The sequence below is a fragment of the Arenibacter sp. S6351L genome (assembly GCF_023016025.1).
GTDB lineage: Bacteria > Bacteroidota > Bacteroidia > Flavobacteriales > Flavobacteriaceae > Arenibacter > Arenibacter algicola_B.
In genome coordinates, this window is record NZ_JALKBB010000007.1 from 115,344 (window position 1) to 173,014 (window position 57,671).

At 40.8% G+C, this 57,671-nt stretch carries 48 protein-coding genes (2 of these 48 cut by a window edge); 25 read left to right on the top strand and 23 right to left on the bottom strand.

Annotated elements, in window-relative coordinates; genetic code table 11:
* Together MWU82_RS08025 and MWU82_RS08030 are read right to left on the bottom strand one after the other, a co-directional pair.
* Positions 1-620 carry the 5' portion of a TonB-dependent receptor gene (locus MWU82_RS08025; protein ID WP_215949499.1) on the bottom strand. It extends 2,209 nt beyond the left edge of the window, so the window shows 620 of its 2,829 coding nt (coding positions 1-620); its start codon is at positions 618-620; the stop codon falls past the left edge of the window.
* Positions 621-713: 93 nt separating this feature from the next.
* Complete coding sequence (locus MWU82_RS08030) at positions 714-2,132, bottom strand: hypothetical protein (RefSeq protein WP_247096005.1); 1,419 nt, start codon at positions 2,130-2,132, stop codon at positions 714-716.
* 325 nt (positions 2,133-2,457) lie between these two features.
* Between MWU82_RS08030 and MWU82_RS08035 the strand changes: the two genes are divergently transcribed.
* From MWU82_RS08035 to argH, 18 genes are all read left to right on the top strand, one after another.
* Positions 2,458-3,144 carry a response regulator transcription factor gene (locus tag MWU82_RS08035; RefSeq protein WP_215949497.1) on the top strand — a complete coding sequence of 229 codons (687 nt, stop codon included), beginning with the start codon at positions 2,458-2,460 and terminating at the stop codon, positions 3,142-3,144.
* Entirely contained in the window at positions 3,144-4,190 is a 1,047-nt protein-coding gene (locus MWU82_RS08040) for an ATP-binding protein (protein ID WP_247096007.1), read from the top strand. The genes MWU82_RS08035 and MWU82_RS08040 overlap by 1 nt, the downstream gene beginning before the upstream one ends.
* A gap of 222 nt (positions 4,191-4,412) precedes the next feature.
* Positions 4,413-5,759, top strand: a complete 1,347-nt coding sequence (locus MWU82_RS08045) for an FAD/NAD(P)-binding oxidoreductase (RefSeq protein ID WP_247096009.1) — start codon at positions 4,413-4,415, stop codon at positions 5,757-5,759.
* 9 nt (positions 5,760-5,768) lie between these two features.
* The gene (locus MWU82_RS08050; protein ID WP_247096011.1) at positions 5,769-7,349 is read left to right on the top strand and encodes a 4Fe-4S binding protein; all 1,581 of its coding nucleotides are present in this window, start codon (positions 5,769-5,771) and stop codon (positions 7,347-7,349) included.
* A 148-nt stretch (positions 7,350-7,497) separates the two neighbouring features.
* Complete coding sequence (locus MWU82_RS08055) at positions 7,498-8,187, top strand: glycosyltransferase family 2 protein (protein WP_215949493.1); 690 nt, start codon at positions 7,498-7,500, stop codon at positions 8,185-8,187.
* Position 8,188: 1 nt separating this feature from the next.
* Positions 8,189-9,673, top strand: coding sequence for a cellulose synthase family protein (locus tag MWU82_RS08060; RefSeq protein WP_215949492.1), 1,485 nt, complete (start codon positions 8,189-8,191; stop codon positions 9,671-9,673).
* A 265-nt stretch (positions 9,674-9,938) separates the two neighbouring features.
* The gene (mptB, locus tag MWU82_RS08065) at positions 9,939-11,324 is read left to right on the top strand and encodes a polyprenol phosphomannose-dependent alpha 1,6 mannosyltransferase MptB (protein WP_348646978.1); all 1,386 of its coding nucleotides are present in this window, start codon (positions 9,939-9,941) and stop codon (positions 11,322-11,324) included.
* 217 nt (positions 11,325-11,541) lie between these two features.
* Positions 11,542-12,171, top strand: a complete 630-nt coding sequence (locus tag MWU82_RS08070; protein WP_215949491.1) for a GNAT family N-acetyltransferase — start codon at positions 11,542-11,544, stop codon at positions 12,169-12,171.
* A 43-nt stretch (positions 12,172-12,214) separates the two neighbouring features.
* On the top strand, positions 12,215-13,405 hold the full coding sequence (argG, locus tag MWU82_RS08075) for an argininosuccinate synthase (protein WP_215949490.1): 1,191 nt from the start codon (positions 12,215-12,217) through the stop codon (positions 13,403-13,405).
* Entirely contained in the window at positions 13,398-14,372 is a 975-nt protein-coding gene (gene argC, locus MWU82_RS08080) for an N-acetyl-gamma-glutamyl-phosphate reductase (RefSeq protein WP_215949489.1), read from the top strand. The genes argG and argC overlap by 8 nt, the downstream gene beginning before the upstream one ends.
* A gap of 113 nt (positions 14,373-14,485) precedes the next feature.
* The gene (proC, locus tag MWU82_RS08085) at positions 14,486-15,280 is read left to right on the top strand and encodes a pyrroline-5-carboxylate reductase (protein WP_247096013.1); all 795 of its coding nucleotides are present in this window, start codon (positions 14,486-14,488) and stop codon (positions 15,278-15,280) included.
* 58 nt (positions 15,281-15,338) lie between these two features.
* Entirely contained in the window at positions 15,339-16,466 is a 1,128-nt protein-coding gene (locus tag MWU82_RS08090; protein WP_247096015.1) for an aspartate aminotransferase family protein, read from the top strand.
* Complete coding sequence (locus tag MWU82_RS08095) at positions 16,463-17,659, top strand: glutamate-5-semialdehyde dehydrogenase (RefSeq protein WP_215949486.1); 1,197 nt, start codon at positions 16,463-16,465, stop codon at positions 17,657-17,659. The genes MWU82_RS08090 and MWU82_RS08095 overlap by 4 nt, the downstream gene beginning before the upstream one ends.
* A gap of 35 nt (positions 17,660-17,694) precedes the next feature.
* Complete coding sequence (gene proB / locus MWU82_RS08100; protein WP_215949485.1) at positions 17,695-18,456, top strand: glutamate 5-kinase; 762 nt, start codon at positions 17,695-17,697, stop codon at positions 18,454-18,456.
* Positions 18,457-18,460: 4 nt separating this feature from the next.
* The gene (locus MWU82_RS08105; RefSeq protein WP_247096017.1) at positions 18,461-19,405 is read left to right on the top strand and encodes an acetylornithine carbamoyltransferase; all 945 of its coding nucleotides are present in this window, start codon (positions 18,461-18,463) and stop codon (positions 19,403-19,405) included.
* A 452-nt stretch (positions 19,406-19,857) separates the two neighbouring features.
* Positions 19,858-20,637, top strand: a complete 780-nt coding sequence (gene argB, locus MWU82_RS08110) for an acetylglutamate kinase (protein WP_215949482.1) — start codon at positions 19,858-19,860, stop codon at positions 20,635-20,637.
* 2 nt (positions 20,638-20,639) lie between these two features.
* Positions 20,640-21,707, top strand: coding sequence for a M20 family metallo-hydrolase (locus tag MWU82_RS08115; protein WP_215949481.1), 1,068 nt, complete (start codon positions 20,640-20,642; stop codon positions 21,705-21,707).
* 229 nt (positions 21,708-21,936) lie between these two features.
* Positions 21,937-23,217, top strand: coding sequence for an argininosuccinate lyase (argH, locus tag MWU82_RS08120; RefSeq protein ID WP_247096019.1), 1,281 nt, complete (start codon positions 21,937-21,939; stop codon positions 23,215-23,217).
* Between the two features lie 796 nt (positions 23,218-24,013).
* Here the strand turns inward: argH and MWU82_RS08125 are convergent.
* Both MWU82_RS08125 and MWU82_RS08130 read right to left on the bottom strand, forming a co-directional pair.
* On the bottom strand, positions 24,014-24,736 hold the full coding sequence (locus tag MWU82_RS08125; RefSeq protein ID WP_247096021.1) for a DUF6090 family protein: 723 nt from the start codon (positions 24,734-24,736) through the stop codon (positions 24,014-24,016).
* 171 nt (positions 24,737-24,907) lie between these two features.
* Positions 24,908-25,810, bottom strand: a complete 903-nt coding sequence (locus MWU82_RS08130; protein ID WP_247096023.1) for a hypothetical protein — start codon at positions 25,808-25,810, stop codon at positions 24,908-24,910.
* Positions 25,811-26,309: 499 nt separating this feature from the next.
* Here MWU82_RS08130 and MWU82_RS08135 point away from each other — a divergent pair, with 499 nt between their 5' ends.
* Positions 26,310-27,296, top strand: coding sequence for a metallophosphoesterase family protein (locus MWU82_RS08135; RefSeq protein ID WP_247096025.1), 987 nt, complete (start codon positions 26,310-26,312; stop codon positions 27,294-27,296).
* 97 nt (positions 27,297-27,393) lie between these two features.
* On the opposite strand, the gene MWU82_RS08140 is transcribed toward MWU82_RS08135, so the two are convergent.
* From MWU82_RS08140 to MWU82_RS08190, 11 genes are all read right to left on the bottom strand, one after another.
* The gene (locus MWU82_RS08140) at positions 27,394-28,194 is read right to left on the bottom strand and encodes a penicillin-binding transpeptidase domain-containing protein (RefSeq protein WP_247096026.1); all 801 of its coding nucleotides are present in this window, start codon (positions 28,192-28,194) and stop codon (positions 27,394-27,396) included.
* 150 nt (positions 28,195-28,344) lie between these two features.
* Positions 28,345-28,920, bottom strand: coding sequence for a DJ-1/PfpI family protein (locus MWU82_RS08145; protein ID WP_247096028.1), 576 nt, complete (start codon positions 28,918-28,920; stop codon positions 28,345-28,347).
* Between the two features lie 889 nt (positions 28,921-29,809).
* Positions 29,810-30,370 (bottom strand): DinB family protein, encoded by a 561-nt coding sequence (locus tag MWU82_RS08150; protein WP_247096030.1) that lies wholly within the window; start codon positions 30,368-30,370, stop codon positions 29,810-29,812.
* A 57-nt stretch (positions 30,371-30,427) separates the two neighbouring features.
* Positions 30,428-30,964 carry a Crp/Fnr family transcriptional regulator gene (locus MWU82_RS08155; RefSeq protein ID WP_247096032.1) on the bottom strand — a complete coding sequence of 179 codons (537 nt, stop codon included), beginning with the start codon at positions 30,962-30,964 and terminating at the stop codon, positions 30,428-30,430.
* Positions 30,961-31,947 carry an NAD(P)-dependent alcohol dehydrogenase gene (locus MWU82_RS08160; RefSeq protein ID WP_247096034.1) on the bottom strand — a complete coding sequence of 329 codons (987 nt, stop codon included), beginning with the start codon at positions 31,945-31,947 and terminating at the stop codon, positions 30,961-30,963. Before MWU82_RS08160 ends, MWU82_RS08155 begins: the two co-directional genes overlap by 4 nt.
* A gap of 26 nt (positions 31,948-31,973) precedes the next feature.
* Positions 31,974-33,386, bottom strand: a complete 1,413-nt coding sequence (locus tag MWU82_RS08165; protein ID WP_247096036.1) for a BNR-4 repeat-containing protein — start codon at positions 33,384-33,386, stop codon at positions 31,974-31,976.
* 4 nt (positions 33,387-33,390) lie between these two features.
* On the bottom strand, positions 33,391-33,840 hold the full coding sequence (locus MWU82_RS08170; protein ID WP_247096038.1) for a GNAT family N-acetyltransferase: 450 nt from the start codon (positions 33,838-33,840) through the stop codon (positions 33,391-33,393).
* Positions 33,841-34,328: 488 nt separating this feature from the next.
* Entirely contained in the window at positions 34,329-35,171 is an 843-nt protein-coding gene (locus MWU82_RS08175; RefSeq protein WP_215949470.1) for a pseudouridine synthase, read from the bottom strand.
* A 74-nt stretch (positions 35,172-35,245) separates the two neighbouring features.
* A complete protein-coding gene (locus MWU82_RS08180; protein WP_247096040.1) occupies positions 35,246-36,151 on the bottom strand; it encodes a geranylgeranylglycerol-phosphate geranylgeranyltransferase in 906 nt (301 codons plus the stop codon).
* Positions 36,152-36,162: 11 nt separating this feature from the next.
* Positions 36,163-37,101: a mevalonate kinase gene (locus MWU82_RS08185; RefSeq protein WP_247096041.1), complete on the bottom strand. Its 939-nt coding sequence runs from the start codon at positions 37,099-37,101 to the stop codon at positions 36,163-36,165.
* 152 nt (positions 37,102-37,253) lie between these two features.
* Complete coding sequence (locus tag MWU82_RS08190; RefSeq protein WP_247096043.1) at positions 37,254-38,336, bottom strand: diphosphomevalonate decarboxylase; 1,083 nt, start codon at positions 38,334-38,336, stop codon at positions 37,254-37,256.
* 94 nt (positions 38,337-38,430) lie between these two features.
* Between MWU82_RS08190 and MWU82_RS08195 the strand changes: the two genes are divergently transcribed.
* The gene (locus MWU82_RS08195) at positions 38,431-38,904 is read left to right on the top strand and encodes a TspO/MBR family protein (RefSeq protein WP_215949467.1); all 474 of its coding nucleotides are present in this window, start codon (positions 38,431-38,433) and stop codon (positions 38,902-38,904) included.
* A gap of 70 nt (positions 38,905-38,974) precedes the next feature.
* Here MWU82_RS08195 and MWU82_RS08200 read toward each other — a convergent pair whose 3' ends face one another.
* The gene (locus tag MWU82_RS08200) at positions 38,975-39,529 is read right to left on the bottom strand and encodes a DUF1697 domain-containing protein (protein ID WP_247096045.1); all 555 of its coding nucleotides are present in this window, start codon (positions 39,527-39,529) and stop codon (positions 38,975-38,977) included.
* 202 nt (positions 39,530-39,731) lie between these two features.
* Here MWU82_RS08200 and glpK point away from each other — a divergent pair, with 202 nt between their 5' ends.
* Both glpK and MWU82_RS08210 read left to right on the top strand, forming a co-directional pair.
* Positions 39,732-41,231 (top strand): glycerol kinase GlpK, encoded by a 1,500-nt coding sequence (gene glpK, locus MWU82_RS08205; RefSeq protein ID WP_247096047.1) that lies wholly within the window; start codon positions 39,732-39,734, stop codon positions 41,229-41,231.
* Positions 41,232-41,249: 18 nt separating this feature from the next.
* Positions 41,250-41,978 carry an MIP/aquaporin family protein gene (locus tag MWU82_RS08210; protein ID WP_215949464.1) on the top strand — a complete coding sequence of 243 codons (729 nt, stop codon included), beginning with the start codon at positions 41,250-41,252 and terminating at the stop codon, positions 41,976-41,978.
* Positions 41,979-41,985: 7 nt separating this feature from the next.
* On the opposite strand, the gene MWU82_RS08215 is transcribed toward MWU82_RS08210, so the two are convergent.
* The 6 genes from MWU82_RS08215 to MWU82_RS08240 form a co-directional block, all read right to left on the bottom strand.
* The gene (locus MWU82_RS08215) at positions 41,986-43,272 is read right to left on the bottom strand and encodes an NAD(P)/FAD-dependent oxidoreductase (RefSeq protein WP_247096049.1); all 1,287 of its coding nucleotides are present in this window, start codon (positions 43,270-43,272) and stop codon (positions 41,986-41,988) included.
* The gene (locus MWU82_RS08220; protein ID WP_247096051.1) at positions 43,272-43,961 is read right to left on the bottom strand and encodes a glycerophosphodiester phosphodiesterase family protein; all 690 of its coding nucleotides are present in this window, start codon (positions 43,959-43,961) and stop codon (positions 43,272-43,274) included. Before MWU82_RS08220 ends, MWU82_RS08215 begins: the two co-directional genes overlap by 1 nt.
* Positions 43,962-44,041: 80 nt before the next feature.
* Positions 44,042-45,832 carry an alpha-amylase family protein gene (locus MWU82_RS08225; protein ID WP_247096053.1) on the bottom strand — a complete coding sequence of 597 codons (1,791 nt, stop codon included), beginning with the start codon at positions 45,830-45,832 and terminating at the stop codon, positions 44,042-44,044.
* Positions 45,833-46,043: 211 nt separating this feature from the next.
* Positions 46,044-48,359, bottom strand: a complete 2,316-nt coding sequence (locus tag MWU82_RS08230) for a glycoside hydrolase family 65 protein (protein WP_247096055.1) — start codon at positions 48,357-48,359, stop codon at positions 46,044-46,046.
* Between the two features lie 106 nt (positions 48,360-48,465).
* A complete protein-coding gene (gene pgmB / locus MWU82_RS08235) occupies positions 48,466-49,119 on the bottom strand; it encodes a beta-phosphoglucomutase (protein WP_215949459.1) in 654 nt (217 codons plus the stop codon).
* A gap of 161 nt (positions 49,120-49,280) precedes the next feature.
* Positions 49,281-50,300, bottom strand: a complete 1,020-nt coding sequence (locus MWU82_RS08240; protein WP_215949458.1) for a LacI family DNA-binding transcriptional regulator — start codon at positions 50,298-50,300, stop codon at positions 49,281-49,283.
* 432 nt (positions 50,301-50,732) lie between these two features.
* Here MWU82_RS08240 and MWU82_RS08245 point away from each other — a divergent pair, with 432 nt between their 5' ends.
* Together MWU82_RS08245 and MWU82_RS08250 are read left to right on the top strand one after the other, a co-directional pair.
* Positions 50,733-53,855: a SusC/RagA family TonB-linked outer membrane protein gene (locus MWU82_RS08245; RefSeq protein WP_247096057.1), complete on the top strand. Its 3,123-nt coding sequence runs from the start codon at positions 50,733-50,735 to the stop codon at positions 53,853-53,855.
* Between the two features lie 10 nt (positions 53,856-53,865).
* Positions 53,866-55,422, top strand: a complete 1,557-nt coding sequence (locus MWU82_RS08250) for a RagB/SusD family nutrient uptake outer membrane protein (RefSeq protein ID WP_247096059.1) — start codon at positions 53,866-53,868, stop codon at positions 55,420-55,422.
* A gap of 94 nt (positions 55,423-55,516) precedes the next feature.
* On the opposite strand, the gene MWU82_RS08255 is transcribed toward MWU82_RS08250, so the two are convergent.
* Positions 55,517-57,169, bottom strand: a complete 1,653-nt coding sequence (locus tag MWU82_RS08255) for a solute:sodium symporter family transporter (protein ID WP_215949455.1) — start codon at positions 57,167-57,169, stop codon at positions 55,517-55,519.
* 411 nt (positions 57,170-57,580) lie between these two features.
* Between MWU82_RS08255 and MWU82_RS08260 the strand changes: the two genes are divergently transcribed.
* Positions 57,581-57,671: the start of a VCBS repeat-containing protein gene (locus MWU82_RS08260; RefSeq protein WP_215949454.1), read on the top strand. 3,266 nt of this gene lie beyond the right edge of the window; the window shows 91 of its 3,357 coding nt (coding positions 1-91); the start codon lies at positions 57,581-57,583; its stop codon lies off the right edge, out of view.

Sequence of the window (57,671 nt, forward strand, 5' to 3'; positions counted from 1 at the left end):
ATATTAGTGGGGAATATGTCTAATTGAATAGTGTTTCTATCTGGGTCCAGACCAGGTATATCCACTCCGTTCAAAATAGATTTGGTATAGCGATCCCCTAGACCTCTAACATATACATATTTTCCGCCTTGTACGGATACCCCTGGTACAGATTTTATGGCGCTGGCCACATCTCCCGAGCCAGTTTTTTTGAAGGCCTCGGCAGATAATCCGTCCAAAAGGTTCACGGCTTTTTTCTGGATACCCAAAACAGCAGTTTCCGTATTTTTTTTAACGCTTACGGATACCACCACTTCATCAAGCCCTTCGGCCAGGGTTTCCATAGTAACATTTATGTTGGTTACCTCGTTCGCCTTAATGACAACATCGGTAATTTCAACGGTCTTATAACCTAGGAATGAAAAAGTAAGAGTGTGGCTACCCTCTTCAAGGGTAAGTTTGTAATTACCATCGAAATCTGAGGTGGTACCTATAGTGGTGCCTTTAACCAAAATATTGGCAAAGGGTACAGGGTCTTGAAAATCTGCATCGATTAATGATCCCGTTACCTCGCCAGTTTGTGAAAAAATGAGTTGAAAAATAAAAAAGGTAAAAGTTGAAAGTCTAAGTGAATATTTCATAAGTAATTGATAGTTAAATCGTAATAAACCAAATGCCCGCCCTTATGTTTGGGCGAGCAAGGTTGTTATTTTTAAAGGGGTGTATTGTTTCTACTAGAAACCTAAACCAGCTTTAGCACTTGCGTAAGTCCAAGAAAATACGTTAAGGTCAGCACCTACAGTCTGGGCCCCAGCGGTAACTTGGGTAGTCCAGTCAGCAGCTCTTTCGGTAAATGTTGGAGCTAAGATGATTGTTGATTCCACTTCGTTTCCGGCGTCATCCTTTTTAACTTTTTCAGCGAAAATGCTATTGTTAAAGCCTACAACTTGCCAAGCTTCAAAGGTTAATTCCCCATCCAAGAAGTTTTGGGCTACATCATTGGCGTCCAATTCCACGTCTTTTCCGTCTTGGAATCCAAGGGCGTAGATGTTTTTGGTAGTACCCATTGCATTACTTCTGTAGTCTGCATATTCACCATCGGCAGCAGTTGAACTTCCAAAAATAGTAGCGTTTTGAAGGGTGAAGGAACCGTTAATTGAACCTTCTGGACCGTCAATTTCAAAAGCATGATCAGAAGCCTCACCAGATATTACTACTGCATTGTCTATAGTTCCGGAATAGGCTTGGTCAATATCCAAAGCATCATCGCCCTGGGCCCAAACCAATAGATTGGAGGCGTCAACGGTTCCACCAAAGAATTCGATGCCATCATCAACATTACCTACAACTTCTATGTGGTTAATTTTTGTACCACGGCCTACAGAACCTAAAGTTAGACCGTTGATCTCGTTTCCTTCTCCTATCAAGGCACCACCGTGACGAATGGAGATGTATTCCAATTCTCCTGAATTGTCATCGTCGTTTAATGCATCACCAGGACCGTAAAGGCCAAAAGTATCATCGGCAGGTATACCTTCTATCTGTACTTCGGTAACATCACCTTTGAAAGAACCGGTAGCTCTTCCCAAAACAATTAGTCCTCCCCAAAGTCCTCTTTGATTGTGGTCCAAGTTGGTTCCAGCTGTCTGTCCTACACCTATATTATCGGCCTCGGCAGTAAATATAATTGGCTTTTCGGCAGTACCGTTGGCCATAATAGTAGACCCTCTTTGTACAATTAGGGCAGAAGCTAAAGATCCTGAACCTGGCTTACCTTTAATTATGGTACCTGGCTCAATAGTCAAGGTTTTTCCAATTCCAATAACAACTTTTCCTGCCAATACATATATATTCTCTGCAGACCAAGTGGTATCGGTGCTTATTTCACCGGAAACCGTAATGATTTCGGCGCAAGAACCACCTATGTCCACTCCTGTCTCATCTCCATTTTGGATGCCGTCCTCACAAGTAGCTGTTGCTTCGGTACAGGGCTGACAGTTAGGTCCACCACAATCAACACCAGTTTCTCCTTGGTTTTGAATTCCGTCATTACAGGTAGCAACAACATCGGCTATTGGTGGTTCGTCATCGTTTGTGCAAGATGTAAAAGCCATAGCGCTTATGGCCAATGCGGATAATAAAAGTTTTTTCATTTCAACTGAATTTTTTGGTTTCATTTTTGAGTTCACTTGTTTTATTTAAACATGGCAAATAAATGGCCTAACTGTAAAAGTCGCGTTACCCTCAGATTAATAGTTTGTTGGCTTAATGTTATCTAAATGTTACTATATTAAATCCATGTTAAGAGGTTTGGTGTAATAGTATTATCTTTACTTTTGGCGCGGATAACCAATAAATATTGAAGGTTAAACGGGCATGTTTTAATAGGTCACAATTTTGGGTTGTGATAGATTATAGTAACCGCCCTCCAAAAGGAAATGGGTTGTAGATGACCGTTTAAAGACAAAAAAATAAGGCATGAAAAAAAAGGATATTAAGATACTTTTGGTGGATGATGAACCGGATATTCTAGAAATTGTAGGGTATAATTTATCTGCCGAAGGGTATGAGGTTTTCACTGCAAAAAATGGTATGGAAGGGGTTTCGAAGGCAAAAAAGAAGAAGCCCCACTTAATTATTTTAGACGTAATGATGCCGGAAATGGATGGCATTGAAGCCTGCGAGATCATAAGGCGAACCGAAGGTTTGGAGGATACCTTGATCACCTTCCTTACCGCTAGGGGCGAAGACTATTCGCAGATGGCCGGATTTGATGCGGGTGCGGACGATTATATAACCAAACCTATTAAGCCTAAGGTCTTGGTGAGCAAAGTAAAAGCTTTGCTTAGAAGGCTTAAGAATGAGGAGCAGGAGGTAGAAGATATCTTTAAAGTTGGTGAGATTACCATAAATAGGGAGGAATACAAAATTGTTAATCAGGGAGAGGAAATAATTCTTCCCAGAAAAGAGTTTGAACTCTTGGCACTATTGACTTCCAAGCCGAATAAGGTTTTTAAAAGGGAGGTTATCCTGGACAAGGTATGGGGCAATGAAGTGGTTGTAGGGGGGAGGACTATCGACGTCCATATTAGAAAGCTTCGCGAAAAAATTGGTGATGATCATTTTAAAACGGTAAAAGGGGTAGGGTATAAGTTTGTACTATAATGGCAACGAGGATTAAAAAATCGTATAGGTTTGCCTTGCGTACAACAATTCTAATTTCATTCCTTTTAACTACCGTTTTGGGGATATTTTTGTGGAACAAAGGTTCCGTGGATTGGCAGCTCCTAGCGGTCATTTTGGTAACTTCTTCCCTAATTTCTTTTCTCGTAGTTCAATTAAGGATAGAAAAATTTATCTACCGTAACATTGAACGCATTTATAAAGATGTATCCCTGTTGGAGTCCACCTCCTTGGCTCCTAAGACCATTACAACGGACATGCGGTCCTTGACAGATGAAATAGAGAAGTTTGCCAAGGACAAAAAAATTGAAATTGATACCTTAAAAATCCGGGAGGAATATAGAAAGGATTTTTTGGGTAACGTTTCCCATGAATTAAAAACACCACTATTTACCGTTCAGGGTTATATTTTGACCCTCTTGGATGGTGCCATGGACGATAAAAATCTGAGGAAAAAGTATCTTCAACGGGCCAATAAGGGTGTGGAGCGACTTATTTACATTGTTAAGGATTTGGATCTGATAACCAAATTGGAAGTTGGGGACCTAAACTTGGAGATAGAGGATTTTGATATTTTGGAACTCGTGAGGAATGTTTTTGAGCTTTTGGAAATGAAGGCCGCTAAAAAGAATATTACCCTGACATTTGATATGGATTATAAGAATCCCATCTACGTTAAGGCCGATAAAGAGAAAATACAACAGGTAATTACAAATTTAGTGGTGAATTCCATTAAATATGGACAGCAGAACGGTACAACCGAGGTCAGTATAGAGAATTTAATTAAAAACAAGGTCATTATTCGGGTGACCGACAATGGCGAGGGTATCTCCAAACAGCACCTAGCGCGAATTTTCGAAAGATTTTATAGGGTAGATAAAAGTGGGAGTAGGGCCGAAGGTGGTTCTGGCTTGGGATTGGCAATTGTAAAGCATATTATAGAGGCCCACAACGAGAAGATTTACGTAGAAAGCGTACTAGATATAGGGTCCGAATTTTCCTTTACTTTGGAGAAGGCAACCAAGTAAATCCTTACTGCCAAATTGTATAAATTTCATTATTTCAGGATTGCCATGGCTATAAATTGTCTTTCTGCAGGACCAATGGGCCGGTCTGCCAATTTTGGCGAATAATATCCAATTCCCGACTTCATTATAGCAATTTTCCATTGCTTTGAATAATTCTAAATAAAGAGGAACGATTAAGTTATTATCTTTAGGTACGACCTAGTACTTATCAACCTAAATCCTATGGAACACATTGTTATTATTGGTAATGGAATCTCTGGAATTACGGCAGCCCGCCATATTCGAAAACTATCCGACAAAAAAATCACCATTATTTCCGCTGAGAGCGATTATTTTTTCTCAAGAACTGCTCTGATGTATGTGTATATGGGGCATATGAAGTTTGAGCATACCCAGCCTTACGAAAATTGGTTCTGGAAAAAAAACCGCTTGAATTTGGTCAATGGATATGTAACAAAAGTAGATACGGCCAGTAAAAAGGTAATTTTAAAAAGTTCCGAGGAAATTGGATATGATAAACTTATTATCGCCACAGGTTCCAAACCCAATAAATTTGGATGGCCCGGACAGGATTTGAAAGGGGTACAGGGATTGTATTCCAAACAGGATTTGGAGTTATTGCAGGCCAATGCACCTAACAATGAAATATGTAAAAGGGCAGTTATTGTTGGGGGCGGATTAATTGGGATCGAATTGGCAGAAATGCTTAGGAGTAGGGATATCCCAGTTACTTTTTTAGTCCGTGAAAACAGCTTTTGGAACGGGGTCTTGCCCCAAGGGGAATCCCAAATGATCAATGAGCACATTCTGGAACATCATATAGACCTGAAATTGGATACCAATCTGAAGGAAATTATTTCGGATGAAAATGGTTGGGCAAATGCCGTGGTTACGGATAAAGGGGAGACGATCCAATGTACGGTGGTGGGGCTGACCGCCGGGGTTACTCCAAATATTGATTTCCTGAAAGGCTCTGGAATAGAAACAGGGAAAGGGGTAAAGGTCAATAATCTTTTGGAAACCAATATAGCAGATGTCTATGCTATTGGTGATTGCGCCGAACAACATGAGGCCATTGGCAGCCGCAGGCCGGTGGAGGCCGTTTGGTATACGGGAAGAATGATGGGGGAAACTTTGGCACAGACTATTTGCGGTAACAAAAGGGCCTATAACCCTGGGCATTGGTTTAATTCAGCAAAATTTTTGGACATAGAGTATCAAACTTATGGATGGGTATTCAGTGAGAAATCGAAAAAAGACCATGAACAACATTTTCATTGGCGGCATCCCAAGGAAAAAATATGTGTCACCATCGCCTTCCACAAAGACACCAAACAGTTTTTGGGGATCAATACTTTTGGAATTCGGATGCGTCACGAAATTTTGGACAGGTGGCTTACGGAGAATAGAAGTATAGCTTATGTAATGGAGTTTTTAAAGGATGCCAATTTTGATCCTGAATTTTACGCGGAATATGAGAAAGCCATTGTATCCCAGTATAATTCCCAATTTGGTACGAATATTACTCCCAAGAAGAAAAGTTGGAAACGAATTTTTAGCAACATATAAGATTACCAGATGCAAATAATAAAAAAAATTGGGCTCTTCATTTTTTTAATTGGCCTTACCATATTTACGATACTTCCTTTTATTGGTGAGTTTAAGGTGACCCCTGCAACAATGGATCAAATAATTCAGCAAAAGGGAATTTCGAGCGAAATTTTTATACAGGGGATGGAAGAAAATGTGGTTGGCAAACAGTTCCAGGGAATGCTTTCATTATCGCCCAAAATAACCCAGACACTGGAGGCTGCCAATGCCCAACATAGAAAGGACAAGGAATATAAGAAGATTATCTATACGGGTCCACATGACTTGGCTGCTGCCGTTGGCAAGGCCTCCGGGAGTGGATTTATAGTTGAAAATAAGGGACTTATGTGGTTCTTGACCTTTGGCCTGGGCATATTGGGGGCATTACTTTTTATAATTCCCAATATAGTTTTATTAGGTAAAAAAGGGATTAAGAATAATGGTATTTACCATGAGAATGCTACCAATAGGGGGTGGATTGCTTGGATGGTCTTTGTTTTTCTGGTTTCCTTTTATTTGGTGCTTTATTTCCGTTCGGAATATGCTGTAAACTGGACTTACCTAGTGGACCCCATCAGTGAATTTCTAAGCGGAAATCCTGCGGGACATTGGTTTGTCTACGGCTTTATGTATTGTACGGTGATGACCGTAATGGCCGTGCGTATGTACATTAAGTACAGGCACAATATGTATCAAATGGTACGTACTACCTCTGTCCTGTTCTTTCAAATAGTCTTTGCCTTTCTTATTCCGGAAATTATGGTAAGGCTCCAAATGCCGTATTACGACTTTAAAAATGCCTTTCCTTTGGATTACGATTTCTTTTTCCAATGGAATTTAAAATCCTTGTTGAACAGTGGGGGAATAGGACTCTTTATTCTAGTATGGGGTATTGTACTTACTTTGGTAATTGTGCCAGTGATGGTCTATTTTTTTGGAAAACGATGGTACTGTTCCTGGGTATGCGGATGTGGAGGTTTGGCAGAGACCCTAGGGGATCCCTATAGGCAGCACTCCAGCAAGTCCCTATTTTCATGGAAAGTGGAAAGATGGTTGGTACATGGGGTGTTGGTCTTTGCCGTGGGAATGACCTTGATGACGCTTTACAGTTTCTTTACGGAGTCTGGCACAGTGTTGGGTTTAAAAACACAGAGTGTGCAAAATACCTATAGTCTGTTGATAGGGGCATTTTTTGCAGGTGTTATCGGAACAGGATTTTACCCCATTTTTGGAAATAGGGTATGGTGTAGGTTTGGTTGTCCTCTGGCAGCGTATTTGGGATTTGTACAGCGGTTCAAGTCGCGCTTTAGGATTACCACCAACGGTGGACAGTGTATTTCCTGTGGTAATTGTTCTACCTATTGTGAGCAGGGTATAGATGTCAGGGCCTACGCCCAAAAAGGTGAAAATATTATAAGGTCCAGTTGCGTAGGTTGTGGTATTTGTTCCGCGGTCTGTCCAAGAGGGGTCTTAAAATTGGAAAATGGACCGCTCAAGGGAAGGATAAACCCTACCGAAATTCTGTTAGGGAACGATGTTGATCTAATGGACCTGGTCAATAAAAAATAAGCCTGCGATTGGTGATGAAATAATTGTTGCAATCCTTAAAGGGAGGTCAATGGATTGATGAAAGTATTGATACCTTTGCGCTATCAAAATTATGGATACCCAAGATACCTAACAATGGATAAATAAGAATGACCCTTCAAATACTCTAATGACCGATATAAAAGTAATTATCCCTGCTTATAACGAAGCTGATTCCATTGCGAACGTAATAAAAGAAATCCCAACAATTGTTTCCGAAATAATTGTTGTAAACAATAATTCTACAGACGATACAGCCCTCAATGCTAGGGAGGCCGGGGCTACTGTACTCACTGAAGAGAGGATGGGATATGGCTATGCCTGCCTTATGGGAATTAATTATGTTTCCAAACAATCCAAAACACCCGATATTATCGTATTTATGGACGGAGACTATTCGGATTATCCCGAAGAACTTTCCAAAGTGGTAAAGCCCATAGTGCAAAACGATTTGGATTTCGTTATTGGGGCCAGAACAAAGGAGTTGAGGGAAGAAGGATCTATGACGCCACAACAGGTTTTTGGAAATGCATTGGCCACCACTTTAATGAAATGGTTCTTTGGAGCTTCTTTTACTGATCTGGGTCCGTTTAGGGCCATAAAGTACGACAAGCTTTTGGCGCTGGAAATGGAGGATAAGACCTACGGTTGGACCGTGGAAATGCAGTTGAAGGTTCTAAAAAAGGGATTTACATATACCGAAGTACCAGTGCGTTATAAAAAAAGAATTGGCATATCAAAAGTATCAGGTACTGTAAAAGGTACTATATTTGCAGGCGTAAAAATCCTGGGTTGGATATTTAAATACAGTTTAAAATAATATGGGACTAACAATTACTTACTTTATCATTGCGATTTACAGTATTTCCTTACTATTGATATTTTTTTATAGCTTGGCCCAGCTTAATTTACTGGTCAACTATCTAGGGTATAAAAGGAGAAATAAGGAGGCTCCAAAATTCAATTTATTGGATCCAAAAGAAATACCATTTGTTACCATACAACTTCCTATTTATAATGAGGAGTATGTTGTGGAGCGTTTGTTGGACAATATTTCGAAAATAGAATATCCAATGAGCAAATTGGAAATTCAGGTTTTGGACGATTCCACGGACGACTCCGTATTGGACACTGCCAAGAGAATTAAGGCGCTTCAGGAAACAGGATTGGATATACAGCATATAAGAAGGACCAATAGGCAAGGCTATAAGGCAGGTGCTTTAAAAGAAGGTCTGGATATAGCCAAAGGGGAGTTTATTGCCATTTTTGATGCGGATTTCTTGCCTTCCAATGATTGGTTGAAGAAAACCGTAATTTATTTCAAAGATCAGGAAATTGGTGTAGTTCAGACAAGATGGGGACATATCAATAGGGAATATTCCACTTTGACCCGTATACAGGCTTTTGCTTTGGACGCCCACTTTACATTGGAACAGGTAGGACGTAATGCCAAAGGCCATTTCATAAATTTTAATGGTACCGCAGGTATTTGGAGAAAAGAATGTATTCTGGACGCCGGAAACTGGGAAGGAGATACCCTTACCGAGGATTTGGATCTTAGCTACCGCGCCCAATTAAAGAACTGGAAATTTAAATATTTGGAGGATGTAGAGACACCTGCAGAACTTCCAGTGGTAATCAGTGCTGCCCGTTCCCAGCAATTTCGTTGGAACAAAGGTGGGGCAGAAAACTTTAGAAAAACCGTTTGGAGCGTTATTTCCGCCAAGAACATCTCGTTCAAGACCAAATTTCACGGGGTGATGCACTTGTTGAATAGCTCCATGTTCCTTTGTGTATTCTTGGTGGCACTTTTGAGTATTCCAATGATGTACATAAAAAATAGCTATGATCATTTGGGATGGATTTTTGAAGCTACCAAATTTTTTATTTTAAGTACCATTATCCTTTTCGTTTGCTATTGGTTTACCTATAAGAGCATACAGGGTAGTAGTTTTGATAATTTTGTAGACTATATAAGAATCTTCTTTACATTTTTCTCCGTGGCCCTTGGATTTTCATTGCACAACTCCATTGCCGTACTGGAAGGTCATATGGGTAAAAGATCCGAGTTTGTCAGGACCCCAAAATTTAATTTGAACAATATAACGGACAGCTGGAAGGGGAATAAATATTTGGCTACCAAACTTTCTCCCAATATGATTTTGGAAGCGGCCCTAATGCTTTACTTCCTTTTTGGAATGTACAGTGCCATTCCTTTGAACGATTTTGGACTTTTTCCATTTCACTTTATGTTATTTTTGGGCTTCGGTTACGTATTCTTCAAATCCCTTATGGCAAGGGCTTAAATAATATTTATAAACGCTATTCAAAAGCCCTGTTCTTTCTAAAGACAGGGCTTTTTTAATTTTGATATCGTTAAACAGGTTTATATCCTTAAACCACTAGTTAAGAAAGAGATAGTGCTGCTCCGGCACAGACATTGGAGGTAAGTTAATAGCTACCTACATTTGTGAATTTCAAAAAAATAAGGGTTTCATTGCCAAAACCAAAATTGGAAGTGCTGTTATTTGATAATTTCATTTAAATTTGGGAGATTGCTGAAATAATAAAGTGACCAAGAACCACCAGACAAATATTATCCAAAGGGCCATTTCTTATTGGAAACTTCACAGGATTCCAATTTTAATGGTGCTGCTTAGCATCCTCTTCTATATTTCCTTTGGTTACCATTTGGATAGAACGGATTTTATAAAGCTGCTCGGCCTTTATTTGGCTTTGTTCTTTTTGTGTTATAAGCTGATTCAATTTGAAAAATGGAACTTTAAATTTTTGGCCATTTCCGGGACGCTTTTCCGGCTAATACTGCTTTTTGGGGAACCCAATCTTTCCCAGGATTTTTATAGATTTATATGGGATGGACAATTGATCAACCATGGGATGAGTCCCTACCTTCACCTCCCCAAGGACTTGATAATAGAAAATGGCCACCTCATGCACAATGCCGGGGAATTGGTGAGTGGCATGGGAAGCCTCAGTGCGTCAAATTATAGTAATTATCCTCCATTGAACCAGTTTATTTTTGCGTTGTCCACTTGGTTGGCAGGAAAGAGTCTAGTGGGAAGTGTATTGGTCATGAGGACCATTATAATTATGGCCGATTTGGGAATCCTATATTTCGGGCGCAAATTATTGCAAAAGCTCAATAAATCTACCCATTTGATCTTTTGGTATTTCTTAAACCCATTGGTTATTTTGGAACTTACCGGTAATCTGCATTTTGAAGGGGTAATGTTGTTCTTTTTTGTTTGGTCTATTTGCCTTTTGTTCAATAAAAAATGGCTATTGGCGGCTATTGTATATGCGCTTTCGATCTCTGTAAAATTGGTCCCTTTACTATTTCTGCCCTTGTTCTTAAAATATTTCGGGTTCAAGAAATGCATCCTCTTCTATGCTGTTGTGGGTATAACAACGGTCCTTTTGGTACTCCCATTTTATTCCCTGGATTTTGCAAATAATTACATGCAGACAGTAGGGCTGTGGTTCTCCAATTTTGAATTTAATGCCGGTTTATATAATCTAATAAAAAAAGTGGCCCTGAATTTCGATGCAAAACCATGGGAACTAATCAAGGATTATGGAAAAATTACCCCGATAATCGTTATTGCCTCTGTGGCCCTGTTTACGTTTTTTAGGGACAATAGAAAGATTTCAACCTTGTTGACCTCCATGATGTGGGTGTTGACCTTGTATTATTTTTTGTCGGCTACCGTGCACCCATGGTATATTATTTTCTTAGTGATTTTAGGCCTGTTTACCGAGTTTAGGTTTCCAATGGTTTGGTCCTTGAGTATCATTTTGAGCTACTGGGCCTATTCCAATGCAGGGTTCAAGGAGAATTATTGGTTGTTATCTGTTGAATATATTGCAGTATATGGTTTTATGTGTTATGAAATTGTTAGATTACATAACAAAAAGTTGCTATTTAGTAAAAATTAGCACATCAATCACAAAAATTCATTTTTATTTGTACTTTTGATGGTAGAATGAATAACTCATATTACATACTTAACGTAAACAAGGTTTCCAACCTTGCTTATTCATTTACGCCTACACGTCGTCGCCCGTAAGGGTGCGCTTCTTTTATGGAAATAGGTGAGTCCATTTCCCTCTCAAAAAAAATAAATTATAATTTTAATTTTAAAAGCAACATTCAATGAAGATTGTTATTGCTAACGATTCCCATTTTAAATATGCCGAGGTTATCTGCGAAACCATTGCAGAGTCGGCCAAAGTGCGGGGTACCGGGATTGCAAAGCGCACTCCAGAATATATTCAAAAAAGACTGCATAATGGCAATGCCATTATTGCCTTGGACGGCGATAAGTTTGCCGGTTTCTGTTATATTGAGGTTTGGGGACATGAAAAATTTGTAGCCAATTCAGGTCTAATAGTGCATCCTGATTACAGGAATCAGGGCTTGGCCAAGAAAATAAAAAAAGAAATTTTTGACCTTTCCAGGAGTAAGTTTCCCGATGCCAAAATTTTTGGGATCACTACGGGCTTGGCAGTGATGAAGATGAACTATGAACTGGGCTATAAACCGGTTACATTTTCGGAACTGACTACGGATCCCGAGTTTTGGAAAGGCTGTCAGACCTGTAAAAATTTTGATATCCTTACCAGGACAGAACAAAAAATGTGTCTTTGTACCGGCATGTTGTACGACCCTGCAACCAAAGCCAAGGAGGCCATAAAGGAACCAAAGGAGAAATTGAATTCCAAGGCTTTTCAAAGATTAAAAAGTATAAAGGAAAGTTTGTTCCTAAACAAGAAAACAAAGTAGTAGTAAAGTACTGCTGAGAAAATAAAAATAATAATAGTTTAGCATGAAAAAATTAGTTTTAGCGTATAGTGGTGGATTGGATACTTCCTATTGTGCCAAGTATTTGTCAAAGGATCAAGGTTTTGAAGTACATGCCGTAAGTGTAAATACAGGAGGGTTTTCAAAGGAAGAAATAGAGAGCATTCATAAAAAGGCCTTGGAATTGGGGGCCACTTCCTACACTTCCATAGATGCCGTACAAACTTTCTATGAAAAGGTAGTAAAGTATTTAATTTTTGGGAACGTACTAAAGAACAATACCTATCCTTTATCGGTAAGTGCAGAACGAATTGTTCAGGCTATTGAAATTGTGAACTACGCCAAAAAAGTTGGTGCCAAATATATTGCCCACGGGAGTACTGGAGCTGGGAACGATCAGGTTAGGTTTGATATGATCTTCCAGATCATTGCACCCGAGATTGAAATTATTACCCCGATTCGGGATAATAAATTGGCCAGGGAGGTAGAAATTGAATATTTGAAACAGAATGGGGTAGATTACCCATGGGAGAAAGCAAAATACTCTATCAATAGAGGTTTATGGGGAACTTCTGTAGGGGGCGAGGAAACACTTACCTCACACAAGTCCTTACCGGATTCTGCCTATCCAAGCCAACTGCAAAAGACAGAACCCGCTCAGTTGAAACTTACTTTCCACAAGGGTGAATTAATTGCTTTGGATGGCGATAATGATACTCCTGTGAACAACATTATAAAATTGGAGGCTATTGCTTCCAAATATGCCATAGGTAGGGATATCCATGTTGGGGATACCATTATTGGCATAAAAGGTAGGGTAGGGTTTGAAGCACCTGCTTCCTTGATCATTATCAAGGCCCATCATTTATTGGAAAAACACACCCTTACCAAATGGCAACAGTATCAAAAGGAAATGCAGGGCAATTTCTATGGTATGCTGTTGCACGAAGGGAATTATTTGGATGAGGTTATGCGCAATATCGAGGCCTTCCTCACCGATACCCAAAAGAATGTAAGCGGTGATGTTTTTGTAAGTCTGCACCCTTATCGATTTGAATTGGACGGAATATCTTCACCCCACGATTTAATGAACGCCTCTTTTGGTAGTTATGGCGAGATGAACAAAGGATGGACCGCCGATGATGCCAAAGGATTTATAAAAATACTTTCCAATTCGGGAAAAATATATAACCACGTAAATCAGAATAATGATTAAGGCAGGAATTATAGGTGGTTCAGGGTATACTGGTGGGGAACTCATCAGAATCCTCCTGAACCACCCCCATGCAACTATAGATTTTGTTTTTAGTACCACTAGGGCAGGTAAAAAAATTACCACGGCACATCCGGACCTATTGGGGGTTACCGATCTTGTATTTACAGGAGAGGTAAACAAGGATGTGGATGTAGTATTTCTTTGTCTTGGCCACGGGAACTCTACTAGTTTTTTAAAGGAAAATGAGTTCTCCGAAAACACTAGGATCATAGATTTAAGTAATGATTTTAGGCTGGAGGCCGATGCCGTTCTGGACGGAAAAGCTTTTGTCTACGGCTTGCCCGAACTGAAGAAGGAAGAAATTAAAAAGGCGAAATATATTGCCAACCCAGGTTGTTTTGCCACGGCTATTCAGTTGGGATTGTTGCCATTGGCAAAGGCCCATAAACTGGATAAACCGGTGCATATAAATGCCGTAACCGGAAGTACAGGGGCGGGAGTAAGCCTTTCATCTACCTCACATTTTAGCTGGAGGAACAATAACGTGTCCTGGTACAAGCCCTTTACGCATCAGCACTTGGGGGAAATAAATGAAAGCTTGCACAGTCTTCAGGAAAATACCGGGGAACTGTTTTTTTTGCCCAACAGGGGTAATTTTACCAGGGGAATTTTGGCCACGGCCTATACCGAATTCGATGGGAGTTTGGAGGAAGCCTATGAACTGTACAACGAGTTTTACAAGGATGCGGCCTTTACCCAGGTGACGGAAGAGGACATCAACCTAAAACAGGTAGTGAATACCAACCAATGTCATATTCATTTGCACAAGCACAACAATACGCTCTTGATTACCTCGGCCATAGATAATTTGTTGAAAGGGGCTTCAGGACAGGCCGTGCAAAATATGAACTTGGCGTTCGGATTTAAGGAAACGGAAGGCTTGCAATTAAAAGCGGGCGTATTTTAATATCGGTCGGCCCAGTGGGTCAACGGTAGTGGAAAAAGGTAAACCGATAAACTAAGAATAAACCAATCAACCCTTGCTGGAGTAGTAGGAAGGAAACAAATAACAATTAAGGAATGAAAATAGCCATTATTGGAGCAGGTAATTTAGGTCTATCCATAGCCAAAGGCATTTTGAGCACGAACGGGGCCACTTCCATGGTCCTTACCAAGAGAAATCTTAACGGGCTTAAGGAGATTGAAAAATATGGAATTGTTACCACCACTACAGATAATAGGGAAGCAGTGACCAAATCGGACATTTTAATTTTTGCCGTTCAGCCAGGCCAATTTGTTAAGATTTTAGGAGAGGTAAAGGACATACTTACGGAAAAGCATGTTATTATTTCTACCATTACCGGTTTTAGTATTGCAAGAATGGAAGAGGTTATAGGGCCGGATCACTTTATTATTCGTGCCATGCCCAATACCGCTATTTCCGTAGGGAAATCCATGACCTGTATCTGCAGTAATGAGAAGGGGGCCAAAAGGGTAGACCTGGCCAAGGCCATCTTTAACCGTATGGGGCATTCCATGCAAATTCCGGAAGACCAGATGCAGGCCGCAACCGTTATTTGTGCCAGTGGAATTGCGTTTTGGATGCGATTGATTAGAGCCACCACACAAGGGGCCATTCAATTGGGATTCGATGCCAAGGAAGCACAGGAATTGGCCATGCATACCTGTAATGGGGCTGCTAGTCTACTTATAGAATCTGACAGTCACCCAGAAAATGAAATAGATAAGGTAACTACTCCAAGGGGATGTACCATTTCTGGATTGAACGAAATGGAACACCAAGGACTAAGCTCCTCCCTGATCAGAGGTATAGTGGCCTCATTTGACAAGATAAACGAGATTAAAAAAGGATAACCTCTACCTAAACCTTCAAGGTTATTATACAAGGGAGGTTCATAATACAATATAGAAGATGGAATTATTTGATGTATACCCATTATATAACGTTACTCCCGTTTCGGCCAAGGGAATAACGGTTACCGATGAAAAAGGCCAGGAATATTTGGATTTCTACGGTGGTCATGCCGTAATTTCCATAGGACATTCCCATCCACATTATGTGAAAAGATTGAAGGAGCAGTTGGACAAGATCGGTTTTTATAGCAATGCCATTCAGAATCCTATACAAGAAGCCTTGGCGCATAAATTGGGAGAACTTTCGGGCTGTGAAGATTACAATCTCTTCCTGTGCAATTCCGGGGCAGAGGCCAACGAAAATGCCTTAAAACTGGCATCGTTCCAAACGGGTAAATCTAGGGTAATCGCCTTTAAGCACGGATTTCACGGTAGAACTTCTGCCGCTGTGGCCGCTACCGATAATGAAAAGATAAATGCTCCTATAAACAAGCAACAAAAGGTAACCATACTTCCCTTCGAGGATTTGGTTGCTTTTAAAAGCGAGATTTCCAAAGGGGATGTGTGTTGCGTAATTATAGAGACCATTCAAGGGGTAGGGGGTCTGGACCAGCCTTCCCAAGAGTTTTATAAGAATATAGCTGCACTATGTAAGGAAAATGGAGCCTTGCTTATTGCAGATGAGGTGCAATGTGGTTATGGAAGAAGTGGTAAATTTTTTGCCTTCCAACACTATGGCATTAAACCGGACATTATTACGGTAGCCAAGGGAATGGGTAACGGATTTCCTATAGGCGGGGTCCTGATCCATGATAGCATCAAGGCTTCCTATGGAATGTTGGGGACCACTTTTGGGGGCAACCACTTGGCATGTGCCGCAGGATTGGCAGTGTTGGAAGTAATCGAGAAAGAAAATTTAATTGAAAATGCCGCAGAGCTTTTCGAATACTTCAAGGAAAAAGCAGCTTCCATCCCACAAGTAAAAAGGGTAAAGGGAATGGGACTTATGTTGGGGCTGGAATTTGATTTTGAAGTGGCGGAGCTACGAAAGAAACTCATTCACAACCAACATATGTTCACCGGTGGCGCCAGTGACAAACATGTATTGAGAGTATTACCGGCATTGAATATTACCAAGGAAAATTTGGATCAGTTTTTTGATGCCTTAAAAAAGGAATTGGCATGAGTTTGTATTTAGACATAGCCCAAAGGAATGCGGTGCTAAGTACCATGGCACAGCTGATCGATGCGGAACGAAGTACTATTCTGGAGGTCAATAAGAAAGACCTCGAGGCCTATAATGGCGATGATTTGGCTATGTACGACCGACTCAAGGTAGACGATGCCAAGATTGAAGGTATGATCCTATCCCTGCAGCAGTTGGCGAGCCAGGAAGACCCCTTGGGCTTGGAACGTTTTAATTTTACCCATGAAAATGGGATGCACGTTAGCAATAAAACGGCGCCTTTTGGCACGGTCCTGATCATTTATGAATCCAGGCCAGATGTTACCATTGAAGCCGCTGCCATTGCCTTTAAATCGGGCAATAAAATTTTGTTGAAAGGCGGAAAGGAATCGCTTCAAAGCAATTTGATATTGGTGAATTTCTGGCATAAGTCCTTGGAGCAACACGGCATTTCCAAAGATTGGGTCACTTATCTGGAATTTAATAGGGAACAGACACAGGCCTTTTTGGAAAAGCCTACCCAAAAGTTAGACCTGATAGTACCACGTGGAGGGGAAAAGCTGATCGCTTTTACCAAAAAGCATGCTACCTGTCCGGTAATAGTCAGTGGAAGGGGAAATAACTTTCTTTACGTTCACCCCAAGGCGGACCTAAAAAAGGCAATGTCCATTATCCTTAACGCCAAAACCACAAAGATATCGGCCTGTAATGCCTTGGACAAGGTGTTGATAGATAGCGAACTGCCCAACAAGGAAGCTTTTATAAAAGATTTGATCGCTGAATTAAAAGCGAAGAAAGTTGAAATTTTGGTAGATAACAGCCTGGCCGAAACAGAGGGTACTTCCGAAATTACTGGAGAGGAAAGTTGGTTTGAAGAATTTTTGGATTATAAGATCCTTATCGGGGAAGTCGGAAACACGGAGGAAGCTGTTGAAAAGATAAATACCTATGGAGGGGGACATTCCGCGGTAATCGTTACTGAAGAGGAACAGGAAGCCGACCTTTTTATGAATTCCGTGGATTCTGCCGCGGTCTACCATAATGTTTCCACCCGTTTTACGGATGGTGGACAATTTGGACTGGGCGGGGAATTGGCCATCAGCACGGATAAATTGCACCAAAGGGGGCCCATTGGCCTACAGCATTTGGTGACCAACAAATGGTATGTAAAGGGCGATGGTCAAATAAGGTAGTAGCCAGACCTAACAATAGGTCTAAAAAAAAGAGCATGCAGAAGAAAAGAATATTATTAAAAATAGGATCCAATACCCTTACCAAAGAAACGGACCATATCTCTAGGGGAAAAATCGAGGATATTGGGAGGCAGATCGCAAAACTTAAGGATAGTTACGAATTCATCATTGTAAGTTCCGGGGCCATTGCCGCTGCCAAGCAGTTTGTAAAATTGGAACACAACGGGCAGGAAATTACCGTTAAACAGGCCTTGGCTTCCATAGGTCAGCCCCATTTAATGCGAATTTTTCAAGAGAACTTTAGGGAGTTGGGATTGTTTACTTCCCAATGTCTTTTGTCCTATTCCGATTTTGAAAAAGAGGTTTCCAAGGAAAATATTTGTAATACCATCAACGTATTAGTGGCCAATAATTTTATCCCCATCATCAACGAGAACGATACGGTAGCGACCGATGAGATCAAGTTTGGGGACAACGATAAATTGGCGGCATTAACGGCAGCTTTGATGAAGGTAGATCTATTGATCATTGCTACCAACACCGATGGCATATACACCAAGGAATCGTTTGCCAACAAGGTTCCAGAAACCATTCGTTTGGCAAGCGATCTGGCTGATCTGCAAAATGAGGTCAGTAGTTCCAAATCTTCCCATGGTACCGGAGGCATGGAATCCAAAATCGAGGCAGCCAACATCGCCAGACAGGCCAATATAGAAACCTGGATCGTAAATGGCCTAAAGGACAATTTTATCATCGATGCGATAGAGAACAAAACCGCTTTTACAACCATAAAATAAAGAAATGCAACACTATTTATCCTTAAAAGATATCGATTCCCTACCGCAATGGGTAGAAGAAGCTAGATCATTAAAGGCGAATCCGCTTCAATTTAAAGCCTTGGGAGAGGCCAAGACCATATGTTTATTATTCTTCAATAACAGCCTTAGAACCCGTTTAAGCACGCAGAAAGCAGCCATGAACTTGGGCATGGAAGTTATTGTGATGAACTTTGGAAGTGAAGGTTGGGCGTTGGAATATGGAGACGGTACTATCATGGATCAAGGTACTTCCGAGCACATTAAGGAAGCAGCCCAGGTGGTGGCGCAATATTGCGATATAGTGGCTATCAGGGCCTTTGCCTCCTTGACCGATAAGGAAAAGGATGAGGCCGAAGTGGTCATGAACGGTTTTAAAAAGTATGCCGGGATACCGGTGGTAAATATGGAAAGTTCCGTAGGCCATCCTTTACAGGCTTTGGCGGATGCCATAACCCTAGCGGAAAACAATACCAAGAAAAGACCAAAAGTAGTCTTGTCATGGGCGCCACACCCAAAGGCATTGCCGCATGCAGTGGCCAATTCCTTTGTGGAAATGATGCATTTGCAGGAGGCCGATTTTGTAATTACCCACCCCAAAGGATACGATCTAAATCCTGAGGTGACCAAGGGTTCCAAAATAGAATACGATCAGGACAAGGCTTTGGAAGATGCCGATTTTGTCTATGTTAAAAACTGGAGCAGCTACCAGGATTATGGCAAGGTGATCAACCAAGATAAAAATTGGACCATGACCAATAAAAAGTTGGGCAATGCCAAGTTTATGCACTGTCTGCCCGTAAGGCGAAATGTAGTGGTAGCCGATGAGGTTTTGGACGGCAATAATTCATTGACCATTCAACAGGCCAACAACAGGACCTATTCCGCACAGATTGTGTTGAAGAAGTTGCTGGAGAGTCTGGGTGCTTAGGCACAGTTGTCAGTGAACAGTAAACAGTAAACAGTGAACAGTAAGCAGTGAACAGTATTCAGTTGGCAGTTTACAGTAGTCAGTATACAGTGGTAGTGAACAGTGAATGATGAAAATAAGGGACTCCTTCCCTTAGCAAGGGAAGGTGGCTTCTCCGACGATAGGAGGAGAAGGCGGAAGGGATTGAAACCAAAGGTTGGTTGTTTTGCTCCAATGGTTTTATGTAATGCCAAGCTATGAGACTTTGTACTGCAGGTTAGGCAGTTGGCAGTGAATAGTAAACAGATTGCCGCGCTACGCTCGCAATGACGAAAATAGGTGGCTCCTTCCCTTGGTTAAGGGAAGGTGGATTCTCCGACCATAGGAGGAGAAGACGGAAGGGATTGAAACCGTAGGTTGGTTAATTTGAGCAAAAAGATCAAGTACACCCCAAGCGGGAAGTAAAAAAAGATATGAAACAAAAACTATCTATAATAAAAATTGGAGGGAACGTAATTGAGAACGAAACCGAACTCAATAAATTCCTGGATTCCTTTGCTGCTATGGAAGGCCCTAAGATTTTGGTGCATGGCGGGGGAAAACTAGCCACCCAAATCGCGGAAAAATTAGGAATAGAATCCAAATTGGTAGGAGGGAGACGTATTACCGATGAAGAGGGACTAAAAGTAATCACCATGGTCTACGGCGGATTGGCCAATAAGAATATTGTGGCACAACTACAGGCCAGGGATACCAACGCCATAGGCCTTAGCGGGGCCGATGGCAATACCATCCGCGCCGTAAAAAGACCGGTCCGTGAAATAGACTACGGATTTGCGGGAGATGTGGAGGAAGTAAATGCAGCGGCTATTGACAAATTGTTGCAGGCCGACTTTGTTCCAGTGTTTTGCGCCATTACCCATAACAAGGAAGGGCAATTGCTGAACACCAATGCCGATACCATTGCTTCGGAAGTGGCCATTGGGATGAGCGGGAACTATGACACCACGCTCTACTATTGCTTTGAGAAGAAAGGGGTGTTGATGGATATTTCGGACGAAACCTCTGTGGTAAAACACCTGGAGCCTAAGAATTACCAAGAATTATTGGAAAAGAAGATTATAGCGGATGGCATGCTGCCAAAATTGGAAAATTGCTTTCATGCACTTCATAAAAATGTGGGCAAGGTCTGTATTGGGGATTTGGATATGTTAAACCCTAATGCTACCTTATTTACCACTATTACCTTATAAACATGGATCAACAAAAACTTACGGAAAAGGCTATTGAGCTGTTACAGGAATTGATTTCAATTCAGTCGTTTTCCTCCGAAGAAGATAAGACGGCAGATGCCATTGAGGCATGGTTTACACACTTCGACATCCCTTTTAAAAGGGAGAAGAACAATGTATATGCCTTTAACAAATACTATGATGAGAGCAAGCCTTTGCTGCTGCTCAACTCCCATCACGATACGGTAAAACCCAATTCGGCCTATACCAAAGATCCCTTTCATCCACATATTGAGGACGGAAAATTATTTGGACTGGGCAGTAATGATGCCGGGGGGTGCCTGGTATCCCTTATCGCTACCTTTACCCATTTTTACGCTCAGGAAAACCTAAGCCATAATATAGTGCTCGTGGCCTCAGCGGAAGAGGAAAGTTCTGGCCCCAACGGACTTAACAGTATGTTGCTTATCCTGCCAAAGATAGATGTGGCTATAGTAGGGGAACCTACCTTGATGAATTTGGCCATTGCAGAAAAAGGTTTGGTGGTTTTTGAAGGCAAGGTAAGTGGTACACCATCCCATGCCGCCCACCCCAACGATAATAATGCTATTTACAATACCATAGAGGTACTGCAGTGGTTCAAGGACTATAAGTTTCCCAAGGTATCGGAAGTGCTGGGGGAGGTAAAGCTTACGGTAACCCAGATAAGTGCCGGTAACCAGCACAATGTTGTGCCTGGCCATGTAGATTTGGTGATAGATGTACGGGTAAACGACTGTTACTCCAACAAGGAAATAGCGGACATACTTACTGCCGAAGCCCCTTGTGAGGTAAAGCCCCGTTCGTTGCGCTTAAACTCTTCTTCCATCAATAAGGACCATCCTTTGGTAAAGTCGGGCTTGGCCTTGGGCAGAAGCAGCTATGGTTCGCCTACCCTTTCGGATCAGGCGGCCTTATATTGTCAGTCCTTAAAATTGGGACCTGGCGATAGCACCCGTAGTCACTCTGCGGACGAATTTATTTATGTAGCGGAAATAGAAGAAGGAATAGATTTGTATATTAAGATCTTGCAAGGATTCTTGAAACAATAAACAGTGATCAATTAACAATGTTGATTTGTTCATTGTAATTGACCTATAAAAAATTGGATCTTAAACTAGAATAGTAAATATTAAATTAACCTGTTAACAAAGGGCATTGTTAATTGCTAATTGTTAATTGAAAAATAGATGAAATGAGCCAACATAGATCTATTTAATTAGGAGGTAAGATTGATGGCGAATTACATTTGACCTATAAAAAAACTATAAAAAATATCAAATGAAACTTTGGGACAAAGGATTTAGCACCGACAAAAAAATAGACCATTTCACGGTGGGCAGTGATAGGGAACTGGATTTGCTTTTGGCAAAATACGACGTAATCGCCTCCAAGGCACATGCAAAAATGCTGGGTAAAATTGGTCTGTTGACCCTTAAGGAAACCGATTCCCTGGTACATGAGTTGGACAATATAGCCAAGACCATAGAGAACGGTACCTTTACCATAGAGGACAGTTTTGAGGATATGCATTCCAAAATTGAATTTCTGCTCACCCTAAGGTTGGGAGATGCCGGTAAAAAGATTCACACCGCCCGTTCCAGGAACGATCAGGTTTTGGTGGCCATGCATTTGTACCTAAAGAATGAGTTAACGGAAATAAAGGACCAGACCAAGGATTTGTTCCACTTACTTTTAAATTTGGCGGACAAGCACAAGAAAGTGATGTTGCCTGGCTATACCCATTTACAGGTGGCTATGCCCTCTTCCTTTGGACTTTGGTTCTCCGCCTATGCCGAGAGTTTGGTAGACGATCTTTACTTTGTGGATGCCGCCTTTAAGGTAGCCGACCAAAATCCCTTGGGTAGTGCTGCAGGTTATGGAAGTTCCTTCCCTATAGACCGTAGTTTTACCACGGAGGAAATGGGCTTTGAAACTATGAAATACAATGTAGTGGCCGCACAAATGGGTCGTGGCAAGGTAGAAAAGGCAGCCGCCTTTGGCATGAGCAGCATTGCCGCCACGCTTTCCAAGATGGCGATGGACATCTGCCTATATATGAGCCAGAATTTTAATTTTGTCTCCTTCCCGGATGAGCTTACTACAGGTTCCAGTATTATGCCCCATAAGAAGAATCCGGATGTATTTGAATTGGTGCGCGGTAAGTGTAACCGACTCCAGACCGTGCCCAACCAATTGATCTTGATCACCAACAACCTGCCCAGTGGCTACCACAGGGACCTGCAATTGGTAAAAGAGGTGATTGTACCTGCCATCCAGGACCTAAAGGCCTGTTTGGAGATTATGACCTTTAGTTTAAAGGAAATACGGGTAAATGAAAATATCCTGGACGATCCCAAATACGATTATCTGTTTAGTGTGGATACCTTGAACGAACTGGTATTGAGCGGCACACCTTTCCGTGATGCCTATAAGAAAATGGGCAAGGAAATCAACGAGGGCACCTTTACCCCCAAAAGGGACATAAGGCACACCCATGAAGGTAGTTTTGGCAATCTTTGCTTGGCAGAGATCAGAAAGAAAATGGACAAGATTTCTTAAATAGTAAACGGTGGTCAGTGAGCAGTAAACAGTAAAAAGCTTACAATGTTAAAAATAAGAGGCTCCTTCCCTTGGTTAAGCCTGTCCAGTGTTTTCCGCGGGAGGACAAGGTGGATTCTCCGACTAAAGGAGGAGAAGACGGAAGGGATTGAAAACCTAAGCCAAGGTATTTTGTACACCATGTTACTTGGGCACGAGCGTGACGCTCGCGCCAGCGGGGGGGGGTAAAGTTTTTATTGTGATTATTTCACTCAAAACCAATCCGTCATTGCGAGGAGCTATGGCGACGAAGCAATCTCTTCAAACAATTGACAGATTGCCGCGCTGCGCCTGCCTAGGCGGCAGACTGGCTCGCAATGACGAATTGTTGTCAGGTCGAGAGGAGTCGAGACTTTGCACAGCGGGGTTGACCTCCCCTCCCCCCAACCCCCTCCCAAGGAGGGGGAGCAATTTGAAATCGATGTTCTTCCCATTTTAGAAATGTCAATACTCTTTTAAAAAGTTTTCAGATAGCTTTCACTTAGAAGTGCTAACATATCGGATAGTTTTGTTGAGAATCAAGTCCCCCCTCCTTGGGAGGGGGCTAGGGGGAGGACACCATGGCAGGATGATCATTGCTTAAGACGGAAACCAAGAGCTCCTCCCTTCAGACCTGTGCTGAGCGAAGTCGAAGTGCGAAGGGAGGTGGCTTCGACGTAGGAGAAGACGGAGGGTTCTGATTGCTCAAGCCTAGGGGCTTTGCGCAGTAAAAGGTATAGGCACGAGCGCGACGCTCGCGCCAGCGGGGCTTATTATGCTATTCTAGTTGATTAATTTCTGTATTTACTCTCTTATTTAAATCTATGGCTCTTTTTAAAGTGGCTGAAAAATAGCGATTATAAATATATTTGAACAAAGAGGAATTCTTTGAAACTATTTCCCTAAAATGAGTGTCTTCAATTAGTAATTCATAATTCTTTGGAACAGTTTTAGAATTTTTAGTCAGAAATTTTGAGAATTCCTCTTTGTATACATAAATATTAATAAAGTCTAATATTTCTCTCTCCCAAGTTTTCATTAATTCATAATCATTATCATATAGATACGTTATTTCAGTTCTTAAAATTTCATTGGAGATAGTTTCAAGTCCTCGCGATTTAAGCATTTCAAAACCGCTTGTATTTTGCCAAAAATGTGGGAATAAAGAAAAACTTTGAAGATGGAGTTCTAAAGTATTATCATACGGTCTTTTATTGTCTAAATAATCTAATATTATTTTCATATGATTTATAGATTTAGCAAGAAGTCTGTCATTTTCCTGTAGGTCTAGTACATCTAATTCGAGGTTTTTATGTATTTCTTTAAGAATATAGAGTTCAATTTTTCTTGCTTTTTTCGCTTCATTCCAATTGTTTATTTGCAGAGCAATTAGAATACCTATAACTAAGAGAAATATTTCTCCAACCGCATATAACATGTATTTTTTCAGGCTACCTTCATACAACAGTTTTTGCCTTATTCTCCGAAGTAATATTAACATGGTTTTCACATTTTATTTTGCTTCAATGACCAGGAACGTCAAGCCAAAATGAGTATGGCCGCAATTGCTCAACTTGATTAATTATGATGTTTGTAGAGACCTATCAAAGTCCTCAACTTGCATATTCAATTTAGCATTTGTTAGCGACTTTTTACTATTGCCCAGAATTTATCAATGACCATAATTAAAAGCTTTAATACCTTCCATTTTCATTGGAAATCCTTCAACTCCTGGCCAGTTTTCCCAATATGTAATATGTGCTTTTGTCGAACCATCGAGGGAAAATTCAAATCTCACACTGTTCATTTTATTGCCACCTACAAAGGTGTTGTTTCCCTGATATACAAAACCCTTAAGGATTTGACCATTTAATTTGGCAAACAACAAGTCATCCTCTCGATAATATTCAACCAAGCCTTGTTCTACTTGGTATAATCCAGTAATCTTTTGATATCCCGCATCATCAAGTGAATAGCTTTGTCCGAGTACAATATTGAATTCTACCTGAGTTTCACCTGTTGAAGTTTGTTGTAATTCTAATATCCTGTTCTGAGATTCGCTAGAATTTGCGGAGGGATCAGAGGATATATAGGGGTCATTTTTGAAATATACCTGAGTAATTAAATCTTGTCGATCAGGACTGGAAATTCGTAGGTGTATATGAGCAGGTCTCCAGTCCACTACTTCATCCTGGTACGGAATGGGAATTATAGTTCGAAAATTATACTGCCCATTCTCATTTGTTTTTTGTGAACCTCTTCTAATGTATTCGTTTGAAATGTTATCATATTTTTCATTTTCATCGCATTGCCATGATTCGATTAAAACATTAGGTAACACAGTGACACCATCCTCATCGTAAATTGTTCCTGAAAGCTCCATAATTGGCATATTGCTATCGGGCGGAATAAGGTTGGTTCTTAGCGGAGATCCGGGACGATAAAATGGACCAAGAATGTCACTGGTGGTAGGAGTATCACCCACGAATTCTTTCCCATTCCAGCTAACGCTTCCAAAGGCCGACATACTCATTGCCACTAAACCAGACTGCACTATGAATTGTCTTCTTTTCATATATTTTGGTTTTTGGGTAGCTTAAGTTAACGAAACATTTCTTTAGATGAAATTCATCAAGCTATGAATTGTCACTAACATAAGAATATAGTAACAAGTACCTGTATTTCCATTTTAGATAATCTGTTTTTTTAATACATTTATGTATACAATTTATCCTATTATTTTCGTGGAGGTATAGCTGGGGGAGTACTACAACCAAAAGTTGGCTACTAACTTTCTAAGGTAGTGAATATATGGTTTCGGATTGGAGTAATCGATAAAGTTCAAAATTCTTCGATGAACGACCTTTTTCAGTAAACAGTTTACAGTAGTCAGTTTTCAGTAAATGGGAATCAGCGACGTTGGCTTACAATGAAAAGTGGACATAGCAGCTACTTCAATATGAGCCCAATTTCAGGGACTCCCAATAATAACAAAAATATAATCATGATTTTGTGCCAAAGGGAATAACTTGCTTATTATTGTAAACTGTTAACCATAATGACCGCCAGTACCCATGAGAACTAGAGTTGCTTTTTTGTTTTATATTATTTTGACCATCACAGTGCAATCCCAAGACATATCCCAATTACACTTTAATAAGAACAATGAATTTAAGGTGGTACAGTTTACGGATACCCATATTAATGTGGAGAGCGATAAAAACGTGGATGCGTTTACTACCATAAAAAAGATTATGGCATTAGAAAAACCGGATCTGGTGGTCCTAACAGGGGATGTTGCCACCGATGGCAATCCGGAAAAAACATATAAGGAGTTTGAAGCTATTTTTACCGAAGCCAAGATGCCCTGGATCGTCACCTTAGGAAATCACGATTCCCAGGCCGATCTTTCCAGAAAAGAAGTGGCCGACTTCCTTCAGAATTTAAATTACTGCCTAAACAATGACCAGGGGGATACCTATGGTAACTCCAATTTTGTATATCCTGTCCGCAGTACCGACAATAAAAACAAGGCCCTTATTTACATCATGGATTCCAATGCCTATAGCACCCTAAAACCCGAGGTGGACGGTTGGGGCTGGTTTGATAATAGCCAAGTAAGCTGGTACAAGGAAAAAAGTAAGGAATACACCCAGTTAAACAACAACCAGCCGCTACCGGCCATTGCTTTTTTTCATATTCCGTTGCCTGAATATTACCAGGCGTGGAAGAACAAAAAAGTAAAGGCCATAGGAAAACGTAAGGAGCAGGAATGTGGCCCGGAAATTAATACGGGCATGTTTGCCGCCATGTTGGAAGCCAAGGATGTGATGGGCACCTTTGTGGGTCACGATCACAATAACGATTATATAGGGGTGCACTATAATATGGCCTTGGCCTATGGCAGGGTTACCAAAACCAAAACTTACAACAAAGCTCCTGTAGAAGGGGCAAGAATAATTGTTTTAAAAGAGGGGAAACGTAGTTTTGATACTTGGATACGCGAGGTAAACGGCAAAAAAGTCTACCCCTGTACCTGGCCGGATTCTTTTGAGGAATAGATGGGTTGTAAAAGATGGGACGGACTTCCTCCCAGCCCTCCCGCAATGGCATTAAAATGATAGGTTAAGCGTCCAGATGGCTTTCGGGAGAGATTTATTACAACATCTTCAATTGCCGAAGGATGTTCTTGGTGATTTCTTTTCTACAGGCGCCAAAATCGGGATTTTTTTCGGCCCTATTTTTGATCAATCTGGTAGCAAAAAAATAGACATTATCACTTCGTTCCAAATAACCTACCCACCAACCGGTATCTTTACCGCCGTCCCTGGTCCAACCAGTCTTGGCTCTTATTGTATAATCTGCCGTCTGTTCCTGGACCATCATTTCTTTTAAGATTTGAAAGGAAGTCTTTTTAAAGGGTAGCGTTTCTTCATATACCCCTATTAAAATGGCTACTTGATTGGCAGGGGAAATGGCCAAATTTCCAAAATTCCAGAAATCGTCATCGTTTATGGACAGGTCGGTGTTGCCATAATTGGAACCCTCCAAATATTGCTTGTATTTTTCTTTTTCAATTTTTTTTGCCAACTCAACATATACCCAGCCTGCCGAGGTTTTAAAAGCCTCTTTCATGGACATATCGTGATAAATATCGGGGCGATAACCGTATTTAATTGTATCCGTGGCCCCCGGCCAATTAATTATTTCATTTTCAGTTTTAACCACCCCCGTCTCCAGGGCGATTAAAGTGTTGATGATTTTAAAGGTGGAAGCAGGCAAAGTGCCTTTGTGGCTATCCTCAATATCACTTGAAATCCATTTCTTGGCCTGGTAATCATAAATTGTTGTACTTCCTTTTATATTGCAGTCGCAAAAAGGTTTGGATAGGTCCTCTTGGCCGAACAAGTAGAAAAAACTGCAATTTAAAACAGCGGCCGCAAGCATTATTTTCTTCATTGTTTCCTTATAAATAAATGTGTTGCAAGGGATGTTGTACACTCATTTTCTTAAATCCGCAAGGCCCACTTATTTAAGTGGGCCTATTGGATATTCAGCGTATGACAGGTCCTAAATCCTTTGGACCTAGGTTGCTATTTTTTATATTCTTTACAATTGGATCTTAGCGCCCATTACTTTTAAAAATTCCCTTATAAAACTAGGATGCGCCGGCCAGGCTGGGGAGGTAACCAAGTTGCCATCTACAAAGGCCCCATCTACGGGAATGGATTGAAATTCCCCACCCGCCAAGGTTACTTCCGGCCCCACAGCTGGATAGGCAGTGAGTTTTCTTCCTTTAACAACACCTGCAGCGGTTAAAATTTGAATGCCATGACAGATGGCGGCAACAGGTTTGTTGGTGGTGAAAAAGTGTTGTACTATTTCGAGCACTTTTTTGTTCAATCGTAAATATTCGGGAGCCCTTCCTCCGGCAATCACCAAACCATCATAGTCGGATACATTTACATCTGCAAAGCTATAGTTCAAGGCAAAATTATGACCTGGCTTTTCCGTGTAGGTCTGGTCGCCTTCAAAATCGTGTATGGCCGTTTTTACTATGTCCCCCTTTTTTTTGTCCGGGCAAACGGTATGTACGGTGTATCCTACCATTTCCAGCATTTGAAATGGGACCATGGTTTCATAATCTTCAGTGAAATCTCCAGTTAAAAACAATACTTTTTTCATTGTTATTATTTAGGGTTAAAAAATTATTTGCGCTGTTTTATGGGTATTAAACCTATTAAGGAGGAAGGCTGGTGGCCCTGTTCTTAATATTTACCCTTCAAGTTAGTAATTTTTTGGTTTGCTTGAGGCCCAGTTATTTTTGCCAAGAGTTAGGGTAGGGGTGTAATACGTTGTTTTTGAATCGATTAAAACTTCGGGGCTTTTTAAAAATTAACCTTCTTTTAATACACTTTTGTTGTTTTGTTGGCATTACAGGGTCTTTGTGTTCAAGGTTCAAGGTTCAAGGTTCATGGTGATGACAATACAACAGCTTCTTCCCTTGGATTTGAGTTGGAGGGACCTCCCCCCAGCCCCCTCCCAAGGAGGGGGAGTTACTGGAAATCGACGTTCCTCACATTATAATAATATTATTACACTTGTAAAAGACCTCCTTATTACCTTCTTCATTAAATGAGAACGTATTGGATAATTTTGTCGATAATCAAGTTCCCCCTACTTGGGAGGGGGTTAGGGGGAGGACATTAAGGCAGGATAATCATCAACATTGACGAAGCAAGCTCTTTCCTCTAAAAACAGATTGCCGCACTTTGTTCGCAATGACGAAAACAGGAAACGAAAGGGATTGGAACGAAAAGCTAGTTTTTTTACGCGAAAGGGTTTATGAAGTGCCACGTCAGGAGACTTTGCACAGCATGGATCAAATTCCCCCCTACTTGGGAGGGGGCTAGGGGGAGGACTTCACGGCAGCATGTTCATTTTCAAGTAGCAGCAATCTCTTTCCTCAAAAAACAGATTGCCGCACTTTGTTCGCAATGACGAATTATTGTCCGGTCGAGCATCCCGATAGTCATGGTTAGAGTCCATAAGGTGAAACCTACATACTTTCTTGCTAAATCGCTGACAGCCTACCAGCCTCCTTTAATACCCTTTCCGCTTGGGCCATGTGACGTTGATTGTGGTAAATGACCACCCTAAAGGTATCTCCCAATCTAAGCTTGATCCATTTTGAAATGGAAATTCCCGTCTTGGTCTTGGTGAGGTCTACCTCTTTGGATTTGTTCAATAGGTTGATCAAGGCCTGTTGTTGGGAAATAAATTTGGTGAGTACCTCCTTATCCAGGGTACTGCCTATCGGATCCATGGACTTAAATGTTTTCATCTTGTTCAGCTTTTTCTGGGGAAGCATGGTTTTGGCAAAATAGTTGCCCAGCCATCCGCTTTTGAAATTTTCGGCAGGCCTCTGTTGGGAAGATGCCATCCGCTTTTCAATTTCAGGAATATAAAAATCCCCATACCGGTTTAAATGTTCCAGGCATTCCAAAATACTCCAGCTATCAGGGGAGGATTTCCAATTCAAGGTTTCCGATGGCAAGGTTTTTAAGCCTTCGGCCTTGTTTTTGTTTTCCTGGGTACGCTCCAATAAATCCTGTAATAAATCCTTAGAAAGCATGTCTTTATTTTTTACGGCAAAAATTGGCATTTTAAAGCTTTAAAACATTGATCGAAATCAAGATTTTTTAATCCTGGAAAGCGTTTCAGGGGTCATTCGTAAATAAGAGGCTATGTATTTATTGGGTATTTCCTGAAAGAGTTGAGGGCTGCGCTTTAGGACCCTCTTATACCTTTCCAAGGGAGATACGGTCAAAATATCCCGCTCCCTTTCCATCTGTTGTAATACCAATTGCTCCAACATTAGTTGCCAGGTGGTATTGTTTTCTGGGGTGGATTTCATAAAATTCATGAAAGTGGCCTTGTCAATAACTTTAACGGTGGTTTTTTTTAGTGCCTGTATATAGAGATCGGAAGGTTTTTCATCCAAAAAAGAATCCAGGGCAGTAATAAAATTATGGGTATAGCCGAACCTAATGGTGTGTTCCTCATTTTCCTCTACCACAAAAATTCTTAAACTCCCTTCTGCCACCCAATAGAGGTTGGTATCCATACTTCCCTGTACCTTTAAATATTGGTTCCTTTCCAGTTGCAGTGCTGTGATCCATAAACCTTCCCGGTCTATTTGCTCTTTTAAGTGGGCAATAGGATTCATTTCTTATGTGATAAGGCTTTGATACCAATAACAATTTTCCCCTTATGTTTACCCTCTCCAAAATACTGGATCAAGCGCCCCGCATCCTCCAGGGGATATGGGCCGTCTATCTGGCATTTAATTTTCTGCTGGGCAATCAGGTCGCAGATATACTCCAACCCAATATTTGATTTTAAGGCGAGTATCTTTAACCTTTTGGAGCTGAACAGGGGTACAAGTTTACCCCACAGCAATAATCCAATTAGATTAAAAGGCTTGCCACCTATACTAACATATCGCCCAGTGGGGTTTAAGGCTTTTAGGTAGCTAAGGGAAGCTTTATTGGACCTACAATCCAGGATGAGGTGGTACCGTTCCCCGGCCTTGGTGAAATTCACTTTTCTATAGTCCAATACATGGTCAAAACCAAGCGACGTCATCATAGCCAATTTTTCTTGTGAATCCACTCCTGTAACCTCACAATTATACAGTTTGGCTATTTGCAGGCCAATGGTGCCCACGCCGCCACCGCCACCGTTAATCAGAATCTTTTGGCCTTCTTTTATTTTCCCTAGGCCCCTTAGGGCCTGTAATGCCAGGCAGGAGGCATGGGGAATGGCTGCGGCTTCCACAAAACTTAAAGCCTGTGGTTTCTGGACCACCGCCTTTTCGTTAATACTTATATATTCGGCAAAGGTGCCAAAGTCATAATTAGAGGTATCGCCCATAACCGCATCCCCAATATTGAATTTCGTAGCCTTCGCCCCCAAAGCTGCGACGGTGCCCGATAATTCCATGCCCAAGCCATGTTTTGGTTTAAATAGCCCGAAAAATATTCGGTATAAATAGGGCTTGCCCCTAACTAGACTCCAGTCGTAGTCGTTTACGGTAGTGGCATGGATCTTTATTAAAACCTCATTGTCTTTAGGTGAGGGTATGGCGACTTCGGTTATCCTAACCACCTTTTCGGGAGGACCATAGGATTCACATTTAATAGCTTTCATGTGGTTCTATTGAAGTCCTAATTTAATCATTTGATCTTAATTGGCATTTCATAATCTTTGGTCATGTTATAGGGCATTTTCCAAATGTCGCCCTTGAAATTTCCAAAATATAGTTCGGACTTACTGAACTGATGCGAATCTCCATCGGCCCAGAAAAAGCAAAATGGGGATTTAAAATTTACAACTTTGCGTACATAGGAATGACTTAAAGAACTGTGCTCTGTTAGGGTATTTATCTTTTTCCAGCTTTCTCCTTCATCCTTGGATTGCCAGATGGCCAATTCCCCACCAACGCCCCATTCTTGGGGTCCTTTTTCCGTAGGTCCAACAATTTTCCAGTCGTTTTCACTTATAAAGAGGCTTCCCATATCATAATTATGGTCGGAGGTGGTTACCACAGTAGTTTGCCATTCCGTGCCGTTCCATTTGGTAATGCACCATTCGTACGGGGCGCTTTTGGGGCCGGGTTCGTGGCCATTGCTTCTAATATATAGGCAGGCAGGATAACCTTCCGCAGTAAAGCCCATATCTTTTAGATACAGGTTTTTATTTTGGGAGGCATAATCCACAGCTCTAGCGGGACTGCCCAGGTCCGTTACTGGTATTGGGGTGTTTATACCATTAACAGTGGCCCATGTGGCTCCAAAATCGGCCGACTGTATATAGTACAGGTCAGTTCTTTTGTCGACATTGCCATTGGGGTGCCGGTTAAAAAATGTCCCTATCACCTTGCCATTAAATACATCTGAGGTCTGATAATGCCCTGATTTTTCACCTTCCTTTTCAGGGATGGCAACGAGCAGTTTATCATCTGTCCAAGAGATACCGTCCTTACTGGTTTCAAAATAGAGCTGGCGTACCCCTGTATATTTTGTAAAAAATTGAAAGAAGCCAAAATCCGTATATCTGGGTTGTGGGTAGGTCATTTCCTCTTCCGTAATCCGTACAAATTGCTTAATGGAATAGGGCGTTTTGCTTTTGTATTTATAACCTGGCCTTTTGGCACCCCGCCCACTGATAAACACCCAAATATACCCTGAGCCATCGATTAGAATGGAAGGGTTGTCATGTGGGTCGTCTACTCCATTTTTGTCATAGACCACGGTGGGTTTTGAGACCATTTTCGTTTTATGGTCGAACTCCCCGATCATACAAAGAAGGTAACGTTGGTCTTCAGAGGGTGTTCCCCCATATACAAAAAAGGTTTTTTCAACTTCGGGAGCATAAATGGCCAAAGGTACGTGCTTTGCGGTGTAGGTGCCCAGGGCTCCTGAGTATTTGTCCCCATACTCGTACTTCTGATTTAATTCGAACCAAATGCCCCTGTAGCCGTTGATTTTGGTATTGGTCAAGCTTTGGCCAAAGGTATTTCCAATAAAAGAAATAATAAAAATAAGGATTAATAAGTTGAAGTTCGTTTTAGCTTTAATACCTGCCATTTTCCTATTTTGTTTTGCTAAAGCATTTTTTTTTGATGCCTCCCGGACCGATATATTCCCGTGTCTCTTGAAACCCAAACTTCTCATATAAGGTTATTGCTGGGGCATTGGCCCAACCAGTTTCTACAATAAGGGTCTCGGAATCGTCATAATCTTCAACGAACAACAACAGCTTACGGGCAATTCCCTGCCTAAAATATTTTGGATATACTACCAGGCTACAGATTTTAAGAGTGTTTTTTAGTTGGTCTATTTCAACTGCAGCGGCCAAAACATCATCTTTCCACAATCCAAAAAACTGGGTGTTGCTGTTTTGAAAATTAATAATTCTTCTGTTTAAAGGTGGAAAATCCGTAACACCCAATAATTCAGCTTCAATGCGATAGGAAACTTGAAAAAGCGCATGAAGTTTTTCTGCATTGGAAATTTCGGAATGGGTTATTTTTTTGATCATTGTTTCTTTATAAGACTGCCTTAATTATGGATTACTGATTCTAATGAAGTCTCTAATATAGCAATTCTTTGTTTCTCGGGCGTTGTTGGGCGTTTAAGGTTCAACGTTTAAATAACAGAGCGGCGCTACGCTTGCCTATTCGTTAGGCATGTCTACCTAAATTAGTCGGGACTTCCCGGACCGACCTCCCCCCCCGGCCCCCTCCCAAGGAGGGGGAGCTTAGGTTTTAATAAACGTTTTAAGGATAGATTTGTTCCCCCTCCTTGGGAGGGGGCTAGGGGGAGGACTCCATGGCAGGATGATCATCCCCATGTACGAGCAAACCCATCCTTTAAAATGGATTGACGGGCTACTTGGGAAATAATATTATAGGCCAAATTAGTGCAGCACAAGACGTCTGCAAATGCCACTTTTAGTAGTTAAAAATGGGATGTGCTTACATAGAATAAATAACTCTGATGATAATGAATCGGAAAGGATTTTTATCCTTATTTGATCATCCCCAAATTAATGACTTCCTGAGGTGTAAGATGTCTCCAGTGTCCACGTGGCAGATCCTTTTTGGTGAGTCCGGCATAGACCACCCTATCCAATTTTACGACCTCGTATTCCAATTCCTCGAAGATTCGGCGTACAATTTTGTTACGGGTACTTTTTAGTTCTATCCCTACTTCGCGCTTAGGTGCGTTTTCAATAAAACTAACATCATCTACCCTAACCACGCTGTCGTCTATAGAAATGCCTTCCTTGATCTTAATAAGGTCTTCGCCCCTTAAGTTTTTGTTCAGCTCTACATGGTATATTTTACGAAGTCCGTTTTTAGGCTTTGTTAGTCGCTTTGTCATTTCCCCGTCATTTGTAAACAACAGCAGACCAGTAGTGTTCTTGTCCATTCTCCCCACCACCGAGAGTTTGGATTTGGAAGCATTGGAAATAAGGGAGGCTACAGTTCTTTTTCCGTGCTCATCCTTTGGCGAGGTAACAAAATCCTTGGGTTTGTTCAGTAGTACGTATTCCTTTTTCTCTGGATTTAACAAGCGGCCATCAAACTTTACTTCATCGGTCAGTTTTACCTTGTATCCCATTTCGGTTATAGGCTTGCCGTTTACGGTCACGTTCCCGGCAGAAATGTAAATATCGGCGTCCCTACGTGAGCATACACCAGAGTTGGCAACATAACGATTTAGACGCATTACATTGGGGTCGGATGGTGGCTTGGCTTCCGTTTTCTTTCTTATAGGTGCGTTGCCCCGTGCATGGCTCTTTTTTCTAAAAGTGCCCCCTTGTCTTCCTGATGCTTTTTTGTCGTTGTTGGAATCTGACCTACTCATATGTACTATAATTTATTGCAAAGGTAGCAAAGGAAATGTTATGTATAAGCTATTGTAGCGGTAATTAGTGATTCTTAGAGAATTCTGTTCAATACCAGATCCACATTGATCAATAAAATACTGAACACTCCCAGTATAATGATCAACTTTAGAATGTTATGCAGCCATACGTAGTGTTTTTTGCTGTTGGATTTTACCAAAAGGATCAAAAACCCCAATAGCAAAAAAATACAACCTATAAAATAGAGGTACATATAGCCTACATCAAAATATTCGATCAGGAGAAAGGCGGGAAGCAGCGTTAGGCCTATCAAAATAGCGATACAGGTCTTTGAAAACTTTGCTCCGTACAATATAGGAATGGTCTTGTAGTTTTGGGCCATGTCCCCAGCCATATTTTCCAGGTCTTTAATCATTTCCCTGGCCAATATCAATAGGAAAAGAAAAAGGGCATGCACAAAAATCACGGTGTCAAAGTTCTTATAATACACAAAAACGGCGAAAAAGGGGGCAATGGCCAAGGTTGCCGAAACGAAATTACCCAAAAATGGTACTTTCTTTAATTTGTGGGAATAGAACCAAATTCCAAAAATATAGGCAGAAAAGAACACAACGGCCTTAAAGGAGACATAACTGGCAAAGATTACCGAAAGGAAATTCAATACAAAATAAGTGGTGAGCTTGGTACGCTGGCTTACCAGGCGGTCCAGCATACTCTTTCTAGGTTTGTTGATCAGGTCCTTTTCCGCATCGTAGAAATTATTGATGATATATCCTGCTGCTATGACCAAGGCCGAACTGAGAACAATAACGAACAGGTTGCCATCAAAAACAACTTTTCGCAAGGGTAAATGGGGAGCTAAAATATATATCGAGGCCAGGTACTGGGCCAAAATGATCATAAGAATGTTGTAGCCTCTGACCACAGAAAACAGGCTCAGAAACTTTAATAGCAAGAGCTTGTTTTTTCTACTAAGCATAAAGGAGGTTGTTAGAAGTTGTATACCACTTCTAAATTATAGCCCTTCAGGGCTTTTTTTGCCTTATTGATGTCTTCGGTAAATCCTAAAATATAACCTCCACCACCGGAACCACAGAGTTTTAAATAATAGTCGTTGGTATCTATACCCTGTTTCCAGAGTTTATGGAATTCCACCGGGATCATGGGCTTAAAATTATCGAGTACCACATGCGACAACTGCTTTAAATTCCCGAACAGTGATTTTACGTTCCCATTTATAAAATCCTCTACGCAGGCGTCCGTATGTTTAATAAACTGATCTTTTAGCATGGCCCGGAATCCTTCATGTTTCATTTGTTCCATAAACAAATGTACCATTGGTGCGGTTTCTCCAGTGCTGCCACTGTCCAACAGGAATACGGCTCCCTTGCCATCCAAGTTTTGGGATGGAATGCTGGTAGATTCTATATTGTCTTGGGAATTTATAAGAATGGGCAGGCTTAGATAGCTGTTCAAGGGGTCAAGGCCCGAAGACTTACCGTGGAAAAACGATTCCATTTTCCCGAAAATAGTCTTCAATTTTAATAATTTCTCCCTGGTAAGATTCTCTAAAACGGTAATTTTTTCAATGGCATATTTATCGTAAATGGCCGCCACCAAGGCACCACTACTACCTACACCGTAACCCTGCGGAATGGAACTGTCAAAATACATACCGTCAGCTACATCCTTATTCAATGCCTCCAGATCAAAAGTCACCAATTCATGGTCTTTCTGCTGCAGGTCTTTTAAATATTCTGCAAAGGCCCTAAGGCTGGCATTCGACTTCTTTGCCGCCTCAGAATTCTTGTTCTTGGATTTTAATGCCCCCTTAAAAAAATTATAGGGTATGGAAAGTCCTTTGGAATCTTTAATGATTCCATATTCCCCGAAAAGTAGAATTTTAGAGTAAAATAATGGTCCTTTCATTTCTATAAGTTAAGCATAAAAAATTAAACCGTAATATTTAAAAATTTTTAGTTCAAGGTTTAATGATTTTTCGATACTCCTCAATAACCTTGATATTTCTTTAATAATTAACGCAACATCCCACTATTAATTATTCATTTTTCAAATTGAAATTACAGTTTTTTCGCTCCTTTTCCAATTTGATCGCAAATATACTGCCCGTTTTCGCAATATGCAACCAACTCATTACTAATAAATTGGTAAACTTTTTCTTTTTCATTCTCAGGATACAGTACATGTACATTGGCCCCGGCATCCAATGTAAAACATACATGGGTATTGGACGATGCTCGAAAGTCCCATATTTTATTGATAATCTCCAGAGTATTGGGTTTCATTAAAATAAAATAGGGCATGCTGGTCATCATCATGGCGTGTAATGTGAGTGCTTCACTTTCCACAATTTTAATAAACTCCAACAAATTTCCTTCCTCAAAAATCCTTTTTAATTTGGTCAGATTTTTATGCGCTTGGTCGAACCGTTGTTCCGCAAAGGGATGATCGTGCATTAAATTATGACCAAGGCTACTGCTCACTTGTTTGGATCCTTTGTCCACCAAAAGGATGGTATCCTGATAATTTTTAAAAATGGGGTGTACTTTATAGGGATATCTTATGGCATAAAGATCGGAGCTATTTAAAGTGCCTTTATGTAATCCCCATTGCACCATGTCCCCTTCAATACTCCTGCAGGCACTACCAGATCCCAAACGAGCCAAAAAGGAAGCCTTTCTTTTAAAAAAATCGCTATCCATATTGGGGTTTAGTTCCCTTTCCAGTTCCATAAGGCATAGCGCCAGGGCCGACATGCCACTTGCCGATGATGCAATGCCACTGCTGTGGGGAAAGGAATTGGAGGTTTCTATGGTAAAATGATAGGCCTTTAAAAAGGGCAGATAAGGTTCCGTCCTCTTAAGAAAGGTACTTATTTTGGGTTTAAAATCTTCTTTTGGCTTACCCTCAAAAAGGAGTTCGAACGAAAAGTCGGAGGCCTTATTTTTCAATTTTTTATAGCTGACCGTTGTGGTGGTAGCACAGATATCCAGGGTAAAACTAATGGATGGGTTGGCCGGAATCTGATGTTCCTTTTTCCCCCAGTATTTTACCAAGGCGATATTACTGGGCGATTTATAAGTAACTTTTCCTTCCGTTTTGTCTGTGGTATAAGTGGAAGGTATAAAGTCTTTATCGGTCATATTGGAAACAATTTGTGCAAAGATAGCTTTTAAGTAGTTTTACTGTAGATCCTGTTAAAATAAATTGTTAATTTAGGGCGTAAACAACCAATCCTTGAAAAAGCAGCTTACCTATATCGCAATTTCAGTAACCGTATGCTTAACTATTGGCTTTTTATCCAGTTTTGCTACACAATCTTCCGTAAATGATTGGTATTTGGAATTGAATAAGCCAAGTTTTAATCCGCCCAATTGGATTTTTGCCCCGGTCTGGACAATACTTTATATTATGATGGGGGTTGCCGCAGGGATTGTCTGGGCAAAAGGGTTTTACCATATTTGGGTAAAAACGGCCTTGTACCATTTTGGCATTCAATTGCTGTTCAATGCCCTTTGGAGTATAATTTTCTTTGGATTTAAGAATCCTTTCGCAGCCTTGCTGGTTATTTTGGCCCTATTGGTACTTTTAATCTTTACCATAAAATGGTTTAAAGTAGTGAGCACCACAGCTGCCTATTTATTGATCCCCTATCTTTTTTGGGTATGTTTTGCTACTGCCCTGAATTATAAGATTTGGGAATTGAATTAACTTTTTTGCCTTGCTATATATGGTGTGGGGTAAATGAAAATTCCAAATAGATATTTGTTCTTTTTACTGACTACTGTTCACTGATTTGTTTCCCCATTTCCAATAGCTGTATCATGGTCCTGTGGTTTCTTGTAGTAGCGGTTACCTGAAGTTTTTTTTCGAAAAAATTATTATCACATTTTGCTTTGCCATATCCCTTGTCGCAATAGAGGTAGACACAGCTATTGGAAATCACAAACCGTTCATTGGCAAATTGTTCTTGTTGTAGATTATTGATCAATTCCTTGCAGGGAGTTTCTTGCAACAGTACATAGTACCATTTTTTAGTCTCCAAGTCGTTATGCTCTTCAAAAGGGGATTGCGCTATAATTTCTTTCCATTCAATAAATGTCTTTGCCAATACCGGAACATCAAAGCCGAATGTGGTGTAAATGCCTTCTTTGATTATTTGTGATACTTTTATTGGCGAGGCAACATTACTTTTTAAAACAATATTGCCACTTTGTATATAGGTACTTACCTCGGAAAAACCCAGCGATTCCAGCATTGCTTCTAACTGGGACATTTTAATTTTCTTTTTGCCGCTTACATTGATTCCCCTAAGCAGAACAATATATTTCGTCATCTGGATCTTATTAATCAACCTATGGATAAAAATAACAATATTTTATAATGGAAATATTCGGGACTTTGTGGCATAACCGTCAATTTTGGACTTAGCAACAAATAACACATTTGATGAAATGCATTAGGTTTGGTTATTAATTTTTCAAATTTAGTGTCTATATTTTGTTATCTTGATACCCATTTAAAATTTATGCTACCATATGGAAAAATATATACTGGCGCTGGACCAAGGTACAACTAGTTCCCGTTCTGTTGTTTTTGATAAAAAAGGTAACATCGTTTCGGTGGCCCAAAAGGAATTCACCCAATATTTTCCGAAACCTGGTTGGGTAGAGCACGATCCCTTGGAAATTTGGTCGTCCCAAGTAAGTACAGCCGCAGAGGCCACCACTAAAAAAGGAATTTATGGCGCCGATATAGCGGCTATAGGAATTACAAACCAAAGGGAAACTGTAGTAGTTTGGGATAGGAACACTGGAAAACCAGTGTATAATGCCATTGTTTGGCAGGACAAGAGGACTTCCAACTACTGCGACGAATTAAAGAGCCAAGGGAAATCCAAACTTATTAGGGAAAAAACGGGTTTGGTAATCGACTCCTACTTTTCGGGTACCAAGGTGAAATGGATTTTGGATAACGTGGAAGGAGCTAGGAAAAAGGCGGAAGCTGGAGACTTGATTATGGGAACCATAGATTCGTGGTTAATTTGGAATATGACCAAAGGCGAACTACATATTACCGATGTTACCAATGCCTCTAGAACATTACTCTTTAATATCAATACTTTGGAATGGGATGATGAGTTGTTGGAGCTTTTAACTATTCCAAAGAGCATGTTGCCCAAAGTGAAACAGTCCAGTGAAGTATACGGTAATACCAATCCTAATTTTTTTGCCAGTAAAATACCTATTGCCGGAATCGCTGGAGATCAGCAAGCAGCACTTTTTGGCCAAATGTGCACAAAACCGGGAATGGTTAAAAACACCTATGGCACCGGTTGCTTTATGCTAATGAATATTGGGGAAAAGCCCATAGTTTCTGAAAACAATCTACTAACCACGGTTGCATGGACCATAAACGGTAAAACCCAGTATGCCCTGGAAGGAAGTATTTTTATTGCTGGTGCCGTTGTACAATGGTTGAGGGATAGCTTAAAGATCATTAAAAAGTCTGAGGATGTAGAAAAGTTGGCTGGTTCTGTAGACAGTACCGACGGGGTCTATCTGGTACCTGCATTTGCTGGTCTGGGAGCACCTTACTGGAACCAACATGCCAAAGGAAGTATTTTTGGGCTTACCAGAGGAAGTACGGACGCCCATATTGCTAGAGCAGCTTTGGAATCCATTGCATTTCAGACCATGGATGTTTTAAAGGCTATGGAAGCAGATTCTAAAATTTCTATAAAAGAATTAAGGGTCGATGGGGGAGCAACCGTCAATAATCTGTTGATGCAGTTTCAGGCCGATGTGTTGAATACCTCTACCGTAAGACCAAAAGTGATAGAAACTACGGTCATGGGAGCGGCTTATTTGGCCGGTTTGGCGGTCGGATTCTGGGAAAGTTTGGAAGAAATTCAGGAAATATGGCAAATTGATGCCAATTTTGATCCCACAACAGAAAGAAAAGAAATAGAACAAAATATTAAAGGCTGGTACAAGGCCATTGATGCTGTAGAATATTGGTCCAAACTAAACGATTAAATATAAAACCAACCAATTATGACTCCATTTATTGCTGAAATTATCGGCACTTTTTTCCTGATCCTTTTAGGGGGCGGGGTTGTTGCCAACGTAATCCTGAACAAAACAAAATCCAACGACGCGGGCTGGATGGTCATCACCACTGCTTGGGGATTGGCTGTGTACGTTGGGGTGGCAGTAGCCGCACCCTATAGCGGGGCACATCTAAATCCGGCTGTTAGCATTGGACTGGCGGTTGCTGAAAAGTTTGAATGGGCCTTGGTCCCCACATATGTATTGGGGCAATTCATAGGGGCCATGTTGGGCGCCTTGTTCGTTTGGCTCTTCTACAAAGATCATTTTGATGCAACAGAGGACCAGGACACCAAAAAAGCGGTATTTTGTACTGCTCCGGCCATAAGAAATCCCATTAATAACCTATTTAGTGAAGTAGTAGGTACTTTTACCTTGGTATTTGTGGTACTATATTTTACGGATGCCTCAATAACCGAAACTGAAACAGTAATTGGACTAGGGTCTTTGGGTGCTCTGCCCGTTGCTTTTCTAGTATGGGGGATAGGTCTTTCCTTAGGAGGTACCACGGGTTACGCTATTAATCCTGCGAGAGATCTGGGGCCGCGAATAATGCATGCAATAATGCCTATTAAAGGTAAGGGTGGCAGTGACTGGGGCTATGCTTGGATTCCCATTGTAGGTCCAGTAATTGGGGCTATATTGGCCGCTTTACTGATGATATTGTTGAGTTAGTCCTTTATTAAGGTTTGGCAATTGCCTGGGCGGCAATATAGGCTCCGGTCCAGGCATTTTGAAAGTTGAATCCGCCCGTAATGGCATCTACATTTATCACTTCCCCAGCAAAATAGAGCCCGGGGAGTATTTTACTTTCATAGGTCTTAAAATTTATTTCTTTTAGGTCCACCCCTCCGGCTGTGACAAATTCCTCCTTAAATGTGCTTTTCCCATCTACCCTAAATTGGGAACCCGTCAACTGCTTCGCTAAATTTTGTAGTTGAATTTTGGAAATATCGGCCCATTTATCCGTGTCAGAAATTTGCGCTGCCCTTACCAGACTGCCCCATAATCGTTTTGGAAGATCAAACGCTTTGGTGCGTAGAATGGTTTTCTTTCCTTCAATCTCCTTTATTTGTTGAAGTTGCCTTGTCAATCCTTCCTCATGATAGGCAGGAAGCCAGTTTATTTTTATTGAAAACTTATAATTCAATTCATTCAATATCCGTGCCCCCCAGGCAGACAATCTCAAGATACCCGGACCGCTCATTCCCCAATGTGTAATTAAAAGTGGGCCTTCGGATTCTAGATCGGAAGTCTGGATGGAATATTTTTTCAAGGCCGACTTAAATTTTCCGTTGTTGACCTTGGAGGGAATTATTTTGATGCTGGCATTGGTGCTAACCCCTTGTATGCCAGTTATTCTTTCATCCTTAATATTAAAGGTGAAAAGCGAAGGAACAGGGGCTATTATGGTATGCCCCATTTGTTTTAATAGTTCCCATATTTTAGGGTTGCTACCCGTGGCGACCAATATTTTTTTGGCTTGGTAGGTGTTTCGAATAGTTTTGATATCCCAGGCGTAATCCCCTTTATCTATATTTTCGTGCAGTGATGTTATCCCGACAATGGAACTGTTCTTAAGGATTTTAATTCCCAAGCGGTCCGTTTCCTGAAGAAAGCAATCTATAATGGTTTGGGAAGAATTGGTAGAGGGGAACATTCTTCCATCCGCTTCAATGTTCAATTGTACACCCCTTTTTTCAAAGAAAGCCATGGTGTCGCCAGTGCAATAGGTGTGGAACGGCCCTACAAGTTCCCTTTCTCCCCTGGGATAATTTTTTGAAAGTTCTTTGGGGTCAAATTCGGCATGGGTAACGTTACAGCGCCCACCCCCGGATACTTTCACCTTGGTCAGCACCTCTTTGCCACGTTCCAAAATGGCTACTTTTAATTTGGGGTTACGTTCTACTATATGAATGGCGCCATAGAAACCTGCGGCACCTCCTCCTAAAACAATTACATCGAACATTAATTAATGCGTTCTGGATAATTGGTAATAATGCCATCCACTCCTAATCTCTCTACAGCCTCAATTTCTTCTGGCTCATTTACTGTCCAAGGATAAATTTTGAATCCTGCCTTTTTTATTTCGTTTACGTTTTCCAGGGTCAGGTCCTCAAAATATGGATTTATGGCGACCGCTTGCAATTCTTTTCCAATTTCCAAAGCAGTCAGCGGATCTCCATACACAAGGATGGCAATGGGTACTTGGGCATTAAGCGTACGCATGGTCTTAAGTTCATCCCATCTAAAGCTGGAAATTATGAATTTATCCATTGGCCAACCCTTTTCCTTTACATAGTAGTTCATTATAAAATTTACCCTGTCGGCTGTATTGGCGCCTTTAAGTTCTATATTTAACTGTACTTTTTTATCTATTAGGTTTAGGACATCCTGCAGGGTAGGTATTTTATGATTGCCGATCAAGGTTAATTTCTGCAGGTCTTCAAAATTATAATCTTCTATATTTCCAATGCTATCCGTAAGTCTTTCCACTTCCTCATCGTGGAACACTACCGTTTCGCCACTTTTTATTTTAAAGACATCGATTTCGATCATATCAACACCCAGATCTATTGCTTTTTGAATAGATGCCAGTGTGTTTTCCGTTTCATGCCCCATAGCACCTCTGTGGCCAATAACCAAGGGTTTATTCATATTGTCACAACTTATAATTAATAGAAACAAGAAGAAAGATCCAACTATTGATGATGTTTTCATAATGTAATGCTATAAAATTAATTTAAACTTAATATTAAGGATTCCAAGGGTTGTATGTCTATTCTTATATGCCCAATTTCGTTTTCTACAAATAGGGACAATTCTTTTTCCTTGAACAATTCGCCCTTCATCTGGTAGGTGCTATCTTGAAGCCCCCATTCCCTGATAATTTCCCTAGGCAGTTTTAGATCGAACCCAAAGGTCTGACCAGCATCAAAATTAGAAATAATTATGAGTTTTTCGTTCTTGGACCATCTAACAAAGGATAAAACCCTATGATTATAATATTCTGTATGATCTTTGTTATAAAAATGAATATCCTTGTATTTTCCCATTAAAGCACTACTGTTAATGGTGAAATTGAGCAAGTTCCTATAAAATGTCCTTAGCTCTTTTTCTTTTGGGAACAATTGCCCTCCGTCAAATTTTTTGTTGTTTACCCAGCGTTGAAAATGGGGAACCCCAACATAATCGAAGATAGAAGTTCTACTTGGGGATCCGAATCCAGGACTTTCGGCGGCAGGTTCGCCAACTTCCTGTCCAAAGTAGATCATAGTGGGCGAGGTGCTAATAGTTGCGGAAACCACCATGCCGGGTTTGGCTTTTTCGGCATTTCCCAAAAATTCGGGACAGGCAATACGCTGCTCGTCATGGTTTTCCAGAAAATGGAGCATTTGGTGCTCAATATCCATGAGTCCGTTTTGGACAACAGGGATATGGTCTGTCCACCCGTGCCCCTGCATGATGTGTTTTAAGGAGTCATAAAACTCTACCTTGTCGTAGAGATAGTCCATTTTTCCTTTAAAGATATAATCCCTGTACAGCTGTGGATTATACACCTCTGCCATTAAAAATGCATCAGGTTTTTTCATTTTTATGGACGAATTCATAAAGCTCCAGAATTCTACGGGAACCATTTCGGCCATATCATATCGAAATCCGTCGACTCCTTCGTCCAACCAGTACAAGGCAATATCCCTAAATTTTATCCAGGAATCCGGGACCTCTTTGTTTTTCCAGAATTCAAAATGTTCAGAAAAGTTTTTATGGCCAAAATCTTCTGGCAGCGGAGCAAAATCCCTATGTCCGTCCGGACTAATTCCGTAATTGATCTTTACGGTCTCATACCAATCATTAAAATCGGGTTTGGACAAACGGGATCCATTTCCCGTCCATTTTGCTGGGGATTCAGTAAATTTGCCATCGGCTTTGTTGATTTGCTCCCCTCCCAAGGGCAGGTAGCCATTTCGCCAATCCGGGACCAAAAATGACTCCCCGGGATTGTAATAAAAATTATTGTCCTTGTTGTAGACCACATTGGTATTGTCATTGGTCCCAAAATCTACCACCCCTTTCGGATTGTTCTTGCCTTCATATTTTCTGGCAATATGGTTGGGAACTATATCAATGATAACTTTTAGGCCGGCCTTATGGCTCCTGTTCAACAGGTCCTTGAACTCCAAATTTCTATTGTTAGGGTCATTGGCCAAATCTGGGTTAACACTATAATAATCCTTTACGGCATATGGGGAACCTGCCCTGCCCTTAACAATATCCGGGTCGTCATTGGAGATGCCGTAGGCTGTATAGTCCCTTATAAGGGCATGATGGGGAATACCCGTATACCAAATATGGCTTACCCCCAGATCTTTTATTTCCTTTAAAGCTTTTTGCGTAAAGTCACTAAATTTGCCCACTCCATTTTCCTCAATGGTCCCCCAAGGTTTATTGGTGGTATTGGTATTCCCGAACAATCTGGTAAATACTTGATAAACTACTGTTTTTCTAATTTCAGTGGTCTCTTTCATTTTGTGCTTTCTTTTCGGAACAAAAAGCCTAACTATGTGCTGCTTAGCTTTTCAGTGCAATAATGATACTTGTTTTTGGAATTAGGGTCAATTTTTTCATAAATTTTTATCTGGGGAGCAACTTTTGGCCATTTTATTTAAAGTTTTTTCAAAAAACAATCCCAATCGTTAATTTTTCAAATGTTTTGGGGTGAGTGATATTACTTTGAACTTAATTCACCAGGGAATAGGTTTTCCTGCCAGCGGTTAAAACTACACGTTTTCCGTTTACCCTAATAGACATTTCGTCCGTGCCTTCAAGGTCAAATGTGGTTTCGTTTTCCGTAACCTTCACCTTTAGAATTCTATTCCTAAAATTCACCTTGAAGGAGTAGGATTTCCATTGCTTTGGTATTCTTGGGGTAAAGGATAGTTTGTCTTCCAATATCCGCATACCTCCAAAGCCTTCCACGATGCTCATCCAGGTGCCTGCCATGGATGTAATATGGAGTCCTTCCTTTACTTCTTTATTATAATCGTCCAAATCCAATCTGGAAGTGCGGAGATAAAAAGCATATGCCTGGTCCATTCTGTTCAGCTTTGCAGCCTGAATACTATGAACGCATGGGGATAAGGAAGATTCATGGACGGTAAAAGGTTCGTAAAAATCGAAATGCTTTTCCAGTTCTTCTGTGGTAAAATGGTCTTCAAAAAAATAAAATCCCTGTAGGGTATCTGCCTGTTTTATGTACGGGGATCTTAAAATCCTGTCCCAACTCCATTTCTGGTTAATAGGGCGTTCTTTTTGGTTTAATTTCTTTACAGGGATTAGTTCCTTGTCCAAAAAGCCATCTTGCTGTAAATAAATGCCCAATTTTTCATCGAAGGGAAAGTACATTTTTTTCGCTACTTTGGCCCAGGCCTCTGTCTCATTTTCTGAAAGTTTGGTTACTCCTATAATTCTGTGATAATCGTCTGGATAGCCGTCCTTAACTTTTTGTAGTTCCTGAAGCGCATAATTAATGCACCATTTTGCAATATAATTGGTGTAAAAGTTATTGTTTACATTGTTCTCGTATTCATTGGGACCCGTGACCCCAAGAATTACATATTTGTTCTTTTGGGTAGAAAATGTGGCTCTTTGATGCCAAAAGCGGGCAATCCCGATCAAGACCTCCAGCCCCATTTCCGGGATATAGGTATAATCACTTGTAAAACGGTAATAATTGTAAATGGCAAAGGCTATCGCCCCATTACGATGTATTTCCTCGAAGGTTATTTCCCATTCGTTATGGCACTCCTCCCCGTTCATTGTTACCATGGGATATAGGGCCGCTCCATTTACAAAACCTAATTTTCTGGCATTTTCAATAGCCTTTTCCAAATGGTTGTACCTATAGGTCAATAGGTTTCTTGCTACCTTTTTATTTTTGGTGGCCATATAAAAGGGAATACAGTAAGCCTCTGTGTCCCAATAGGTACTTCCTCCGTATTTTTCCCCAGTAAATCCCTTGGGGCCAATATTAAGTCTGGAATCCCTGCCCAGATAGGTTTGGTTTAAATGAAAAATATTGAAGCGAATTCCCTGTTGAGCCTTTACATCGCCCTCAATGGTAATATCGCTCATTTCCCAGATTTTGGACCATGATATCCTTTGTTGCTCCAACAGGGCCTCAAAACCTATTTCGGTTACTTTTTGCAAAACTTTTTTGGCTGCCAATATCAGTTCATTGGGCTTATGATTGGTAGAGACAGTATATCCGCCAAATTTTATTAGGGTAAGGGTGTCTCCTTTTTTAATGTCCTTTTTAAATTGATGTACTACAGTAGTCTCTGATAAGGCTTCCAGCGGTTTTTCCAATACCAATTCATTGTTATGGAACAATTTGGATTCCATAAAAGTACAGGTAGCGAAATTGGTCTTCATGGTATGGGCCTCGATAAAGGCTTGTGAACCGTCCGTTGTAACCCCTGTGGTATTCCAAAATTGGTCGTCCCAATTGGTGTCCTCATTGGTAATCCCGCTATCAAGATAGGGGTGAAAGGCCATGGCGCTATCCTGGTTTATCGCCTTAATTTGGTATTTAATGGCACCTACTTCATCATGGTCCAAACTAAGGAAGCGGGTAATCTTTACTTCTATAATGGTATCATTGGGCAAAGTAGCCTTAAAGCTACGTGTATACCACCCTTCCTGCATGTTTAATTCCCTGCGAAAATCCTGTACATTTTTACAGGTGTTCAGGTCTAAAGTTTCGCCGTTAATAAGGACGTTGATCCCGATCCAGTTAGGAGCGTTCAACACCTTGGCAAAGTATTCCGGATAGCCGTTCTTCCACCATCCTACACGTGTTTTGTCCGGGTAATATACCCCTCCAATATAACTTCCTTGAAAAGTGGGTCCGGTATATTTCTCTTCAAAATTGGCGCGTTGCCCCATGGCGCCGTTTCCAAGACTGAATAAACTTTCGGAGGATTTTACTCTTTCTTTTTCAAATCCTTCTTCTATGATAGACCAGTTATCGGGCTTTATATAATCTTGATTCATTGTGCTAGTGTTTCTCGGTTATCGCAATGGGGTTTGATGATCAATATCAGGTTCCAAATAGAAAGACACCAAATTAATTAATTATTGTGAATGTTCGTCACGGAGTTTATTCTAATAGCCTATTTAGGAATTTATCATCCATTTTCGTGAAATTTGTAAACACAAATTTTGCCTCGGAAAGCACTTTTTCTTCCCCAATGCCTATGCTCAGCATTCCTGCATTGTTGGCGGCCTCTATTCCGGCAACCGCATCTTCAAAGACTACGCAATCCTCTGGAGGAACCCCCAATTGTTTTGCGGCTATCAAAAAAACTTCGGGATCGGGTTTGGCTTTGGCTACGTGGGTGCCATCTACAATGACATCAAAATAATCCATTAATTTTACCTTTTCCAAAATTGGACGGGCATTTTTGCTGGCGGACCCTAAGGCTATTGGCATGCTGTGATTTTTAAGAAACTGCAGTACCTTTTGGACGTCTGGCAAAATTTCCGATTCATCCATTTTTTCTATAAGGGACAAATAATCCTCATTCTTCTCCACCAGCCATTTGTTGAACTGTTCTTGCGATGCCTTTATGCCCCCAATTTCCAATAGGATTTCCAAGCATCTTTTACGACTTACCCCTTTAAATTGTTCGTTTTGTTCCTGTGTAAATTCAAATCCCAATTCATTGGCCAATTTTCTCCAGGCCAGATAATGATATTTGGCAGTATCCACAATAACACCATCCAAATCAAATATAAATCCAGTTTTCTTCATTGGTTTAAGATATTAATTAAAATTTGGCCGGCACATAAAAGGAGGTGTTTATTGTTGGGGAAATAACCATAGGCGGCCTGTAGTTTTGGACAGAGGGCAATATGGCCAAATTTCGTGCAATAATTGGATAATTTAGACCTCGTAACGAAGTGTTTTGGTTCCTAATTAACGGTTGATCCCCGTTCTATCAATGTAGGTTCCAAAATTCTTGTAACGTAGGTTTCCTCCTCCATATCGTTTTCTACCTTGTCTATAAGTATTTCTGCGGCTATTTCTCCCATTTGTTCACCGTGTTGGGCAATAGCGGTTAGCCCAGGGGAGGCGTATTTGGACAGAAGCCCATCTGTAAAACCAATAAAGGAAATATCCTCAGGAATTTTTAAGCCTTTACTTTGTACGTAGCGCATACTGTGAATGGCAAATATTTCGTTTACACTCAACACGGCGTCTACTTTTTCCCTTTCAAAGAAGTCTTCGATTAGGTTTTCATTGATTTCCATGGAAGGAAATTTTAATATCAGATCTTCATTATATTCTATGTTATTGTCCAACAATGCCTCCTTATAACCAGCAGCTCTTTCCCTACTTACACTTATATAGTCCTCTGAAGTAATTAGGGCTATTCTTTTCCTGCCGTCTTTTATGAATTTGGTGACTGCATTATAAGCGCCCTTTTTATCATTGATGATTACCTTGTCGCATTTTATATCCTCCGCAACACGATCAAATAATACCAAGGGTATGCCCTGTTCTGTAACTTCCTTTAAATGGTTGTAGTCGTTTTTCAATTGTGTGCCGGAGGAAAGGGCCATAATAAACCCGTCTATACTTCCATTGGCAAGCAATTCCATATTTATGACCTCCTTGTCGAAAGATTCATCGGAGACACAGACAATAACATTATAGCCTTTGGCATTGGCGTATTTTTCAATTCCCCTGAAAACTGTGGTGAAAAAATGATGTACGATATCCGGAATTATAACCCCAATATTTTTAGTGCGCTTGTTTTTTAAACTGATCGCAATATTATTGGGCTTGTAATTGTATAGTTTGGCAAAAGCCTGGACCTTCTCTTTAGTGTCCGATCCAATTTCCTCACTATTTTTCAAAGCTTTGGAAACCGTAGAAATGGAAACCCCTAATTCCCTTGCAATATGTTTGAGGGTGATTTTTCTTTTCAAAGGTGTTTTTTTTTCAAGTGAATATACTAGTAAAAATACAAAAGCATTTGCGCTGGTTGGGCACAAATTGGAATAATAAATTACAAGATGTAAAAATAGTATATTCAGGTAAGGAGTGAAATCTATTTTGGATATTTGTTTAAATAGTACATATTTTGGTCAAAATACCATTGAAATAAAAAATGGTGTATATTCGTACAATATTTAACATTTCGGAAATCACAAAAAGGATGGTGATCGGTTGTTTTGCGCTTTGTTTATAGTCACTTAAATGTAAAATTTTACGAAAACGTTTTAGTTAAATTTTTAGCGTTAAAAATAGAAATATAACAATAAATGGAGATAATATTATTTATCTTCGATAATGGAACAAGAAATTTTATGAATTAGTAAACTCAATTTTTTTTTTAACTCAATTAAAACTAACAATGTATGAAGCTTAAATTACTAAAAAGCTTTTTGCTATTTGGAACATTTTTGTGTTTTGGATTAGCATCGGCTCAAGAAGTATCAGGTACGGTATCTGATGCTACTGGCCCCTTACCGGGAGCCAGTGTCGTGGTAAAGGGAACTACCAATGGCGCACAAACAGATTTTGATGGAAATTTTATCATTAGTGATGTGGATGCAAGTTCCACCCTTGTTTTTAGCTATATCGGTTACAAAACACAGGAGGTGGTAGTAGGTAACCAGACCACTCTTAATATAATGATGGAAGAAGATGCACAGGCATTGGCCGAGGTAGTTATCATTGGTTATGGTACTACTACTGTCAAGGATGCCACAGGTGCGGTTTCCGCAGTAACTTCCGAGGATTTTAACGGAGGGGTTATTTCATCTCCCGAACAATTAATTCAGGGTAAAACCGCTGGGGTTCAAATTTCCCAAGGAAGTGGTGAACCAGGTTCTGGTGTTGCCATCAGGATTAGGGGTACTTCTTCGGTTAGATCCAATAACGATCCCTTGTTCGTGGTAGATGGTGTTCCGCTTCCTTCTGGAGGTAGTTCTTCTGAAGGTACGGATATAGGTGTAGGGTCTAGTTCGGCCAGAAACCCACTTAGCTTTTTGAACCCAAATGATATTGAAAGCATGAGTATCTTAAAGGATGCTTCATCAACGGCCATTTATGGTTCCAGAGGTGCCAACGGGGTGGTTATTATTACTACCAAGAGTGGTAAGGGCGGTGCACAGGGAGGTACTTGGGAGTTTTCTTCCGATCTAAGCTTTTCATCACCGGCCAATGATTTTGATTTATTGAATAGGAGCGAATTCCTATCTGCTGTTTCTGCCTTTGGTGGAACTGCTACCGATTTAGGGAATGATACGGATTGGCAATCATTGGTCACCAGAAATTCATCTTCGACCAATAACAACCTTGCCTACTCCCAAAATTATGGATCGGGCAACGTAAGAGCTACATTTAATTACGGGAAACAATTCGGGATAGTCCCAAAATCCTCACAGGAGAGGGTCACAGGAAGAATAAATCTTTCCCAAAGGCTGTTTGAGGATAAGTTAAGGTTGGATTTGCAAACTACACTTTCACGGGTAAATGACGAGGCACCACCATTAAGTGGTAGTGCAGGGTCTACTGGGGATATGTTGGGTGCAGCTTATTCTGCCAATCCTACCTGGCCAGCCAACAGCACTTTCAACCCAGGGGATAGGATCAACCCATTGAACTTGTTGGAGAACTGGCAAAGTTTAACCTTTACCGATCGTTTTCTAGTCAATTTTTCGGCCTCATATGATATTGTGGAAGACTTAACGGCCAAGGCTACCGTAGGTTACGATAAATCCAATTCTACGCGTGAAGCTGAATTGGGCAGTAAATCCTTTAATGTAGGCCGTGGTGCCGGGGGTAATGGTAGAGGTACCTTAAATGACCTTAATTTGGAGAATAGGTTATTGGAATTGACCTTGTCATATAAAAAAGAGTTCGATAATTCAGTATTGGATGTTCTAGGAGGTTTCTCCTATCAGGATTTTAATACGGAAGGTAGAAATGTTGAAGGTTGGGGTTATTCCACAACCAATTTAAACTCCATGGCCAGGAATTTAACCGATGCCGCGAGTAAGATAGAATCTATGATAACAGGCTCTTACCAGCAATATGGTTATGCCACCGGGGGTGATGCCGATCTTTTTGTGAATAGGCTTTTTCCAACACCGGAAACTGATAAGTTGGGAGAGGTAAGTATTCCTGTGAAATCTATTTTCACAAATACCTTCGACAATACGGACGAGTTACAATCCTTTTTTGCCAGGGCCAATTATAGTATAGCAAGTAAGTATTTGTTTACTGCAACGGTCAGGGCCGATGGTTCTTCACGTTTTGGTGAAAATAACCGATATGGTATTTTCCCTTCCGCAGCTTTTGCTTGGAAGATCAATGAAGAAAATTTTATGGGGGACGCAATGTCTACCTTAAAACTTAGGTTGAGCTACGGTATTACAGGAAACCAGGATGGTTTGGGATATGGCCGTTTTGCGCGTAGGGAACGATATTCCACTACGATTAATGGTGATCCTAATATCAGTGATGGTGGAGACGTAAACGTTCCTGGTATTACAACCGTGGAATTTGCCAATCCTGATCTAAAATGGGAGGAAACTACCCAATATAACGTAGGTCTGGATTTTGGGTTTGCCAATGATCGTTTTAGCGGATCGGTTGATGTGTATCGCAAGGAAACTAGGGATTTACTGCTTAATATAGAAGCGGCCCAGCCTTCCCCACAGCCCACTTTTTTCCAAAATTTGGATGCTGTTGTGTTGAACCAAGGAGCTGAATTCTCCCTAAATTACGATATCTTACAAGGAGATGATTTTGATTGGACTGCTGGTTTTAACGTGGCCTATAATAAAAATGAAATTACGGATTTCGACGGAGAGATTGCAGCGGGAACCATTCGCGGTGCTGGTCTGTCCAACGCCTTTGCCCAACGCTTGGCTTCCGGACAACCTTTGTATTCCTTTTATTTGAGGGAGTTTACAGGTTTCGATGCCAATGGGAACCCTGTGCATGAGGGTGGTGTGGATAACCAACAGTTCGTGGGTAAAAGTGCCCTACCGGATTTCACAGGAGGTTTCTCTACCTCTGCCAGTTATAAAAACTGGTCTGCATCCATGTATTTTAATGGGCAATTTGGAAACTATATTTACAACAATACCGCCAACGCCTTTTTTACCGGAGGTGCCATTGGTAGTGGTAATAATGTAACCCAGAATGTGGTGGAATTGGCAGGACAGGAAGGTAGATTTGCAGAAGCTTCGGTTTCTACTAGATTCTTGGAGAAAGGCGATTTTGTGAGACTGCAAACAGCTTCTATTTCGTATGACGTTCCCTTAAAGGATGGCTTGTTCAAGTCTATGAGACTTAGTCTTACCGGTCAGAACCTTTTTGTGATTACCGATTATTCCGGTCTTGATCCAGAGGTTAGTGTGGCGCCGGCAAGTGCCGCTCTACTAAATGGTCTACCTATAGCGGGTATCGATTATAGTGCCTTCCCAAGACCAAGAACATACACATTAGGATTTAACGTAACTTTTTAATCATAGCATTATGAACATACAAAAATATATGAAACCCGTTTTCGGCTCCATATTTGTGCTGGTAGGACTTGTTGCCTGTACCAACCTGGAGATAGAAGAAACGGATTCGATCATAACTAAGGCGACCAGTGGCGGATTTACACCAGTGGCCAATCCGGCCTCCTCACTTAGTGACCTTTATAACAAAGTGGGTGGCGATTTTGCAACTCAAGAAAACATGTACGCCATGTCCGAAGTTACTACGGATGAGCTTTTGATACCAACTCGTGGAACGGACTGGGGCGATAATGGGATATGGAGACAGCTGCATACCCATACTTGGACCCCTGCGCATTTATTTATTAAAAATGCCTGGAACAATTTAAATCAGAATGTATTTAGGGCTTCAGAGATTATAGAAAGTAATCCGGATGCTGCAGTATTGGCGGAAGCCAAATATCTAAGGGCATTCAATATGTTTTTTCTGATGGACTTTTTTGGATCCGTTCCTTTTAGGGAAGTGGATGAAGGTCCGGAAATTAATCCTAAGGTCTTGACCAGAAGTGAGGCTTTCAGCTTTGTGGAGTCTGATTTATTGGCAGCATTGCCGGGCTTGCCCGATGGTAGTCCAGGTACCGCCAATACGGGAACTGCTACTAAGGCTGCAGCGAATTTTCTTTTAGCCAAATTATACCTTAATTCCCATATCTATAACGGGGGTGCTGTTGAAGATGCCAATATGCAAAAAGTAATAGATGCTGTTGATGATATTGCGGATTTGGGCTTTGGAATAGAAACGGGGTATTTTCAAATATTCGAATCCTCGGATGATATTGAGACTATTTTCTATTTGAATAGCGATATTGGCGCGAGGATATGGAATAGTATGCATTACAATATGAACTCCCCGGATAATACTGGTGGTGGCTGGAACGGATTTTCAACATTGGCCGAATTCTATGATTCTTTTGAAGGTGATCCCAATAGCAATTATGTGGGCAATGGCCAAGAAGAAAGAAGAGGTTGGGTTCCGGATGCTTCCAATGCCAATAATGTTAATTTAGGTCTTGGGTACGGCTTTTTGATCAATCAGCAGTACAATGAAGACGGGACTAAATTGAAAAATAGACAGGGAGGAGATCTAATACTGAAAAAGGAATTGACTTCCTTGGTAGGAAATGGAGAAGCCGATGGTATCAGAATTCTTAAATATCACCCGAATGACGGGGGAGAAATAAACTCTTTTAGAAAGCACCAGATTCTGTTTAGATATTCCGATGCCCATTTGATGAAGGCCGAGGCCATGATGCGTATGGGAGAGAATATAACCTCAATGGTCAATGAATTGCGTCAAGCTAGGACCAACACCCCTAATTTGCCCAGTGTTACAGAGGATATATTATTGGCAGAACGCGGTAGGGAGCTATATATAGAATTTTGGAGAAGGAACGATTTGGTTCGATTTGATAAATTTACCGCCCCTTGGGGTTTAAAGGAGGTAAGTGGAGATCCCAATTTGAATCTTTTCCCCATTCCGGAAACTGCATTGCTTTCCAACCCTAATTTGGTTCAGAACCCAGGATACTAAAAATTTATTTTAGGTGTATATTGAAAAAGAGGGCTGTTCGTTTGAACAGCCCTCTTTTTATGTGGTAAAGGTGTTTGGCTCTATTGCCGGATAACTATTTGGCAAAATAAATATAGATCCCTACTACTATAACGCATATAGCAATCCCTACATGGTTTACATATTTATAGGGTTCAATAGAGACTTGTTTAGTGTATTCCAATTCAAAGGCTTCTTTTCTAGGGAAAAATTTTCCTATAAGAAGCATTATCGCTGTATTGGCAATAAACAATATGGCCATAATGTGCAAAAAGTGTGGATAGGCATCTGCCTCTACTAATTTCAATGCGGCAGGGTCCGTAATGCCCGACGCCTTGGCTGCTTCCAAGGCATTTTCTACAAACTTGCCCTTGAGGATAAACTGACTTATAATATATAATAATGATCCGGAAAAGATGCCGATTTTGGCCGCAATGGCAGGGACTCTTTTGGTTAAATACCCTACTACAATAATGGTGAAAATTGGAATACTGTATATACCGTTTATTTCCTGTAGGTAATTGAACAAACTTCCGGCATTGGCGATCATCGGAGCTATGAACATGGCGGCCAAGGCCAAACATATTCCAAATATCTTTCCATACTTAACCACTGTTTTTTCAGGGGCTTCCTTATTTATATGTTGTTTGTATATATCAATTCCGAACAGGGTTACCGAACTGTTGAGCACACTGTTAAAGGAACTTAAAATGGCCCCGAACAATACAGCCGCAAAAAATCCGACCAAAGGTTTTGGCAATACGGCACGTACCAATTCTGGATAGGCAAGGTCACTTGAAGCCAAACCGCCATCAAAATAATAGTAGGCGATCATTCCGGGCAATACCAAAATTAAGGGTCCCAGAATCTTTAGAAAAGAGGCCAACAATAATCCTTTTTGGCCCTCGGCCAAATTTTTGGCTCCCAAGGCCCTTTGAATAATTTGTTGGTTGGTGCCCCAATAAAAAAGTTGCACTAGCATCATACCTGTAAAAATCGTTGAAAATGGTACTTCCTGTCCGGCTTCACCGGTAGAGTCAAATCGTGCGGCATCCGAAGTAATTAAATTATCAAGACCCGTAAACATATTTCCGTCCCCTATGGCCATCAATCCAAAAATGGGTATTAAGATTCCACCAATAATGAGTCCAACGGCATTAATACTATCCGAAACAGCAACAGCCTTAAGTCCGCCAAAAACCGCATAAATAGACCCAATGACTCCAATACCCCAAATGCACAATACCAGGGCGGTTGAATCTGAAACCCCCAAAAGTTCGGGAACATTGAACATGCCACTGATCGCCACGGATCCGGAATATAGGATAACGGGTAAAAGAACTACTACGTAGCCTGTTAAAAAGAGGCCTGAAGTTATGGTTTTTGTGGTTACATCAAATCTTTTTGCCAAAAACTGGGGAATGGTGGTAAGCCCTCCTTTTAAATACCTTGGTAATAAAAAAACGGCCGTAACTACCATGGCAATTGCCGCCAAGGTCTCCCAGGCCATTACCGATAGACCATCGGTATAGGCACTTCCGTTAAGACCTACAATTTGTTCTGTGGAAAGATTTGTTAAAAGTAAAGAACCTGCGATTACTCCGGCGGTAAGGCTTCTGCCCCCCAAGAAATAACCGTCAGAGGAACTTTCATCAGTTTTTCGGGTAGCTAGGTAGGCAATAAGGGCCACTAAAAGGGTAAAGCCTACGAAAGAAAGAATTCCTAACATTATAAAATCGAGTTTAATTGATTGTTGGGCTAAATATATTGGATTATTTATAATATATGGCATGGATATTCACTTTATCACAAAATGCAATTTTCAGGCATATCAAAATTCTATCGGTAAAGCGCAAAAAAATATCAATTATTAACAGTGCCTACACCTGTAATTTATTGAACTTTGGTTATCTTGGCCTTAATTTTTAAAGGGTGGTTTTTTCCCTTTGGAAACCAGCTTTTATAACGATTTTAAATCTTTTAAAAGGAGGTCCAAAAAGGCCATGTGTTTTATGGAATTTACCTTTCCTAGCTGGCTGGAAAAAATATCGGAAAATGGATTATAATTAAAAATGGTAAATAGGCGTAAAATACATTTATTGGATTTTAAAGCTGTCTCGAAAAATAATCACAAAGATATATGGGGAATCTTATTATAAGGGGAAGCCTTATTTTAATGGGAGTGTTATTGTTGGGGTCTTGTTCCCCAAAAAAAGAAGTTGATAAAGAGG

What these genes read in the sequence shown, in the direction of transcription:
- MWU82_RS08030 (WP_247096005.1), bottom strand. Translation starts at nt 2,132, where the DNA reads ATGAAAAAACTTTTATTATCCGCATTGGCCATAAGCGCTATGGCTTTT.
- MWU82_RS08035 (WP_215949497.1), top strand. Translation starts at nt 2,458, where the DNA reads ATGAAAAAAAAGGATATTAAGATACTTTTGGTGGATGATGAACCGGAT.
- MWU82_RS08040 (WP_247096007.1), top strand. Translation starts at nt 3,144, where the DNA reads ATGGCAACGAGGATTAAAAAATCGTATAGGTTTGCCTTGCGTACAACA.
- MWU82_RS08045 (WP_247096009.1), top strand. Translation starts at nt 4,413, where the DNA reads ATGGAACACATTGTTATTATTGGTAATGGAATCTCTGGAATTACGGCA.
- MWU82_RS08050 (WP_247096011.1), top strand. Translation starts at nt 5,769, where the DNA reads ATGCAAATAATAAAAAAAATTGGGCTCTTCATTTTTTTAATTGGCCTT.
- MWU82_RS08055 (WP_215949493.1), top strand. Translation starts at nt 7,498, where the DNA reads ATGACCGATATAAAAGTAATTATCCCTGCTTATAACGAAGCTGATTCC.
- MWU82_RS08060 (WP_215949492.1), top strand. Translation starts at nt 8,189, where the DNA reads ATGGGACTAACAATTACTTACTTTATCATTGCGATTTACAGTATTTCC.
- MWU82_RS08070 (WP_215949491.1), top strand. Translation starts at nt 11,542, where the DNA reads ATGAAGATTGTTATTGCTAACGATTCCCATTTTAAATATGCCGAGGTT.
- argG (WP_215949490.1), top strand. Translation starts at nt 12,215, where the DNA reads ATGAAAAAATTAGTTTTAGCGTATAGTGGTGGATTGGATACTTCCTAT.
- argC (WP_215949489.1), top strand. Translation starts at nt 13,398, where the DNA reads ATGATTAAGGCAGGAATTATAGGTGGTTCAGGGTATACTGGTGGGGAA.
- proC (WP_247096013.1), top strand. Translation starts at nt 14,486, where the DNA reads ATGAAAATAGCCATTATTGGAGCAGGTAATTTAGGTCTATCCATAGCC.
- MWU82_RS08090 (WP_247096015.1), top strand. Translation starts at nt 15,339, where the DNA reads ATGGAATTATTTGATGTATACCCATTATATAACGTTACTCCCGTTTCG.
- MWU82_RS08095 (WP_215949486.1), top strand. Translation starts at nt 16,463, where the DNA reads ATGAGTTTGTATTTAGACATAGCCCAAAGGAATGCGGTGCTAAGTACC.
- proB (WP_215949485.1), top strand. Translation starts at nt 17,695, where the DNA reads ATGCAGAAGAAAAGAATATTATTAAAAATAGGATCCAATACCCTTACC.
- MWU82_RS08105 (WP_247096017.1), top strand. Translation starts at nt 18,461, where the DNA reads ATGCAACACTATTTATCCTTAAAAGATATCGATTCCCTACCGCAATGG.
- argB (WP_215949482.1), top strand. Translation starts at nt 19,858, where the DNA reads ATGAAACAAAAACTATCTATAATAAAAATTGGAGGGAACGTAATTGAG.
- MWU82_RS08115 (WP_215949481.1), top strand. Translation starts at nt 20,640, where the DNA reads ATGGATCAACAAAAACTTACGGAAAAGGCTATTGAGCTGTTACAGGAA.
- argH (WP_247096019.1), top strand. Translation starts at nt 21,937, where the DNA reads ATGAAACTTTGGGACAAAGGATTTAGCACCGACAAAAAAATAGACCAT.
- MWU82_RS08125 (WP_247096021.1), bottom strand. Translation starts at nt 24,736, where the DNA reads ATGTTAATATTACTTCGGAGAATAAGGCAAAAACTGTTGTATGAAGGT.
- MWU82_RS08130 (WP_247096023.1), bottom strand. Translation starts at nt 25,810, where the DNA reads ATGAAAAGAAGACAATTCATAGTGCAGTCTGGTTTAGTGGCAATGAGT.
- MWU82_RS08135 (WP_247096025.1), top strand. Translation starts at nt 26,310, where the DNA reads ATGAGAACTAGAGTTGCTTTTTTGTTTTATATTATTTTGACCATCACA.
- MWU82_RS08140 (WP_247096026.1), bottom strand. Translation starts at nt 28,194, where the DNA reads ATGAAGAAAATAATGCTTGCGGCCGCTGTTTTAAATTGCAGTTTTTTC.
- MWU82_RS08145 (WP_247096028.1), bottom strand. Translation starts at nt 28,920, where the DNA reads ATGAAAAAAGTATTGTTTTTAACTGGAGATTTCACTGAAGATTATGAA.
- MWU82_RS08150 (WP_247096030.1), bottom strand. Translation starts at nt 30,370, where the DNA reads ATGCTTTCTAAGGATTTATTACAGGATTTATTGGAGCGTACCCAGGAA.
- MWU82_RS08155 (WP_247096032.1), bottom strand. Translation starts at nt 30,964, where the DNA reads ATGAATCCTATTGCCCACTTAAAAGAGCAAATAGACCGGGAAGGTTTA.
- MWU82_RS08160 (WP_247096034.1), bottom strand. Translation starts at nt 31,947, where the DNA reads ATGAAAGCTATTAAATGTGAATCCTATGGTCCTCCCGAAAAGGTGGTT.
- MWU82_RS08165 (WP_247096036.1), bottom strand. Translation starts at nt 33,386, where the DNA reads ATGGCAGGTATTAAAGCTAAAACGAACTTCAACTTATTAATCCTTATT.
- MWU82_RS08170 (WP_247096038.1), bottom strand. Translation starts at nt 33,840, where the DNA reads ATGATCAAAAAAATAACCCATTCCGAAATTTCCAATGCAGAAAAACTT.
- MWU82_RS08175 (WP_215949470.1), bottom strand. Translation starts at nt 35,171, where the DNA reads ATGAGTAGGTCAGATTCCAACAACGACAAAAAAGCATCAGGAAGACAA.
- MWU82_RS08180 (WP_247096040.1), bottom strand. Translation starts at nt 36,151, where the DNA reads ATGCTTAGTAGAAAAAACAAGCTCTTGCTATTAAAGTTTCTGAGCCTG.
- MWU82_RS08185 (WP_247096041.1), bottom strand. Translation starts at nt 37,101, where the DNA reads ATGAAAGGACCATTATTTTACTCTAAAATTCTACTTTTCGGGGAATAT.
- MWU82_RS08190 (WP_247096043.1), bottom strand. Translation starts at nt 38,336, where the DNA reads ATGACCGATAAAGACTTTATACCTTCCACTTATACCACAGACAAAACG.
- MWU82_RS08200 (WP_247096045.1), bottom strand. Translation starts at nt 39,529, where the DNA reads ATGACGAAATATATTGTTCTGCTTAGGGGAATCAATGTAAGCGGCAAA.
- glpK (WP_247096047.1), top strand. Translation starts at nt 39,732, where the DNA reads ATGGAAAAATATATACTGGCGCTGGACCAAGGTACAACTAGTTCCCGT.
- MWU82_RS08210 (WP_215949464.1), top strand. Translation starts at nt 41,250, where the DNA reads ATGACTCCATTTATTGCTGAAATTATCGGCACTTTTTTCCTGATCCTT.
- MWU82_RS08215 (WP_247096049.1), bottom strand. Translation starts at nt 43,272, where the DNA reads ATGTTCGATGTAATTGTTTTAGGAGGAGGTGCCGCAGGTTTCTATGGC.
- MWU82_RS08220 (WP_247096051.1), bottom strand. Translation starts at nt 43,961, where the DNA reads ATGAATAAACCCTTGGTTATTGGCCACAGAGGTGCTATGGGGCATGAA.
- MWU82_RS08225 (WP_247096053.1), bottom strand. Translation starts at nt 45,832, where the DNA reads ATGAAAGAGACCACTGAAATTAGAAAAACAGTAGTTTATCAAGTATTT.
- MWU82_RS08230 (WP_247096055.1), bottom strand. Translation starts at nt 48,359, where the DNA reads ATGAATCAAGATTATATAAAGCCCGATAACTGGTCTATCATAGAAGAA.
- pgmB (WP_215949459.1), bottom strand. Translation starts at nt 49,119, where the DNA reads ATGAAGAAAACTGGATTTATATTTGATTTGGATGGTGTTATTGTGGAT.
- MWU82_RS08245 (WP_247096057.1), top strand. Translation starts at nt 50,733, where the DNA reads ATGAAGCTTAAATTACTAAAAAGCTTTTTGCTATTTGGAACATTTTTG.
- MWU82_RS08250 (WP_247096059.1), top strand. Translation starts at nt 53,866, where the DNA reads ATGAACATACAAAAATATATGAAACCCGTTTTCGGCTCCATATTTGTG.
- MWU82_RS08255 (WP_215949455.1), bottom strand. Translation starts at nt 57,169, where the DNA reads ATGTTAGGAATTCTTTCTTTCGTAGGCTTTACCCTTTTAGTGGCCCTT.